The organism is Rhizobium sp. WYCCWR10014, from assembly GCF_001657485.1.
Classification (GTDB): Bacteria; Pseudomonadota; Alphaproteobacteria; order Rhizobiales; family Rhizobiaceae; genus Rhizobium.
In genome coordinates, this window is sequence record NZ_LXFU01000049.1 from 110,641 (window position 1) to 166,309 (window position 55,669).

Below are 55,669 nucleotides of genomic sequence, written 5' to 3' on the forward strand. Positions count from 1 at the left end.
CCGCGTGGAACAGCCGGTGCCAATCAGGGCGGCACGACGACATCGGCGTGTCCGTTCAGCACCAGAGACAGGCGAACAAAACCGCTCGCCTTCTGCTCCTTGACGAAAGCGCGCGTGAACGCGGCTGCGGCAGGGCGATCCGCACTGATGCCAACGGCCTGAGGAATGGCCATGAACGGTTCCTGCATCACTGCAAAGTCGGTCTTGTCGCGAGCAACGATCGACATGGCCTGCCGCACGCCCGCCAGACCATCGAGATCTCCGGCCGTCAAAGCCGCCACCGCTTCCGGAAAACTGTCGAAACGGATCAGTTCGCCGGCTCCGCCCTGTCTTGAGAGGAACAGTTCATAGGCACTTCCCTTGACGGCGCCGATTTTCAGTCGCAGCCGTTCCACGTCCTTCAGGCCCAATGTCCCCGCAGCGCGGCGTATCAGAAATGCGCCTTCTATCTGGACATAAGGTTCGCTGTAGGCGATGCGCTCGGCTCGCTGCGGATCGATTGCGAGGAAACACACGTCCCACTCCCCGGTGCCGACACTTGCGGACACATCGCCGGCTTTGTCGTAATGGCGAAAGCGGATCGGGAGCGAGAGTTTTTCTGCAAGCGAGCGTGCGAGGTCCACCGACACGCCCGTCGGCGTCTCGTCCGTCGGCCCGCGCCGAACCAGCACGACATTGCCGTGATTGAGGGCGCAGACCAGCGTTCCGGAAGGAGCGATCTCACTGCGGATCGCCTCAAGGTCAAAATCGCTCACGGTTTTCTCCTGATGCTGAACTCATACCTTCCGGGACTAGATGGATTTCATCCACTCATCTTCGGTCGGGAACTGCGTGATCATCAGTTCCAGCCCATCCTCGCCAGCCGTGATGGTCGGCGCAGGATCGTCGAACCGCACGAACATCAGCGAGAAGGGATGATAGGTCCGGCCTTCATGGATGAGACTGCCGTTGAGGACGATCAGGTACTGGCCGCCGCTGCCGCTCGGATCGGGCGCCTGCGCCGCCATGGTCGGCCCCAGCCGGAAAACCTTGCAGTTCATGCCATCATCACCCGGCTGCTCCTCGATGATGGTGTCGACAGTCAACTCGGTGCGATTGCGGAGAACCGGCTCTATCGACAGCGCCACGGCACCCGACGTGCGATGACGGCGTTTGGTGGGTTTAAGCTTTTCGCGAACGTTCGGCGTCGTCAGGTAGACGAGCCCGGCGTCGGTCTTGCTGCGCAAAGTCAGGTATGACAGTCCCTGTTCGCTGGCGATCAGCGGGCCATAGCCGGTGTGATGGTCGGCGTAATGCACGGTAACGAGACGCACTTCGTCGCGGCCGATCGTGCCGCTCCCGGCGATGAAGACCTGGAACTGGTCGACGATGTGGAAATGCGAGTCGAGCTTTTGATGAGCGTTCAAATCGAGCCGGAAGGCCTGTGGATCGGGGGCGGCAATGTCCGAGTTCTTGCCGAACATGTTGATCTTCCAGGATTGGCCGCGGCGAAAGCGGGTCGCTTCTTTTTCGGTGTAGGACGCAGTTTGCATCGATTGATCCTCCTTGGGCCGTCGCGCCGATTTGCTTCAATGGTGATGCGCTTCAATGGTGATGGGGTGGCGGAAACTCGACATCGAGCGCTGCGGCAAGCGCGTCCCGGTCCATCCCGATCATCTCGTGCAATTTGCCGAACTGCTGTGGGGCGTTGATTGTCTGGACGGCAACGAGACGATCGCGCTTGAAGCCCAGAACCGAAAACGCGCCGCTGGCCGGTGCGTTCAGCACAGCTTCCATGTCGGCGCCGTTCACCTCGCCCGACATCTGGATCTGGATGGCGGCCTGATGCGACCAATAGCGCGGCAGACGCTTGGGCGGCGGTGACGCCCCGGTGATTGCCACAGCAACGATCTTCGCCTGATCCTGCCCGGGATTGACCGCTTCGTTTCGGACGTGGCGTCCGAGCACCGGATCGTACCAAGCGGAGCAATCGCCAACGGCATAGACGGCCGGGTGCGATGAACGCCCGATCTCGGAAACGAGAATGCCGTTGTTCACCTCAAGGCCCGCGTCGCGCGCCAAGTTTTCATGGGGTGCCGCCCCGATCGCCAGCACGACGATATCGGCCTCAATCTGCTCGCCATCGCTTAAGGTGACTAGATCAATACCCCGGCCGCCGTCGCGGGCGATCGTCGTCACCACGGCACCGAAGCGAACATGAAGCCCCTGGTTCAGATGCCGGTCGAGCACGTAATTAGCGATCGACTTGCTGACCGTCCGCTCCATCAGCCTGGAACCGGCCTCGATGACCGTGACGTCGCGGCCCTTTGCCAAAGCCATTGCGGCGATTTCCATGCCGATCAGCCCGCCGCCGATGATCGCGACCGACTTTGCGCCGGCAAGGCGCGCCTTCAATCCGATCAGATCATCATGCGTGCGCAGGGTGTGGGCGACGCCGTCGGCATCCACAGACGTGGGCAAACGACGGGGTTCGGCCCCACAGGCGAGGATCAGGCGCCCGTAAGGAAAGCGCGCTCCATCCTCGGAGAGTGCATAACTTTCCGCTACATTCAACGCGACGATCTTTACAGCCTGAATGAGGTCGATCCGGTTCGAGGCGTAGAAGGTCTCCGGGCGGAGCGGCGTCAGTGTATAGTCGTCCTTCGACAGCGCTTCTTTCGAGAGCGGCGGACGATGGTAGGGAAGGACGTTCTCCTGCGTCACCAGCATGATGGAGCCGTCATATTTGGCGCCGCGCAATGCGGCCGCAACAGCGACCCCGGAATGGGACGCACCAATGATCAAGATATCAGACATCAAAGGTTCGGCGATACGATCGCGGGTCATCCGACGACCACCATGTCGAACTCGCTTTTTCGAGCGCCGCACTCCGGGCAAACCCAATCATCGGGCACGTCTTCCCAGCGGGTGCCCGGCGGCACGCCGCCGTCGGGATCTCCAAGCGCCTCGTCGTAGACATACGCGCACAGGACGCACTGCCACACCTTGAAGCCGCTGCGGTCGACGACCTCCGCGGACGGAACCATTGTTTTTCCTCCCACAAACTCGAATTTGAGCGAGGCTACCTCAAGAGTTTTGGTATCTCCAGATGTTCTGCCATACTATCAGTCATAGCATTTCGGCATATCTCAGGGAGAAGACGACATGGACATCCGGCAACTTGCTTATTTCGTCCGCGTGGCGGAACTCGGAAGCTTCAGCCGCGCATCGGCTTTCCTGCATATCGCCCAGCCCGCACTGAGCCGACAGGTCCGAAACCTGGAGACGGAGTTGAAGGAGCGGCTCCTGCTTCGTAATGGACGAGGCGTCGAGCTCACCGAGGCCGGCGAACGTCTGCTTGACAATGCGCGTGGCATTCTTCGGCAGATCGAGCGCACCTACGAGGACATCGAGAATTCTCGAACAGGGAAATCCGGAAAGGTCGGAATAGGTTTGCCTGCCACGATCTCGACCGCAATCGCGACCGCGCTCATACGCAAGCTGAGAGAGGAATTGTCGGACGCTCAGGTGATGCTCGTCCACGGACGATCGAACCAGCTTCAGGAATGGATCCTGTCCGGCCGCCTCGACATGGCGATCATGTACGACGCTCCATCGTCCCCGATGTTGGAAATCCACGACCTCGTCGAGGAGAACCTTTATCTCATTGGCCGCGAGGGCGCGTTCAAAGATGAAAAGCCGGTACATCTGGAGTCAATTGCCGACGTGCCAATGGTCATCGCCTGCAGACCCAACAGCACCCGGGTATTACTCGATTCCGAACTCGCGCGGCTTGGCCAGAAGCTCAATATCGTTTTTGAATTGGACCCTCTCGATACGATGTTCGACCTTGTGAGGGATGGCTACGGCTTCACGGTGGCGTCGATCCGCACGCTGGCATCCAAGGGTCCCGACGCGCGGCATGGATTGGAACTGCGCAAAATTGTCGGACCCGAATTGATCCTCTCCGTTCAACTGGTGCAGCCCGCTCGCCGATTGTCGAACAGGCTGCACGAAGCGGCTTTTCGTATATTGCGCGACCTCAGCATGGATCTCCTGGGGAGCAAGCCAACGTGAAGGTGTTGCCTGGAATGTTCTCCGGGTAAAACCGCAGAGGCGCTATTCTTTGAAAGAGCGGCGGAACGTCAGAATCCGGTATCCAGACCCATATTGACGACGCGCTCGGGACGCCCATCCAAAAATGCTTCGATGAGGCGGACGGCGTCTCCGTAGTAGGTACCCAACATGTCCCTGGTGAAATATCCAAGGTGCGGGGTGATCACGACGTTCGACAGGCTGCGGAATGGATGATCGACGGGCAGCGGCTCTTTTTCGTAGACGTCCAGCCCCGCTCCCGCAATCGATCTTGAGCGCAACGCGGCAATAAGCGCGGGCTCGTCAACGATGGCGCCGCGGGCGGTATTGATGATGTAGGCGGTCTTTTTCATCGCCTGCAATTCGGTCGCTCCGACGATGCCTCGCGTTCGGTCGCTCAACGCCAGATGGATCGTGACGACGTCGCTGGTGGCAAAAAGCTCTTGCTTCGATACCAGACGCGCACCGGCTGCCTCCGCCTGCTCCGCCGTCATGTTCTGGCTCCAGGCCTGCAGCTCCATGCCGAACACCTTGCCGATCTCCGCGACCCTCCTGCCGAGGCCGCCGAGGCCAAGAATGCCGAGGACCTTGCCTCCCACCGTCGTCCCTGCCCGGGTCTGCCAGCCCCCGCTGCGCATGCTGCGATCTTCCGAAGCGATATGTCTCGTTGCCGACAAGATCAGACCCCAGACGAGCTCGGCAACGCCGCCGGCGCCGGCCCCGCTGACGGGAGTGTTCGAGACGAGGATGCCGCGGCTCGCGGCTGTCGCGATATCCACCGTATCGTAGCGCTTGCCGGTGACAACGATGTACTTCAGCCGCGGCAGCCGGCAGACCAATTCCCCTGGAATCGGCATCCTTTCGCGGAGAGTGCAGATTATGTCGAATTCGGCGAGCTCGCGCGCGGCCTCATCCGGCAGTGCCAGCGGACGGTCGAAGACGACGACATTTGCGCGGGATTTCAAACCTTCCCAATCGGCGACCTCCTGAGAATTACCCAGATAATCGTCAAGAATGGCGATGTTCGGTTTCATGGAGACCCCGCGCAAATGATCGTCGAACAGCTTGGCTTAAACTCCCCTACTCATTGTCGCTGCCACTCCTCCGACCAGATCTGCAACGGGTCGAGCGTTCCCTGCCGGAAGTTCGTAAGGTCGGTGACGGTGACATAGGCACGCGGGTAGAAATAGAGCGGCAACATGGGCAGATCGTCGGCAAAGATCTTCTGGACCGCCGCCCATTTCTGCTTTGCCGTCTCCGGATCGAGCGCCGCCTCGAGCTCGGATATGGCCTTGTCCATCTCCGGATTCGCATAGGCCGAGAAATTGTTGCCGACGCCATTGTTTTTTGGACCCGGAATGGCGTCGGATCCGAGCGCGATCCGCGGCGAAACGGATGGAGAAAAGTCGATCGAGGACATCATCAGAGCTTTGAACTTCCGCTTGCGCGCCATCTCACCGTTGAATTCCTGCAGGGGCACGAAGTTGTTGGTGATCTCGATGCAGACATCCTTCAACTGGCTCTGGATGACCTGGGCAATCTGCTCTCTGGTCTGGTTACCCGCAGTGGAGACAAGCTCGAGCGAAAGACGCTCGCCTTTGTCATTGACACAGATGCCGTCATTGCCCGCTTTCCAGCCAGCGCTTTCGAGCAGTTCTTTCGACTTGTCGGCGTCATATGAGTAGAGAGTCATGTCCTTGTTATAATAGGCATTCTCGCTGCTCAGGATGCCGTTGGCGACGGGCTGCAGTCCTCCGAACAGTTCGTCGCTTATCGCTTGGCGGTCGATAGCGTAGAGGATGGCCTGGCGCACCGCCTTATCCTTGAGGATCGGATTGTCGAAATTGACCGCGATGCGCTCGACATTCGTTCCGTAGGCAAGATGGTAGGTGAACTTGTCAGGCTGCTGGTTCTTGAGATCGAGCATCTGCGAAAAGCTGATTCCGCCCGGGCTGACGGGGACCGCATCGACCGATCCGGCGAGCAGATTCTGAAGCAACGAGGACGAATTGTCGCGATAGCTCAGGATTATCCGCTGCAGATGGGGCTTGTCTCCCGGCCACTTCGGATTGGGCGTGAACACCATGCGTGTTCCGATTTGATAGTCGCTGAGCAGGAACGAGCCGTTCCAAAGGCCGGGATTGGTCGGCTGCAGATTGTAGAGCGATTGCTTGACATAGGCGTCGAGCGTTGGATTGGCCGCATAGACCGGACCTTCCAGATGCTCCGGAATGACCTGGTCCCAGGAATTATAGCTCGAAATGATCTGCGGGATCGTCAACACGACGGTTCGCTCGTCGACGATCTCCAGCGCGGAGGCCCGCGTCCAGGAATTGTAGTTGGAGAAGCCGATCTTGGGATCGCGCGCCATTTTCCAGGTGAACTCGATGTCCTTCGAGGTAACCGGGACGCCGTCTCCCCAGACAAGCCCCTCCCTGAGCTTGAACGTGACCTTCATTCCCTTCTTGCCATCGGGAAGATCGACGATCTTGGCAAGACCGTTGTCGATCGTCGGCAGCGTTTCGCAAAGGATGCAGTGATTAACGACGTTCTCGTCGAATGCCGTTATCGGTCGGAGGGAATAGTTGATGACGAGGCGCTTGGTATTGTTGACTTGAACCAGCGGATGAAAATTCGTCAGGAACTGCAACTGTCCGACGACCAGTTGATCCTATGCCTGAGCCATAGCGCTGGCACTCGACAGCGAGGTCAGCGCAGCCGTGGCGAGTGCCACGGTGACGAGCGATTTTAGTCTCTTCCCTGCAGATGTCATTTTGTCCTCCATCAGACTTTGTTTTTGTTTTCTTCAGTGCGATCCCTTGCTCGTCTCCGAGCGAGGATCGAAGGCCGAGCGAACGCCATCGCCGACGAAATTGACGGCCATTACGGTGGTGAAGATCAGCAGTCCCGGATAGACGGCAAGCATCGGGGCCGAGATGATGAGCTGCTGTGCATTGGTCAGCATGTTCCCCCATGTCGGCGTCGGCGGAACGATGCCAAAGCCAAGGAAGCTCAGCGTGGATTCGAACAGGATGATGCGGCCGACCGACAAGGTCATCGCGACGATCAGAGGGGTGGCGATGTTCGGCAAAACGTGGACGAAAACGTTATATCGACCCTTGGCGCCGCTGACGGTTGCTGCCCTAACGTAATCGACGTCGCGTAACGTGATGGTGCCTGCCCTCGCTATTCTGGCGATCGTCGTCCAGTCGACGAGAGCGATGATGATGACAATCCTCAAGAAGACGGCGGCAGGCGACGTCGCCGCAGTCTGGCTGAGGCCAAGTTTCGTCAGATCGACGGCGCCCAGGACGATCAGGACGGGGATGAGCGGCAGGGCGATGATGCAATCCGTCATCCGCATCAGCACGTTGTCGAACCTGCCGCCGATATAGCCTGCTGTGACGCCGATCCCGATGCCGATGATCCCGGTAATGAAGGTGGCGAGCAAACCGACGGCAATGGATACCTGGCCGCCATAGAGGAGCCGCAGCAGTACGTCGCGGCCAAGGTCGTCGGTGCCGAGCCAGTGCTGCGCTGACGGCGGCTTGAACCGGCGCAGGAGATTAGTGGCGTTGGCGTCTATTCCCGTCAGATAGGCGATGGGCCCGGCCATCGCGCAGGAAAGCATGAGAAGGATCACGAAAACCAGCGAGATCATCGCGAGCTTGTTGTCCCGGAAGCGCTGCCAGCGCTTGCTCCAGACCGAGTTCGAGTTGGCGCCCACCGGCGCCGTATCTGCGGTGACGATGCTCATTTCAGGGTAATCCTCGGGTCAAGCCATGCATAGGCGAGGTCGGCAAGAAGGCTTGAAAACAGGGTGACGATGGTCGCCAGCAGAAGGCCGACGAGCGCCAGATTGAAGTCGATGTTGCTGATCGCGTCGTAGATGACTTTGCCCATGCCAAGCATGCCGAAGATCGTCTCCACGACGAGCGCCCCTGAGAAGAGCGAGCCGAAGCCGAGGGCAAGCACCGTCACCATCGGGATCAGAGCGTTGCGGAGTGCGTGACGCATGACGACAGCCGTTTCCGAAAGCCCCTTGGCCCGCGCTGTCCGCACAAAGTCCGAATTGAGCGTCTCGATCATCGACGCTCTCACATATCGCACCAGCGGGCCGACATGGAAGAATGTCAGGACGACCACCGGCAGGATCATATGGACGATCTGTTCGCCGACCGGAGCGTCGCTCATCAAGGGCGTGCCGCTCGCCGGAAGCCAGCCGAGCTTGACCGAGAATACGATGATCAGAATGAGCGAGGTCCAGAACCCGGGCAGCGAAATGCTGGCGAAGGCGATGAGACTGATCACGTTGTCGGTCCATCCGCCCGGCTTGCGGGCAGCCAGCGCACCGAGAAGCATCGCAAGCGGAATACTGATGATTTCAGTCGCGACGAGAAGCTTTGCGGTCTGAATCACGGCGGGCCAGAGCACGTCCAGGACCGGCTTGAAGTAGACGCTGGAATAGCCGAGGTCGCCATGAAACGCCGAGTAAAGCCAGTGACCATAGCGGGCAAAAAGCGGCTGATCCATTCCGTAGAGCGCCCGCATCTGCGCCATCGTCTCCGGCGTCAGCGATGGATTGCCCTCCAGCATGGTCTCGACAGGATCGCCAGGCATCAGGCCGATCAGGACGAACAGCAGAAGTGACATCAGAAGAGTGACGAGGACTGCCTGGAGGAGACGTGAAATCGTATATCTCAACATCGGCTCAATCCTTGAAATGACAGGCTGAAAGTTGCGTGGGCCGCCCAGGTGCGGGCAGAAGCGCGGGTCTTTCGCTTTTGCAGATGTCGTGCGCCTTTGGGCAACGGGTGTGAAACACGCAGCCGGAGGGTGGGGCCAAGGGCGAAGGGATTTCGCCCCGAAGGATCTGTTCCTTCTTTCGTCGCCCCCGGCCGATGCGTGGAACGGCGGCCAGCAGGGCTTGGGTATAGGGATGGCTGGGGGTCTGGAAGAGATCCTCGGAGGCCGCCACCTCCATCAACCGCCCGAGATAGAGGACGGCGACGCGGTCCGCGAGGTGCCGCACGACGCCGAGATCGTGGCTGATGAACAGATAGCTGATGCCATGCTGCTTCTTGATGTCATCGAGCAGGTTGAGCACCTGGCTCTGGATCGAGACATCAAGGGCGGAAAGCGGCTCGTCGGCGACGATCATTTCCGGTTCGGCGATCAGAGCACGCGCGATCGCAATCCTTTGGCGCTGGCCGCCGGAGAACTGATGAGGATAGCGACGCGCCGCTTCCGGCGGCAGGCCGACCTGCCCCAAGACTTCGACTGCCCTGGCTTGCCGCTTGTCGGCCGGGAAGCCCTTCAGCCTCAGCGGTTCCGCAACGATCTCTCCGACCACCATCCGCGGATCGAGTGCGGAAAACGGGTCCTGGAAGATGACTTGCACCGGCGTGTGTCCTTCGCCGCCCGGCCTGGCGCTGTTGAACGTTACGGTCCCGGCGGTCTGCTTGCGCAATCCGGCGACGACATATCCAAGCGTCGACTTGCCGCTGCCGCTTTCGCCGACAAGCGCGAGTGTTTCACCCTTCAAGACGCTCAGCGATACGTCATTGACCGCTTGCAGCCAGACCGCTGGTTTTAGAAAACCGCCACCGATCGGAATATCGACGTTGATATGCTCGAGGTTCAGGAGTTCGGTCATGGCTTAACCTTGTGGCAGGCGACCTTATGGCCGGGCGCGACTTCGAGAAGCTCCGGTTCGAGCTGCCGGCAGCCGTCGTCTGCAAAAGGACAGCGTCGGGCGAAACGGCAACCAGCCGCTATGTCCGAGGTAACCCTTCCCGGTATCACGTAGAGACGCTCTACCCGCTTGTCGGGATCCGGAAGCGTCTGAATCAGTCCCTGGGTGTAGGGATGAAGCGGATTGGCGAAGAGCTCGTCGGCAGGCGCATATTCAACGGCCGTGCCGGCGTACATCACCATGATGGAGTCGGCGATCTCCGATATCACAGCAAGGTTGTGGCTGATGAACTGGATCGACATCTGGGCGTCGTCCTGCAGCGTCAACATAAGGTCGAGGATCTGCGCCTGGATCGTGACGTCGAGCGCAGTCGTCGGCTCATCGGCTATCAGCAACTGCGGACGACAGGCCAGCGCCATCGCGATCATCGCACGCTGCCGCATGCCGCCGGAGAGTTGATGCGGATAGTCTTCCGCGCGTCGAGCCGGTGACGGGATTCCGACCTGCGCAAGCAGATCGACCGCGCGGCCATGCGCTGCGCCCTTGCGGAGCTTCTCATGCTTGACGAGAACCTCGGCGATCTGCCGTCCGACCGGCATTACCGGGTTCATGGCAGTCATCGGCTCCTGAAAGATCATCGCGATCTCGCGGCCGCGGACCTGCTGCCATTGGCGCTGGGTAAACTTTGTCAGATCCCGGCCATTGAAATCGATGATGCCGTCGACCCTGCCGCCGCCGGCAACAAGCCCGAGAAGAGCAAGCGACGTCATCGTCTTACCGCAACCACTTTCGCCGACGATTCCCAAGGTTTTGCCGCGCGCGATACTGTAGCTCAGACCTCGCACGATCTCGACAGCGCCGTGCGGACCTGGAAAGGAGACTTTCAGATCCTGGACGTCCAGCAAGGGCGTGGAGCTTTCGGCGGTCGACGCAGCTCCGTCACCAACGACAGCGCCGTTGACATGCAGCATTCGTCACCTCCCTTTCGAATGTCTGGCCAGCTAACAGGCACAGTTCTTCTATTCGCATGTGTTGCCCGCCGCGGCCTCCACCGCAGCAGGCGCATTCTCGTTACAGCTCGATAACGCCGACGCCGCTTCTGATGTCGATCTTTGTTCCGAACGGTTCAGACAAGCGACGATAGCGATCGATGATGCGCACGGCATCCTCTCCCTTGGCAACCATCGGCCGCCCTTCGGTATTGTGATGGTCGCCCTTGCCGGTGCGCCGGGTCTGTTTGACATCAGGCGAGGTGTCACGCCCCATTTCGACCGGATGGAGCAGAATGCGTTTCAGCCTCTCCCCTTCCATATCGAGCTTGATTACCGCGGAACTCCACCAAGTGTCGGTGGGCGTATCGAGGCCGGGATGAAGCGGATGGGCGGCGGGCGTCAGCATTGAGAGACGGTCGACGTCATGTCCCCAAGCGTCGTAGCTGTCATAGGGAACGCGCTGGATGAACTCGGATTGAGCGAAGAAGTTACCAATGCCGTAGAATATCGGTCTGCCATTGTAGATCTCGATGCCCAATGTCCGATGCCAGCCGTGGCCGATGTAGATATCGGCGCCGCCGTCGATGACCGCGTGAGCGAACTCCTTGACGAAGCCAGGCGGCGTATCGCCTCGCGGACCATCCGAGACGCTGAAATGATGCGCGACGATCACCAGGTCTGCCATGGAGCGCGCCTCGTGGACGGAACGAAGGTTGCGTTCGAGGTCACGTTTGTGGCAGCGACTGATGACTTCGCAGCGGTCGCCCGCGAAGAAGGATTCGGGATCGCCCCATTGCTGGGCGCCGGGAATTTGAACGCCGAAAGACCCCTCGCGGCCATGCTTCGGCTTCTTCATGAAATTGAACTTCTCGCCAAAGTCCTTGAGATTCCTCGCGGTCTGCTCGTCCACCATGAATTCAAAGGTGAGGCGTTGGGGATTGACGCCAGGGCGGCCGCGTAGCGCGCCCTTCGGCATGCCCGCCCACATGAAATGCTGATTGCCGGAACTTGTCGAGACGAGTGCGATACGTCCTTTTTTCTTGTCGACGTAGCCCGGCTCGCTGGCGAGCTCGAGATCCGCGCCGGTGCCGGCTGTGACGATGCCCGCGGCCTTCATGTGCTTCTTGGTCGCGATCAGACCTTCGGCTCCGAAATCGAAACTGTGGTTATGCGCGGTGGACATGATATCAAAGCCGGCCCATTTGAGATCCTTGGCAATCTCGGGGTCCGCCATCATGAAACTTCCGATGCCTTGGCCTCGGGCCGGCCACTTGAGCTCGTCGTAGTCGGCGAAATTCATTTCCAAATGACCGTAAGTGACGTCTGCGTCCTTAAGGACGTCCCAAACCTCGGTAAATTGAGGCTCGTCGTGCATGGCAAATGGGCGACACACCATGCACTCGCCCGCCAACGCCACTTTCCAGTTCCGTGTCGACACCATAAAACCTCCTGAGCCGACGAGACGCCGGCACAGAGAGCCTGCGTTCGTCCGACTGCCGTTCTCGTATTCGTGAGCTTGAAAATCTCCCAACGCGACATTTCTCACTCCCGTCGCATATCGAACATAGCACTCCGGGCAGCTATCACTAGTTTCGTCGATTGCCTTTCAGAAATGCCGTTTCGGCATATCTCCCGGTGCATCGACGCACGTCGTTGCCCAGCTGTGCCGCCCGTCGGCGGTAAGCAGCTCGCTCGATTTTCCACAGCCGAAATAAATCGGCGAAAACGATGATTTTTTCGCGCCTTGGCGCTTGCGGCCTTTGAAGGTGCTGACTATAAGGGCGCCACCACGAAGGAAGCGCCCTTCGTCTATCGGTTAGGACACCAGATTTTCATTCTGGGAAGAGGGGTTCGACTCCCCTAGGGCGTACCACTTTCTCTCCCTTGGCACTTCCCATCGCCAGCGCTCTTGCGCGACTGCTCTATTTCGCCGGCGCAGCATCGCAGACGCGCAGCTGGATGCGGCGTGCGCCCTGGTAGTGGTCGGCACCGAGCGAACCGGCGACATGCAGGCTGGCACCGCGTGAATTGATGAGAAGATTGCCAAGCGGCGTATCGGCGGCGCGGAAGGCGATGCCGTCGAGCCGCGATCCGTCCATGGCCTCCAGCGTCACCTTCACATGTTTCTCGCCGACCAGGCGGGCGTCTCGCACCCTATGCGCCGGCACGGCAAAGAGCGGCTGTGCGTGGCCCGAACCATAAGGCCCGGCGGCCTCCAGGCGGTCGATGAGTTCGAGGGTGGCGCCGCTTGCGCCGATCGCGCCGTCGATCTTCAGCGTTTCGTTGGCAACGAGGCTGGCCACCGTCCTCTCGGCCTTCTCGGTGAAGAAGGTCCTCAGCCTGCCGAGATCGGTGCGCTCGACCGTCAGACCCGCGGCCATGGCGTGGCCGCCGCCCTTGACGAGCAGCCCCTCGTCGACCGCAGCCCGGACCATCCTGCCCATATCGAAGCCGTTGATGGAGCGGCCCGAGCCGGTCCCGCGGCCGGAGGGATCGAAGGCGATCGCGAAAGCGGGCCGTTTGAATTTTTCCTTCAGGCGCGCCGCGATCAGCCCGACGATACCGGGATGCCATTTCTCATGGGCGGTGACGATGACGGAGGCGCCCTCGCCGTCGCCATATTCGGCAAGCGCTTCAGCTTCCGCCTCCTGCAGCATGATCGCCTCCATCGCCTGACGCTCGCGGTTGAGCTCGTCGAGGCGCTGCGCGATCACCTCCGCCTCGCCGGCGTCATCAAGCGTCAGCAGGCGGCTTCCGAGTGCCGCATCGCCGATCCGCCCGCCGGCATTGATGCGCGGGCCGATCAGGAAGCCGAAATGATAGGGCGTCACAGGGCCGGCTAGCCCCGCCTTGCGGAACAGTGCTGCCAGTCCGGCATTGCTCTGGTGGCGGGCAGCGACCAGCCCCTTCACGACATAGGCGCGGTTGAGGCCTTTCAGCGGCACGACATCGCAGACCGTCGCAAGTGCCACGATATCCAGCCACTGCAGCAGGTCGATCGCCAGGATGCGCTTGTTGCCGGCCGCACGCAGCAGCCGGAGCGTCGCGACCAGCACCATGAAGACGACGCCGGCCGCGCAAAGATGCCCCTGCCCCGAGAGATCGTCCTCGCGGTTCGGGTTGACCAGCGCATGGCAGCGCGGCAGCTCGTGTGTCACCTGGTGGTGATCGATGACGACGACATCGATATTGCGCGCGGCAGCGGCGGCCAGCGCCTCGTGGCTGGTGGAGCCGCAATCGACGGTGACGATCAGCTGAGCGCCGTTATCGATCAACTGGTTGATCGCCGCCGGATTCGGGCCGTAACCTTCGAAGACGCGGTCAGGAATATAGATGGTCGCCCTGACGCCGAAATGGCTGAGAAAGCGGAACATCAGTGCCGAGGAGGCGGCGCCGTCGACGTCGTAGTCGCCGAAGATCGCGACGCTCTCGCCACGCTCAATGGCGCGCAGGAGGCGAGTTGCGGCCTTTTCGCAATCGGTCAGCTTATGGGGATCGGGCATCAGGCTGCGGATCGTCGGATCGAGGAATTCGATCGCCTCGTCCACCGTCACGCCGCGCCCGGCGAGCACTCGGGCGATCAGATCCGGCAGTCCGTGGATCTGCGACATGGCCAGCGCGCGGTTCTGCCCTGCCTGGTCGAGCCGCGCCACCCAGCGATTGTCGAGCGCGGATTTCTCCACGCCGAGAAACGCGCGCTGTACCGGATCGACGAGATCTGCCATGCCACACTCCGCTGACTTCATCTGCTCTTTCTACAGGAGCAGCGGAGATAACATAGCGATGGATTTGCAGACACGGGTTTTTACCAAAACACCGCCCAGATGATCATGGCGATGCCGGCGAACTGCACCAGCAGGAACGAAAACAGCGTCAGCAGAATGGCCCAGTTACGGCCTTCGGTGTTTTCCTCGTCATCAGCCTCATCAGAGACCTCTTGAGGAATTTCACGGTAGGCCGGCTTGAGGATTTCCTCAGGTAAGTCAGGATGGTTCGGCGGCACATTGCTCGGGTAGCCATACCCCTTCCCGGCGTGGCTGTCCTTGCTCATGAAATTCTCCACCCAGACGACTCACCATCTTAGGTTTAGTTATATCAATATTTCGGTATCTGTTAATATAGACTTCCGTAACGAAAGGTTGAATAGATAACAAAAAAACCGCCCTGCAGGGACAGGGCGGCGCGACGGTCCTCCGGGACGAGAAAAAGGCTCAGCCTTCCTCTTTCGGTCGCTCGATGCGAATCACCTGCGGCTCGCCGAAGAGATAGCCTTCCGACTTGATCGAGGCGACTGCCTTGCGCACCGACTCTTCCATCGTCGCATGGGTGACGAGAATGATCGTCTGGTGGTGCGATGGCGCCAGGTGCTGCTTGGAGCGCTGGACGATCGATTCCAGCGAGATGTTGTTTTCGGCCATACGGGTTGCGACGCTGGCAAAGACGCCAGTGCGGTCGAGCACGGTCAGGCGGATGAAATAGCCGCCCTCGTGGCTCTGCATCTGCGCCTTGCGGTAGGGCTCCAGCGTCGTTGCGGGATGGCCGAGCACCGGTACGCGCTGGGCGCCCGGCTGGCTCTTGGCGATATCGGCGATATCGCCGAGCACCGACGAGGCCGTGGCGTTGCCGCCGGCGCCAGGGCCGACCATCAGCAATTCGCCGAGCACGTCGGATTCGATCGCCACCGCATTGGTGACGCCGTCGACCTGGGCGATGACCGAATCGACCGGCACCATGGTCGGGTGCACCCGCTGCTCGATGCCGGTATCGGTGCGCTGGGCAACGCCCAAGAGCTTGATGCGATAACCGAGTTCGGCGGCAGCGTGGATATCCTCGATCGAGATGTTGGTGATGCCCTCGAGATAGATATCGTCGGCGGCGATCTGATTGCCGAAGGCGAGCGTCGTCAGGATGGAAAGCTTATGGGCCGTGTCGTTGCCCTCGATATCGAAGGCCGGATCGGCCTCGGCATAACCCAGCCGCTGCGCTTCCTTCAGGCATTCGGCGAAGGAAAGCCCCTCCTTCTCCATCTTGGTCAGGATGTAATTGCAGGTGCCGTTCATGATGCCATAGATGCGCGAGACGGAGTTGCCCGTCAGCGATTCACGCAGCGCCTTGATGACCGGGATACCGCCGGCGACTGCCGCCTCGAAGTTCAGCAGCGACCCCTTCTCCTCGGCGATCGTCGCAAGTTCGACGCCGTGATAGGCAAGCAGCGCCTTGTTGGCTGTCACCACATGGAGACCACGCTGAAGTGCGGCGCGCACCGAGATGTTGGCCGCCCCTTCGGCGCCGCCCATCAACTCGACGAAGACGTCGATATCGCCTTTTTCGGCAAGATCTTCCGGCCGGTCGAACCAGGTGACAGTGGAAAGATCGATGCCGCGGTCCCTCGCCTTGTCACGCGCGGAGACCGCCGTGATGGTGATCGGACGCCCGCAGGTGACGGCAAGCTCGTTGCTTTTCTGCTGAATGATGCGGACAAGCGAGGCGCCAACGGTGCCCAACCCCGCAATGCCGATTTTGAGGGCATCTGCCATGGATCGATCCTGAAATGTCTGTGTGGCGGCAGCCGCTTGACGCGGCTGCCCAACGGTTGGATTAGCGGTGTGCGTTCAGCGAGATGACGTTGTGCATCGTCTCGTCTGCCGTCGACATGAACTTTTTGATGTTGCGCGCAGCCTGGCGGATGCGGTGTTCGTTCTCGACAAGTGCCAGACGGACGTAGTCGTCGCCCATCTCGCCGAAGCCGATGCCCGGGGCAACGGCGACGTCGGCCTTCTCGACCAGCAGCTTGGAGAATTCCAGCGAACCGAGATGACGGAATTTTTCCGGGATCTTCGCCCAGGCGAACATCGTCGCAGCCGGCGGCGGCACGTCGAATCCGGCCTTGCCGAAGCTTTCGACCATGACGTCGCGTCGACGTTTATAGACGTTGCGGACTTCCGCAATGTCGGAACCATCGCCGTTCAGCGCATGCGTCGCCGCCACCTGGATCGGCGTGAAGGCGCCGTAGTCGAGATAGGACTTGACGCGGGTGAGCGCCGCGATCAGCCGCTCGTTTCCGACGGCAAAGCCCATTCGCCAGCCGGGCATGGAGAAGGTCTTCGACATCGAGGTGAACTCGACGGTCACGTCCATTGCGCCCGGCACTTCGAGAACCGACGGCGGCGGGGCGCCATCGAAGTAGATTTCCGAATAGGCAAGGTCGGAGAGCACGATGATGTCGTGCTTCTTGGCGAAGGCGATGACGTCCTTGTAGAAATCGAGCGTCGCGACAAAGGCCGTCGGGTTCGAGGGATAGTTAAGGATCAGTGCCAAGGGCTTCGGGATAGAATGCCGGACGGCACGTTCCAGCGGTTCGAAGAAGCTCGCATCCGGCTCCACCGACATGGAGCGGATCACGCCGCCCGCCATCAGGAAGCCGAAGGCGTGGATCGGATAGGTAGGGTTCGGGCAAAGGATCACGTCGCCAGGCGCAGTGATTGCCTGCGCCATGTTGGCGAAGCCCTCCTTGGAGCCCAAGGTGGCGACCACCTGGGTATCCGGATTGAGCTTGACGCCGAAACGGCGGGCATAATAGGCGGCCTGGGCGCGCCGCAGGCCCGGAATGCCTTTGGAAGAGGAATAACGGTGCGTGCGCGGATCCTGCACGACCTCGCACAGCTTGTCGACGATCGACTGGGGAGTGGGAAGGTCGGGGTTTCCCATGCCGAGATCGATGATATCGGCGCCGCCCGCTCGCGCGCTTGCCTTCAAACGGTTGACCTGTTCGAAAACATAAGGCGGCAAACGTCGGACTTTGTGAAACTCTTCCATCTCATTCCCCATGGAAAGGCGGCATTTCGGGCCGCAGTCGAAGTTCGTTCCGTCTCCCGGCGGCTGCGACACGAACTTCAGAATCGCAACGCCGTATTCATCAGACCCAAGCGACGCGGCGAATCTTTGACGGAAAGGCCGCGTAACGCGCTTTATCGGGAAAATTGTATCTTCCGATCCTTGCCGAAGGCTTTGCGTCCAAATTGCCTGAAAGGCAAGGTCTATTTGGAGATTTCGGACAGCGTATCGGTGCCGTGCTCGGCGGCGAGACGCCGCATTTCGGCGACCCTGGCCTGATATTCGGCTTCCGAGATCGCGCCTGCCTTGCGCCGGGCGGCAAGTGCCGTCAGCTGATGCTGCAGTTCGGCCGCCTGCTCGTCGCTCATCTGGACATTGGCGGCGGTCAACGGGGCGCCGAAATTCGGATAGCCGTCCGGGTATTTTGCAAGACCGCCCTCGGCCGCCTCGCCCTTGGTGGCCGGCATGACGACGGCGGTCGGCGCCGCTCGCTTGGCGGCGGCTGCGGCTTTTTGTTCCGCCGTCAGATTGCATCCGGCAAGAGCCATCGCCGCCGCGGCGCAGATCAGTGCGGTGCGGTTGAAGGTTGCGATGTGCCGAATGCCGTTCTTCGTCATGCCTCAAAAATCCAGTTTTGACTGCTTCGACTGTTAAATTTGTCGCAGCCACAAAGCAATAGCATGAGCCGATGCGGGTGGAACTTGTTTTCTCGTTCGATCACGATGTACAACGAATGGATAAAAAGAGTGGTGCTGCCGCCGGAGGAAATGGTGACCGACAGCAAGCAGGAGAATGGCGGCAAGGCTGGCTTCGACGCGACCGATCTCGATCCCTATCTGTTGAAGGATCCTGAGGCCATGGCGATGAATTTCGCCCGGGCGCTCGAAAATCTCGGACAAGCAGCGTCTGCCTGGCTTGCGCCGCGCGAACGCGGCGAGATCAGCGAAAGCGCCGCCGATCCGATGACCGACATGGTCAAGACGCTTTCCAAGGTCACCGAATACTGGATTTCCGATCCACGCCGCACCTTCGAGGCACAGACGCAGCTGATGTCATCGTTCTTCGGCATCTGGATGCGCTCGATGCAGCGCATGCAGGGCGATCTCACGCCACCCGAGCCGGACACCCGCAAGGACAAGCGCTTTTCGGACGAGGACTGGCAGAAGAATCCGTTCTTCGATTTTCTTCGCCAGGTCTATTTCGTGACGACCGACTGGGTGGAAAAGATGGTGTCGGAGACCGAAGGCCTCGACGAGCACACCAAACACAAGGCCGGCTTCTACGTGAAGCAGATCACGGCAGCGCTTTCGCCGACCAACTTCATCGCCACCAATCCGCAGCTCTACCGCGAGACGATCGCGACCAGCGGCGCCAATCTGGTGCGGGGGATGAAGATGCTGGCCGAGGATATCGCTGCCGGACATGGCGACCTTCGCCTTCGCCAGACCGACATGACGAAATTCGCCGTCGGCCGCGACATGGCGCTGACGCCAGGCAAGGTGATCGCCCAGAACGATATCTGCCAGATCATTCAGTACGAGGCATCGACCGAAACCGTGCTGAAGCGGCCGCTTCTGATCTGCCCGCCCTGGATCAACAAGTTCTATATTCTCGACCTCAACCCGCAAAAATCCTTCATCAAATGGTGCGTCGACCAGGGGCAGACGGTCTTCGTCATCTCCTGGGTCAACCCGGATGCGCGCCACGCCGACAAGGACTGGGCGGCCTATGCCCGTGAGGGTATCGATTTCGCGCTTGATACAATCGAGAAGGCGACCGGCGAGAAGGACGTCAACGCCGTCGGCTACTGTGTCGGCGGCACGCTGCTGGCCGCGACACTGGCGCTGCATGCCAAGGAGAAGAACAAGCGCATCAAGACCGCGACACTCTTCACCACCCAGGTCGACTTCACCCATGCCGGCGACCTCAAGGTCTTCGTCGACGAGGAGCAGCTTGAATCGCTCGAAGAACATATGCAGGCGGCCGGCTATCTCGACGGCACGAAGATGTCGATGGCCTTCAACATGCTGCGCGCCTCCGAGCTGATCTGGCCTTATTTCGTCAACAACTACCTCAAGGGCCAGGATCCCCTGCCCTTCGACCTGTTGTTCTGGAACGCCGATTCGACCCGCATGGCAGCGGCAAACCATGCCTTCTACCTACGCAATTGCTATCTCAAGAATGCGCTGACGCAGAACGAGATGATCCTCGACGGCAAGTCCGTGTCGCTGAAGGACGTCAAGATCCCGATCTATAATCTCGCCACCCGCGAGGATCACATCGCACCTGCCAAGTCCGTCTTCCTCGGCAGCCGGTTCTTCGGCGGGAAGGTGGAATTCGTCGTGACGGGCTCCGGACACATCGCTGGCGTCGTCAATCCGCCCGACAGGAAGAAGTATCAATTCTGGACGGGCGGCCCCGCCAAGGGAGACTACGAGACCTGGCTCGAGCAGGCGACGGAGACTCCGGGATCATGGTGGCCGCATTGGCAGGCCTGGATCGAGACGCATGACGGCAGACGCGTGCCGGCCCGCAAACCCGGCGGCGATGCGTTGAACGCGATCGAGGAAGCGCCGGGAAGTTATGTGATGGAGCGCGCCTGAGAAGGCCCAACACATCTCTTTTTGAGACGTCGTGAAAAACTGCAACGTCGCGTAAACAAATTAGAAACCATAATTCGTCATCCTTGCGAGACAGTCGGAGGTCGTGGGTGGTCTAAATTCGGCCCATTTGCGCCTGTACCGGCCCCGGCGAAGTGTAGTCAGTCAGTGCCGCCGGCCTGCGTAGCGAGTTTGAAAGACGAGTGTAGTATGGCGTGTGCGGTTGGGACGTTCGATGACGTCACCCCTCTTGGCGGATCTGCTTTCCGTTGGCGCAGATCTCGCGGTTTCCTTTACGGTGTTGTCGGCGCCGGACTTCTGACCTCCACATGGCTGATCGCGACCTTCGCGACGATGCACTCGATAGCCGCCCCCTATTCTCCGCCCGATCGCCTGGCACAGCTCGGCGCTGCGCCGAAGGTGGCTCCGTCAACGCGCCATGAGCGACTGATCCATGTCGGCAAGGCCGACCGGCTGGCCGCCTTTGATGCGAAGCCGAAGTTCCCGCTGACGGCGAGCCTCATTCAATCCCACGCGGAAAAGACCGCTGCCGCTGCGACGGCGCTTGCGGTTCTCGCCAAACACAATCGGCGCGCCATGGCTGCCGAACAGCCGGTCGTGGCGGCGATTTCCGACAGCGCCAAATTCCGCAAGGACGATGTGATCGCGCCGCCGCCGGTCGAGGTCGCCTCGGCAGAGACCGAAGAAGACGACGGTGACCGGATCATCGTTCCCTCGAAGGAGGCCGTCGCCGCAGCCGAACTCCCGTCCTTGCTTGCTCTTGCCGATGCCGGATCGAAGCAAATCGCGCCGGCTCCGGTCGAACCAGCCGCATCTCCCGTCAAAACGGCCTCCATTCCCCCATCAGAACCAACTCCGGTGGTCGTCGCCGCCGCGGAAGATGCGCCACCCTTCGATCTCGTGCTGGCGCCGGACGAAGGTTCGGTGCCGCTGCCGATGGCGCGTCCTGACGGACTCATAGGCAAACCGACACCGGCCGCCAAGGGTTCGCAGCGCTCTGGCGAGCCTGTGCTTGCCTACGCCCAGCCGAACTCGCCGATCGAGGATGACGAGGACGATGCAGTGCCGCGCTACGACAAGCCGGTCTTCTCGCCGAAGGTGCGCGCAGGCGTAGCGATCTACGATATCGAAAACAGCACCGTCTATCTGCCGAACGGCGAAAGGCTTGAGGCCCATTCCGGGCTCGGCAAGATGCGCGATAACCCGCGTTTCGCCAACAAGAAGATGCGCGGACCGACGCCGCCGCACACCTATGTCCTCACCATGCGCGAGAGCCTTTTCCACGGCGTCGAGGCGCTGCGGCTGACGCCGGTCGAAGGTTCCGATGCCATCTATGACCGTGTCGGCCTGCTCGCCCATACCTACATGCTCGGCAAGAACGGCGATTCCAACGGCTGCGTCTCATTCAAGGATTACCGCCGCTTCCTCGCCGCCTACAAGCGCGGCGACATCAAGCAGCTCGTGGTGGTGCCGCGGTTGAACAACAAACCGTCTTCGACGCTTGCCTCGCTGTTTTCGCGGCGCAGCTGAGCGATAAGCAGCCGCGAGCGCTATTTCAGCCAGGCTGCGATTCGCTCCACCGCCTCGGCGATCTCCGCCTGCGAGCCCGCATAGGACAGACGGAGCGTTCTATTTCCCTCCAGCGGATCGAAGTCGAGACCGGGCGTGGCGGCGACGTCGATTTCCGCGAGCATGCGTTTGGCAAAACTCATGCTGTCATTGGTGAAGCGGGTGACGTCGAGATAGGCGTAGAAGGCGCCGTCCATCGGCGAGGCGATAGAAAGCCCGATCTGCGGCAGTCGCCGCATCAGCAGCTCGCGGTTGGAGGCATAGCTCGCCTTATAACGATCGAGTTCGGCGCCGGCGCTCAGAGCGGCTGTGGCAGCGATCTGAGAGAGTTCGGGCGGAGAAATATAGAGGCTCTGCGCCACCCGCTCGATCGGCCGTACCAGGCGTTCCGGCAGCACCATCCAGCCGATTCGCCAGCCGGTCATGCAATAATATTTGGAGAAGGAGTTGATGACGATCGCCTCATCGGTCAGTTCCAGCGCGCTCGCCTCCTCCCCGGCAAAAGTCAGCCCGTGGTAGATTTCATCGGAGATGAAGGCGATGGAATGGGCCGCGCAGTAATCCGAAAGCGTCTTCAGCCCATCGCGGCCGGTCACCGTACCGGTCGGGTTGGCGGGGCTTGCGAGCAGTACGCCTTTCAGCCTCATGCCGCTTTCCTTCTGCGCCGCTTCGAGGCTTTGCGGCGTCAGGGTGAAGTGGGTCTCGGCCGTTACAGGCACTTCGAGAACTTTCAGCCCCAGCGCACCGAGGATATTGCGATAGGCGGGATAACCGGGTCTTGCGATCGCCACGGCATCGCCGGCATCGAAGAGCGACAGAAAGGCGAGATTGAAGCCGGCCGAGGAACCGGTAGTGATGGCGATGCGCTTGGGATCGATCTCGAGACCGTGGCGATCCTTGTAATGCCAGGCAAGCGCCGATTTCAGCCGCGCCGTCCCTAGCGCATCGGTATAACCGATCCGGCCTTCGGCAAGGGCTGCGCGCGCCGCTTCGAGGGCCGCTTGAGGTGCCGGATGCGAGGGTTGACCAACCGCCATCGAGATCACGGGATGGCCGGCCGCACGCCGCTTCGTCGCCTCCGCCAAGACGTCCATGGCGTGAAAAGGCTCGACTTCGCTGCGTTTCGATATGGAAAACAAGATCGTTTCTCGCTCAGCTTCTTCAATCACGGCCCGACAATTGCCGCATTAATCGGCTCATCACAATCCCGCGAGGGCCGCGCAGGGGTGAATAATTCCTGTTTGAGCAGAACCGAACGCACCGTACCTTGACGCGACGCATTCAAGTCCATTAACCCGGCGACGGTCTTCTCGATGAAGAGACGACCATATCGCCGATGACGAGGATATCATGGCATTCTTCCCGAAGACCTTCACCGCACTGGCGCTTGCCGCATCGATCGCCCTTCCGCTTCCGGCGGCAGCGCTCGACGACCAGCAGAAGAAGGAGTTCGGCGAATTCATCAAGCAATACCTGATCGAGAACCCCGAGATCATGCTCGAAGTCCAGGATGCGCTGCAGAAGAAGCAGGAGGCCCAGCGGTCGGTGAAGGCCAATATGGCGATCGAAGAGAACAGCACCGACATCTTCGAATCGAAGAACGACGTCACGCTCGGCAATCCCAGGGGCGATGTCACTGTCGTCGAATTCTTCGATTATAATTGCAGCTACTGCCGGCACGCGCTTCCCGACATGCAGGCGATGCTGAAGAAGGACAAGAACGTCCGTTTCGTCCTCAAGGAATTCCCGATCCTCGGGCCGGATTCGGTCGCCGCCCACAAGGTGGCCGACGCCTTCCGCAAGCTCGCACCGGAGAAATATGCCGATTTCCACGTCGCCCTTCTCGGCACCGAAGGCCGCGCCTCTGACGAAACAGCGGTCGCGGTCGCCGCTTCGCTCGGCGTCAGCGAGGACAAGATCCGCGCCGAGATGGCAAAGAGCCCGAATGACGGAATCGTCCAGGCGACCTACCAGCTCGCCTCCAGTCTCGGCATCAGCGGCACGCCCTCTTATGTGATCGGCAACGAACTGGTGCCGGGTGCGGTCGGTCTCGACGATCTCGAAGCCAAGGTCAAGAACATGCGCAGCTGCGGCAAGACCGCCTGCTGAGAGAACCGGTCGCCGGCCGGCAGCCCATCAAATCGCCAAAATCGAAGTGTTTCAACCATGTGGACAAATGTGGCACGATTGCCGCTGGCCAATCCGTAAGGGCTTTCATTCAGCCTTCGCGGAGTCTATAGGTTGCCGTCGTACATTTTACGGAACATTCGATGACGCAAACGATTTTTGTCCTGAACGGCCCCAACCTCAACATGCTGGGTAAACGAGAGCCTGGCATTTATGGCGGCAAGACGCTCAAGGACATCGAGGCGGACTGCAAGGCCGCAGGCCGCGAACTCGGCCTCGATATCGACTTTCGCCAGAGCAACCATGAAGGCACGCTCGTCGACTGGTTCCATGAGGCCGACGAAAAGGCTGTCGGCGTTGCCATCAATGCAGGCGCCTATACGCATACATCGGTCGCGCTACATGATGCGATCCGCGCTATTTCCATTCCCGTCGTCGAGCTCCACATATCCAACGTGCATGCACGGGAAGAATTCCGCCACAAGTCGATGATCGCGCCGGCATGCAAAGGCGTGATCTGCGGCTTCGGGCCTCACAGCTACATCCTGGCGCTCCACGCGCTGAAGAACATCACGGCATAAGAAGAAGACAGGGCAACACCATGGCTGAAAAGAAATCGGGTATCGACCAGGCACTGATCCGCGATCTCGCCAATATTCTCAATGAAACGGATCTGACGGAGATCGAGGTCGAGCAGGACGACCTGCGCATCCGCGTTTCGCGCGCCGGCACGCCGCAATATGTCCAGGCGCCGATCGCGGCACCTGGTTATGCCGCGCCCGCAGCCGCCGCTGCGGCAGCTGCTGCCGCGCCTGCCGCAGCTCCCAGCCGCAACCCGGCCAATGTCGTCAATGCACCGATGGTTGGTACCGTTTACATGGCGCCGGCTCCGGGCGCGCGTCCCTTCATCGAAGTCGGCGCAACCGTCAAGGAAGGCCAGACTCTGATCATCATCGAAGCGATGAAGACGATGAACCAGATACCCTCGCCGAAGTCAGGCAAGGTGACCGAGATCCTCGTCGATGACGGACATCCCGTCGAATACGGCCAAGCCCTCGTCGTAATCGAATAGGCCGATGCCCATGATTTCGAAAATCCTCATCGCCAATCGCGGGGAAATCGCCCTTCGCGTGCTTCGGGCCTGCAAGGAGCTCGGCATCGCCTGCGTCGCGGTTCATTCCACCGCCGACGCCGATGCCATGCATGTGCGCCTTGCCGACGAAAGTGTCTGCATCGGTCCGCCCTCTTCGCGCGAGAGCTATCTCAACATCCACCAGATCGTCGCCGCCTGCGAGATCACCGGCGCCGACGCCGTGCATCCGGGCTACGGCTTTCTGTCGGAGAATGCCAAGTTCGCTGATATCCTCGAAGCCCATGGCATTACCTTCATTGGGCCGACGGCGGATCATATCCGCATCATGGGCGACAAGATCACCGCCAAGACGACGGCGCTCGAGCTCGGCATTCCCGTCGTTCCGGGCTCGGACGGCGAGGTGAAGACCGAAGAGGATGCGCTGAAGACGGCCGCTGAAATCGGCTATCCCGTGCTGATCAAGGCCACGGCCGGCGGCGGCGGACGCGGCATGAAGGTCGCCAAGAGCGAGGCCGACCTGATCGAGGCCTGGTCGACGGCGCGCACGGAAGCGTCAGCCGCCTTCGGCAACGATGCCGTCTACATGGAAAAATATCTCGGCAAGCCGCGCCACATCGAAATCCAGGTGTTCGGCGACGGCGAAGGCAATGCCATCCATCTCGGCGAACGCGACTGCTCGCTGCAGCGGCGCCATCAGAAGGTCTGGGAAGAGGCGAATTCGCCGGCACTCAACGTCGAGCAGCGCATGAAGATCGGCCAGGTCTGCGCCGACGCCATGAAGAAGCTGAAATATCGCGGCGCCGGCACGATCGAATTCCTCTACGAAAACGGCGAGTTCTATTTCATCGAAATGAACACCCGCCTGCAGGTGGAGCATCCGATCACCGAAGCGATCACCGGCATCGACCTCGTGCATGAGCAGATCCGCGTCGCTTCCGGCGGCGGTCTCTCGGTGACGCAGGACGAAGTGCATTTTTCCGGGCACGCCATCGAGTGCCGTATCAATGCCGAGCACCCGCGCACCTTCGTGCCTTCGCCCGGCACGATCACGCATTTCCACGCGCCAGGCGGCCTCGGCGTGCGCATCGATTCCGGTGCCTATCAGGGCTACAAGATCCCGCCCTATTACGACAGCCTCATCGGCAAGCTGATCGTGCACGGCCGTACCCGCGTCGAATGCATGATGCGCCTGCGACGGGCGCTCGACGAATTCGTCGTCGACGGCATCAATACGACGCTGCCGCTGTTCCAGGATCTCGTCTCCAACCAGGATATCGCCAACGGCGATTACGACATCCACTGGCTGGAAGACTACCTCGCCAACACACCGGCGGCATAGGACAGGTATGGCAGGATCGCGCAGGAAGTCACCAGGCATAACCCCTGACATTCTCCTGCGCGCCTATTCCATCGGCCTCTTCCCGATGGCCGAATCCGCCGACGACCCGGAGATCTTCTGGGTCGAACCGGAACTGCGCGGCGTGCTGCCGTTCGACCATTTTCATGTGTCGAAAAGCCTTGCCAAGACGGTGCGCAAGAAACCCTTCGAGATCCGTTTCGATCACGCTTTCGATCAGGTCATCGCTGCCTGTGCGGAGGAGACATCCGGGCGCCCGAGCACCTGGATCAACAAGACGATCAGATCGCTTTATTCGACGCTCTTCGACATGGGCCATGCCCATACCGTCGAAGCCTGGGAGGGCGATGAGCTGGTCGGCGGCCTCTACGGCGTCTCGCTCGGCTCGGCCTTCTTCGGCGAAAGCATGTTTTCGCGCCGGACGGATGCCTCGAAGATCTGCCTCGTGCATCTGGTCGACCGGCTGCGGCAAAGAGGCTTCACCCTGCTCGACACGCAGTTCACCACCGAGCACCTGAAAACGTTCGGAGCGATCGACGTTCCGAAGGCCGATTATGCCGCGATGCTTGCCGCGGCGATGGAATCGCCGCACCTTAAGTTTTGACCCAAACGCTGCCTGCTTCAGACGGCACGCGCTAAAGCATGTCGCGCAAAAGTGCGCAGCGGTTTCGATGACGACATGCGGAAAACAAAGACAAGCGCGAGGAGCGAATCTGAAAGATTGCGATGCGCTTTAGCGCGCTGTCGCCTTGGCGCCGTCAGGAGCAGGGACGTCCGAGCTGGTCTTGCAGTCCTTCAGCCAGACGTCGTAGATCGGGTGCTCGACGGCGTTGAGGCCGGGGCTGGCGGCGAACATCCAGCCGGTGAAGATGCGGCGGATCTTGCGGTCGAGGGTGATCTCGTCGACCTCGACGAAACCGTCGATCTTCTGTGCTTCCGACTGATCGCGCGAATAGCAGGCCTTCGGTGTCACCTGCAGCGCACCGAACTGTACCGTCTCATTGACATAGACGTCGAAGGTCGTGATGCGGCCGGTGATCTTGTCGAGGCCGGAAAAGACGGCAACCGGATTTTCGATGCGTGCGGCATTTGCCGCCACTGGCGGAAGCAGGGCCGAGAGCGCCAGCAGCGATCCGGCGGCACGCAGGACCATGTTCCGCGTGAAGAGCTTCATATGTACCCGTCTCCAGACATTTTCAGTTCACGGCCGCGGTCAAGCGCGGCCAACCTGCGGGTAAAGGTCAATTGTGGCCAAAAGCCGGGTCTTGGGATCGCCCGGTCGGACCGTCTCAGTTGCCCGGCGTCCAGGCGTCGTAATCGCCGGTGACGCGCGGACGTTCGCCCGGAACGGCGATGGAGCCCGGCGGACGATAGGCCTGCGGCGAACCGGTATGGTTGGGCCGGTGCGGCTTCTGCCAATCCTTGGCGACGTAGCTCTCCTTGGATGGGGGAACATCGGTGCGATGATGCATCCAGCCATGCCAACCCGGCGGAATGGCGGAGGCTTCGGCATAACCCTTGTAGATCACCCAGCGCTTCGGCAGACCGTAGGAAGACATGCCGCCTTCGTAGTAGACGTTGCCGAATTCATCCTCGCCGACGCGCTTGCCAAAACGCCAGGTCGCAAAACGCGTGCCCATCGTCTGACCGTTCCACCAGGTAAAGGTCTGAACCAGAAGATTCCACATGTCTTTTCCTTGTGCCCGCCAGATGCGAGCCAAACCAGAATTCGTTTCCTCGCTTATGCCGTCACCAAGCCGAATTGTCCAGCGATTCCACGACGGCCATGGGTCATTTCAAAGCCATCTTGAAGCCGAGATGCGAGGGCTTGAAGCCCAGCCTTTCATAGAAACGATGGGCATCCTTGCGTACTGCATTCGAGGTCAACGCAACCCGCCCGAAACCGCGGCCTTTTGCCTCGGCAATGGCAAATTCGATCATCAGTCCTCCGACCCCCTGCCCGCGCATATCGGCGCGCGTCTGCACCGCCTCGATAATCATCGCCGAGGAGCCGCGGCCAGTGAGCGAGGTCGTCACCATCGTCTGGAACGTGCCGACGACCTCGCCGCCGCGCTCTGCGACGTAAAGCGTCTGGTCAGGCGAAGCCTCGATAACGGCGAAGGCCCTGAGATAATCCGGGAAAACTTCAGCTTCCGTGGTATCGCCGTGACCGCCAAGTGCGTCGGCGGCAAACATAGCCACCAGCGCCGGCAGATCTTCCCGGCGAGCCGGACGAATGAGAATGTCGGGCGACTCGACCACCACAGTCTCAATGCCCTTCGAGTGGTTTTTCGAAGATCAGCGCCGGAATGCCGGATTGTCCGGCTCCGCTATTCTCGTTGCGGCCGACCTCGGTGAAGCCGTGCGTGCGATAGAAGGCGATCGCCGCGGCATTCTGCGGTTCGACTTCGAGGCGCATGATCTCCGCATCGGGAAAGCAGGTTTCGAGCTCGGCGAAGATATCGCGGCCGATACCCTGGCGCTGCAGCGCCGGCCTGACATAGAGGAGATACAGCATGACCGTCTTCGTCAATTGCTGCGACATTGCCGCATAACCCATGCCGCCGATATTGCGGCCGTCATCGGCAACGAGGAATTCGGCATCCTTTCGCATGAGGCGCGTCTTCAGCGCCGCCGGCGAAAAGAGATGGGCGATCAGATCCTCCACCTTGGCTCTGCCATGCAGGCTGTCATAGGTGGCATGAAAGCTCTCCACCAAGAGGGCGCGCACCTTCTCGAGGTCGCGCTCGCCGGCGGTGCGGACGAAATACACCACTTATTCCTCGATGCCGAGCTTCGCTCTGACGAGGGCCTGGACAGCCTGCGGATTGGCCTTGCCGCCGGTCGCCTTCATCACCTGACCGACGAACCATGCTGCCATGGTCGGCTTCGCCTTGACCTTTTCGACCTGATCGGGATTGGCGGCGATGATCTCGTCCACGGCCTTTTCGATCGCGCCGGTATCCGTCACTTGCTTCATGCCGCGCGCTTCGACGATCTCGGCGGGATCGCCGCCCTCGTTGAGCACGATCTCGAAGAGATCCTTGGCGATCTTGCCGGAGATGGTTTCGGCCTTGATGAGATCGATGATGGCACCGAGCTGGGCCGGCGAAACCGGCGTCTGCTCGATGTCCTTGCCGGTGCGGTTCAGCGCGCCGAGCAGATCGTTGATCACCCAGTTGGCGGCCGTCTTGCCGTCACGGCCTGCGGCGACGGCTTCGAAATAGTCGGCGATCGCTTTTTCGGAAACGAGCACCGAGGCGTCGTAGATCGACAGGCCGAGCTCGCGCACGAAGCGCTCTTTCTTGTCGTCAGGCAATTCCGGCAGATCGGCTTCGAGCGCCTTGATGAAGGCGTCGTCGAATTCGAGCGGCAGCAGGTCCGGATCGGGGAAATAACGATAGTCGTGCGCATCCTCCTTGGAGCGCATCGAACGCGTCTCGCCCTTGTTCGGGTCGAACAGGCGGGTCTCCTGATCGATCTTGCCGCCATCCTCCAGAATGCCGATCTGGCGACGGGCTTCATATTCGATCGCCTGGCCGATGAAACGGATGGAGTTGACGTTCTTGATTTCGCAACGCGTGCCGAAATCCTCGCCCGGACGGCGGACGGAGACGTTGACGTCGGCGCGCATCGAGCCCTCGTCCATGTTGCCGTCGCAGGTGCCGAGATAACGCACGATCGAGCGCAGCTTGGTCATATAGGCCTTGGCCTCGTCGGACGAGCGCATGTCGGGCTTGGAGACGATCTCCATCAAGGCAACGCCGGAACGGTTGAGATCGACATAGGACATGGTCGCGTGCTGGTCATGCATCGACTTGCCGGCATCCTGCTCCAGATGCAGGCGCTCGATACCGATCTCGATATCCTCGAACTGGCCCTGGCGGTCCGGCCCGAGTGAAATGACAATCTTGCCCTCGCCGACGATCGGATCCTTGAACTGCGAGATCTGATAGCCCTGCGGCAGGTCGGGATAGAAATAGTTCTTGCGATCAAACAGCGAGCGCTTGTTGATCTGGGCTTTCAGGCCGAGGCCGGTGCGAACGGCCTGCCTGACGCATTCCTCGTTGATCACGGGCAGCATGCCGGGCATGGCAGCGTCGACCATCGAGACATTCGAATTCTGCGGCTTGCCGAACTCTGTCGAAGCGCCGGAGAAGAGCTTCGAATTGGACAGCACCTGGGCATGGACTTCCATGCCGACGATGACTTCCCAGTCGCCGGTGGCGCCGGGGATGAAGCGTTTCGGATCAGGCGTGCGGACGTCGACAAGGGTCATCTGATGCTCTTTGCAGGCTGTTCTTTTCCACTGGTGAGGTAAAGGAAATGACGTGCCGGTGCAAGGCTTTCGCCATGGCGCGCATCGCGGTTTTGCCGTCCGTTAACGCAGCCGCGGTAGGGTTCCCCGATGACGATGATCGATATTATCAAATGGGCCTTGCTGTTTCTGGCGCTGAACCTCTCGGTATTCTCGATCTATTTCAGGGACAAACAGGCGGCCCGCCACGGCAAGCGGCGCATCAGCGAGCGCACGCTTCTCGTCCTTGCGCTGATCGGCGGCAGCCTTGGCGCGGTGGCGGCACAGCAGCTGTTGCGGCACAAGACGAGAAAGGAGCCGTTCCGGTCAATCCTGGCAGCGATCCTGATCCTCCACGGCGCACTGGTTGCTATCCTGGCCTTCGTGCCGCAATGGAGCGCTCTCCTTCTTTAGGATTTTTGAAGCGTCAGAATTCCTGCCCATATCCACCTTGGCCGTCCGAAACGAGCTGTTTCGTCAGCCCAACGGAGGGGACGTCGCGATCAAGCTTCGGATTGTAGGCGACCGAGAGCCAATGGATGCTGTAGCCGTGCTTCCGGAAGAAGCCGATCGCCTCGCTGTTGCCGGAATGAGTCTGCATCGCCGCCTTCTCGAAGCCCTGATCGCCGATTTCCTTTTCGATGCGGACGAGAAGGGCCGAACCGAGGCCCTGGCGGGTGAATGCGGGATCGATCCAGAAATCCGAGATGGTTTCGTCCAATCCCTCGCGCGCTGCCCAGCCTGCGACCTGGCCGTTCTGCTCGACGACGGTGATGGTCAGCCAGTCGTTTTCCACGAAGTTCCGGAAGGCGTTGCGCGCTGCGTCGATCATCGCGTCCGATTCGCCGATCGACGCCATCGCCTTTTGCCAGGCCCTGAGCCCGATCTCGCTCAATAGCTCCGCTTCACCGTCGCGGGCATTGCGAATGTGGATCAACGACACCTCCGCGTTACCCCTCAACTAGACCATTGAGTCGCGGTTTTTACCACTACCACCAAAGAGATGATCGACCGAAACTGCGGTTTTCGACTGGTTTTGAGCGGCAACCACGCTTGACCGAATTTTCCGGGCTGAATAATAGGTCTTATCGAGGTGTTTTATGTTGAGCCTGCCTGAGACCCGGTAAAGGCCCTGCCCGCAAGTTCGCTTGCGCGTATGGGCCCGAAAAAAACGAAGCCCTGACGTTCGAATGAGCGCCAGATCGTTTTTGTGCGCCCTACCGGGCGCGATACCGGATCTCAACACATGGACATTTCTCGCACGGAGCAACGCATCCTGCATCTCATGGCTCAAGGCGGCCGCATTGAAATTACCCGCGACGACGACAGGAAGATCGAGGCGGTCAGTTGCTTCACTCGCGACGGCTGGCTCTATCCCGGCGTCGACCTCGATCTCTTCCGCAGGCTGAAGCGACTGAAGGCAATCAAGTCCTCAGGCGGCCACCCCTACCGGATCACCGAAAGAGGGCTGAGGTTGGTCAGGTCGCAGCTGAACAACAGGTGATAGTGGCACTCCCGAGCGCGTCTCGAACGGGCGCGATCGGGGGTACGCCTCAAACCTTTGCAGAGAGTTCCGTCCGCATCGCCGACCACTCGTCGGCCATCGTGCCCGTGCCGCGCCTCTTGCCGGCGCGGCGATACCAGTAATCGGCGTTCCACTCATCGCCCTCGATGCGATGGCAAAGGGCGTGTCCCCAGTCGAACGGCTGTTCGCCTTCGTGGCGCTGGCAGATGTCGTGCACCGCCTGCCAATCAGCGCCCATAGTGAAACCGCCGGCAGCGAGGCGATCAATTGCCTCGATCAATTGCGCAAGATCATTGCTGGCCATAAGACCTCCTTGCTGGTTCCTGCTATCGGTCAGCCAACCGCTTCTCCAGATGCACCTTTTCAAGCGAGACGCCCATGCTCTTGGAAAATTCGCGGCCGCGCCAGATGATGGTGAAGCCACAGCGTTCGTAGAGCCGGATTGCGCTCTCGTTCCCGGCATGCGTGTCGAGCCTGGCAGTCGCCAGCCCCTCTGCAGCCATCAGCTCGCACAAGTGAAGCAGGAGAGCCCTGCCGACGCCCTTACCCTGATGATCGGGATGCACCCAGAGGTCGGACACATAGTTCGGTTGATTTTCACGCGCGCCCCAGCCGACGATCGTCCCGCCCTGTTCGGCAACGACGATCTCACCTTTCGTTTCCTTAGGAAAGTTGGCGAACTCGTGCCGCACCCTGGCGATGACATCGGGATCGAGATAACTGTCCTCGAAGGCATCGCTGGCGGCCCATGCGGCCAAACCGACGGCGCCGACCGTTTCGTGGTCGGCAGCCGCTATTCTTCGGATCGTTAGGTCCGTTACCACCACTTGGCCGGCGTAAACCGGCCGGCTGCCTGCTCGATGACATGGGCGGTCTTGAAGAGGGTTTCCTCATCGAAGGGCTTGCCGATCAGCTGCAGGCCGAGCGGCAGTCCCTTATGGTCGAGGCCGGCCGGCACGGCGATGCCGGGCAGCCCCGCCATGTTGACCGTCACCGTGAAGATGTCGTTCAGATACATCTTTACCGGATCGGAGGCGAGGTTCTCATCGGCGACGCCAAAGGCCGACGACGGGGTTGCCGGCGTCAGGATGGCATCGACGCCGGCGTCGAAGGCGAGTTCGAAATCGCGCTTGATCAACGTGCGCACCTTCTGGGCACGGATGTAATAGGCATCGTAATAACCGGCCGACAGCACATAGGTGCCGATCATGATGCGGCGCTTGACTTCCTTGCCGAAGCCCGCGGCACGCGTCTTCTCATACATATCGACGATATCCTTGCCGTCGACACGCAGGCCATATCGCACACCGTCGTAGCGCGCGAGGTTCGAAGATGCCTCGGCGGGAGCGACGATGTAATAGGCTGGAAGAGCGTATTTGGTGTGCGGTAGCGAGATGTCGACGATTTCGGCACCGGCTTCCTTCAACCAGGCGATACCCTGGCGCCAGAGGGTTTCGATCTCGTCGGGCATGCCATCGACACGGTATTCGTTCGGGATGCCGATCTTCATGCCCTTCAGCGATTGGCCGAGAGCTGCTTCGTAATCCGGCACGGGCAGATCGACCGATGTCGTGTCCTTTGCGTCGACGCTTGCCATCGACTTCAAAAGGATCGCGGCATCGCGCACGTCGCGGGCGATCGGGCCTGCCTGGTCGAGCGAAGAGGCGAAGGCGACGGTGCCCCAGCGCGAGCAACGGCCATAGGTCGGCTTGATGCCGACTGTGCCGGTGAAGGCAGCCGGCTGGCGGATCGAGCCGCCGGTATCGGTCGCGGTTGCGCCGGCGCAAAGATGCGCGGCGACGGCTGAAGCCGAACCGCCCGACGAGCCGCCCGGAACGAGCTGCTGGTTGGAGCCTGCCGCACGCCAGGGATTGATCACCGGGCCGTAATGCGAAGTCTCGTTGGACGAGCCCATGGCGAACTCATCCATGTTCAGCTTGCCGAGCATGACGGCGCCGTCATCCCATAGGTTCTGCGTCACGGTCGATTCATAACGCGGCTCGAAACCATCGAGAATGTGGCTGCAGGCCTGGGTGTGAACGCCGACGGTGGCGAAGAGATCCTTGATGCCAAGCGGAATGCCTTCGAGGTCGCCCGCCTTGCCGGCGGCGATGCGCTCGTCGGAGTTCTTCGCCATGACGCGGGCAAGATCCGGCGTGATCTTGATATAGGCGTTAAGCCGGCCATTGGCCGCATCGATCGCCGAGATATAGGCTTCGGTCAGTTCGATCGCGGTGATTTCCTTGGCGCGCAGCTTCTGGCGGGCTTCGGCAATGGTCAGGCTGGTGAGTTCGCTCATGGTGTTTTCGCTTCAGATCTGGAAATGGCAACAGGGTCGGAAAGAGGCTTCGAAGCCTTATTCGACGACTTTCGGCACCAGGAAAAAATTGTGGTCGGTGACGGGCGCATTGGCGACGATATCGGCTGCCTTGCTGCCGTCGGTCACCTCATCGGTCCGCTTCTTCATCGCCGTCGGGGTCACCGAGGTCATCGCTTCGACGCCGTCGACATTCACTTCGGAGAGTTGCTCGACGAAGCCAAGGATGCCGTTCAGCTCGCCGACCATGCGATTTGCCTCGTCCTCGGAGACGGCAATACGGGCAAGGCGAGCGACGCGCTTCACGGTGGCAAGATCGACGGACATGGCATTCTCCGGATAGGATTTTTCCTACCCGCTATAAAGGCCATGTCCGCCTGACGCAACGGGGTTTCGTCAGATCGACAGGCTCTCGGAAGGCCTGATCGCCTTCACATCCGTCTTCGATCCGTCCATGCCGGCAACGAATTTTTCGGCCGTCTGGTCGATGATCGGAAAGGTGCCATAGTGACAGGGGATCGCGGTCTTGAAGTTGAAATAGCGCCGGCAGGCAAGTGCTGCCACAGCGCCGCCCATGGTGAATCGGTCGCCGACCGGCACGAAGCCAATATCAGGCTGGTGCAGTTCGTTGATCAGCGCCATGTCGGAGAAGATGTCGGTGTCGCCCATGGCAAGGATCGAGGCTTCGTCGTCGAAATGCAGCATCAGGCCGTTGGCACTACCGAGTGCATGCGAGACGCCGTCCTCGGTGATCTGGGCGGAGGAGTGCAGCGCATTGGTGAAGGTTGCCGAGAAGCTGCCAAGCCCGATCGTGCCGCCGGTATTGCCCATCTCGATCTTGTCGACGCCCTTGGAGCCGAGCCAGGCGGCGAGATCGGCATTGGCGAGAACGACGGCGCCGGTTTCCTTGGCGAGTGCCACGGTATCGCCGACATGATCGCCATGGCCATGCGTCAACAGGATGTGCGTGATGCCTGCGGAAACATCCTTGATATCCTGGCCGGAAAAGGAGGCGTTATAGCTGAGGAATGGGTCGAGCAGGATCTTCGCCTTTGATGTCTCGATGCGGAAGGCGGAATGGCCGAGCCAGGTGATCTTCATAAAATGTCTCCTTTATTACGTGATGCAAAGCCGGTTTCGATGGGAGATCCGGATGATTTTGACCGGATCGGCCCAAAATCTGAATCCGCATCTCAATCAAAGAATTGGAGCATGATGTCGTCCGAAAACCGCTCACACTTTTCGGCATCATGGTCTAAAGCGCGTCGCAATCTTTCAGATTCGCTCTTCGCGCTTTAGGTCTTTGTTTATACGCATGTCGTTATCGCAAAACCGCGGCGCACTTTTGCGCGACATGCTTTAAGGACATATCTTACGTGGCCGCAAAGAAAAGCGGCGGCGACTTCAATTTGTTTTGACGGGATGAAACGGCGATGACAGTGCTGACGATCGAGGAAATGGCCGAGACGCTTGCCCCGCGGCAGGCAATTGCCGGCCTCGATCTCGGCACCAAGACGATCGGGCTTTCGATGTCCGACCTCGGGCGGCGTTTCGCCACGCCGCGCACAGTGATCCGCCGCGTCAAGTTCACCATCGATGCCCAGGCGCTGTTGGACTTCGCGACGGCGGAAAAGGTCGCAGGCTTCATCATCGGCTTACCGATGAATATGGACGGATCAGCAGGTCCGCGCGTGCAGGCAACGCGCGCCTTCGTCCGCAACATGGAGCAGAAGACGGCGCTGCCCTTCGTCTACTGGGATGAGCGGCTTTCGACGGTCGCGGCCGAACGGACGCTGCTCGAAATGGACGTCTCGCGCGCCAAGCGGGCCGAACGGATCGATTCGGCCGCGGCAAGCTTCATCCTTCAGGGAGCGCTTGACAGGCTTTCCTTGCTGGCAAGGTCTGATGGAGATGAATTCAGCGCCTGACGCGCCTTCCACCAGGCGATGATCGATTTGCGCTTCCGAAGGCCGATAATGGCAAAGACGACGAGGCTGTCGACTGCGATCGCGCGGGCAACGAGCGGCGGGATGGTCTCCGGCGGAATGCCGAGCGCCTTGCCGTAAAGCTCGAAGGTCAGGTCATGGACCTGCCGGCTCAGCATGAAGATGCCGAAACTCATGTCGTAATAGGAGAGCCAGTACCATCCGCCCAGAAAGACGATGGGGCCGGCCCAGAAGATCAGAAACCACTTCATGCGGCCTCTCCTCCATGCTTGCGCGCCACGGGCAGATCGAGGGAGACCAACCAGATCGACAATGCCATGATGCAAAGCACCAGCGCAGGAATTGCGATATCCAGCGCCAGGACTGCGAAAAACATCATCGCCGTCACCAGAAGCGCGACTTTAGCGATCTTGTTTCCCATGGGCGTCACTCGTGGCTTCTACTCATACCATCTCTGCTCGCCGCCAAACTGTCGCGTTAAGCACCCCCACGCAACGTAAACCATTTGTTAAGGTTAACGCAGGGCCCCCGCCCCTGTGGATGAGCCAGATATCAGCCGTAGACGCCGCGCACGATGCGCTTCAGCGCCGTCGCCGCCTTCTCCCAGTCCTTGGGCGTTTTCAGCGACAGGCCGGCGCACTGTCCGCCGGCTGCGGCGGCGAGCACAAGGTGCTGGATCGCGGCGATGACGACGGCGTTGACGGGCGCCGCATCCACCCCCTTCGGCGGCGCCAGCGAGCCGCGCATGCGCTCGAGCCAAAGAGCAAGCGCCTTCGAACGCGCTTCCGACAGCCGCCTCACCTGTTCGGTGTTTTCCGAAATCTCCCAGGCCAGGATGCGGCGCATCAGCGGATCGTTTCTCAAGGCGTCGAGGAGGAGAAGCGACAGCCGCTCCATCAGGTCGCCATAGGTGAGCAGGAACATTCCGCCGGCGTCTTCCGGGATGCGATCCTTCACCCAGGTGCCGAGATCGGCGCCGATCGCCTCGACCAAGCCGTCGAGGCCGCCATAGTAGCGATAGATCAGCTGCTTGTCGCAACCGGCGCGGCGGGCGACCGCATTGATGCCGAAATTCTGGAAGCCTTCTTCGGCGAGCAGCCCCTTGGCGGCGGCAAGAATGGCGCGCTCAGTGGCGCCGCGATCACGTACGCGCCGTTCCGGCCCCTCGCTGGTGCCGGGTGAATTTTCAAGATTTACGGCTTCATTCAGCATGATCGACCCTTCCCCGCTGTCACCAATCGGTGAGTAGCGGGGAGGCTTCACGCAATCAATCCTATCCCTTTGGGAAGATTGTGGATATTCGAGCCGGACCGATGATTGTCCGTCGAACGGATGTGGATGGCTGCACGTTGGGCGGATCGGATCTGTCTAGAAATCTCATCCTGGCGGTTGATCGCGATGGACGAACCCGGCATAGCTACATTATGAACAAATCTAACAATCTCCGCTAAGGCCATGCAATGGTGAACTATATCGAAGCCTCTACCGCGCCCCCGAAGAATACAGGCGCCATCCGGCTTTATGACGCGCAAGCATTCGAGGGCATGCGCAGGGCATGCCAGCTGACCGCGCGCTGCCTCGATGCGCTTGCCGACATCGTCAAGCCCGGCTTGTTGACCGATGAGATCGACAGGTTCGTCTTCGATTTCGGCATGGATCACGGCGCCTACCCGGCGACGCTGAACTATCGCGGCTACACCAAATCGACCTGCACCTCGATCAACCATGTCGTCTGCCACGGCATTCCGAACGACAAGCCGCTGCGTGACGGCGATATCGTCAATATCGACGTCACCTTCGTGCTCGACGGCTGGCATGGCGATTCCAGCCGGATGTATCCCGTCGGCGTCGTCAAGCGTGCTGCCGAGCGGCTGCTCGAGGTCACCTATGAATCGCTGATGCGCGGCATTGCCGCCGTCAGGCCCGGCGCCCGCACCGGCGCGATCGGCGAGGCGATCCAGACTTATGCAGAGGCCGAGCGCTGTTCGGTGGTGCGCGATTTCTGCGGCCATGGTGTCGGCCGGCTATTCCACGATTCGCCGAATATCCTGCATTACGGCCGCGCCAACGAAGGGCCGGAACTGCGCGAGGGCATGATCTTCACCATCGAGCCGATGATCAACCTCGGCCGGCCGCATGTGAAGGTGCTGGCCGACGGCTGGACGGCGGTCACCCGCGACCGCTCGCTGTCGGCGCAGTACGAACATACGGTCGGCGTCACCTCCGATGGCTGCGAGATCTTCACACTGTCGCCGGGTGGGCTCGACCGCCCCGGTCTGCCGTCACACAACGGGTGACGGTCCGATGGCGAAGGGGCCTGTTTCGACATCTTCCGACGACGAGCTGCCTTTCGAGACGCAAGAACCGATTGCCGCCGATGAACGTTCGTTCTTTGCAGGACAGCCGCAGAAACCGTCCGCACCAAATGCCAGGGTCGCCCTGCCCGCTTCGCTCGCCGGCCATGAACATTATCACGGCCATCGCGAGCGGTTGCGCGACCGCTTCCGCGAGCAGGGCGACACCGCGCTTGCCGACTACGAAATCCTCGAGCTGCTGCTTTTCCGCCTGATCCCGCGGCGTGACACCAAGCCGATCGCCAAGGCGCTGATCGAACGGTTCGGCTCGCTCTCCGGCGTCTTCGGTGCGCCTGCGGCGTTGCTGACCGAGGTAAAGGGTGTCGGCGATGCCGTGGCGCTCGACCTGAAGCTGATCTCGACTGTCGCCCACCGGACCCTGAAGAGCGAGCTCAGGAGCAAACAGGTTCTGTCCTCGTGGTCTTCGGTCATCCAATATTGCCATGCCGCCATGGCGCACGAGACACGCGAACAATTCCGCATCCTTTTCCTCGACAAGCGCAATGTGCTGATCGCCGACGAGGTGCAGGGCCGCGGTACGGTCGACCATACGCCGGTCTATCCGCGCGAGGTGGTCAAACGCGCGCTCGAGCTTTCGGCAACGGCGATGATCCTCGTCCATAACCACCCCTCCGGCGACCCGACCCCATCGCGCGCCGACATCGACATGACGAAGGTGATCATCAATGCGGCCAAGGCGCTCGATATCACCGTCCACGACCACGTGATCATCGGCAAGGATGGCCATGTCAGCCTGAAGGGGCTGAGGCTGATCTGACCAAAAGATGCTGGAGTTGACAGCAGTCGGTGGTGCGGGATTGTATGCAGTCCTGCACCACTACTCACTGGACAATGCCCGCCCGAAATACCGAGAAGATGAAGCTCCATGACGATCCGCAGCGGTAACACCGATCGATCGACCCGGCTCTGCCGCGACGTGCTCTGCCTCGATGACTTTGAAATAAAGGCGCGGCGACATCTGCCAAAGCCCCTGTTCGGTTATATCGCAGGCGCAACCGAGACCAATGCGTCGCTACGGCGTAACGCAGAGGCTTTCCAGGCCTATGCCTTCCGGCCTCGTGTGCTTCGGGACGTCTCGAAACGCAGCACCGAGACGAGCCTCTTCGGCCAGAGCTATGCCGCACCATTCGGCATCGCGCCTATGGGTATCAGCGCGCTGATGGCCTATCGAGGCGACATCGTGCTCGCGCAAGGAGCGGATCAATCGGGAATCCCGATGATCATAAGCGGTTCATCACTTATCCCTTTGGAAGAGATCGCTGCGGTTTCACCGCAAGCATGGTTTCAGGCCTATCTCCCCGGCGAACCCGACCGTATCGATGCTCTCATCGATCGCGTCGGCGCGGCCGGTTTGCGCACACTTCTGCTAACCGTCGACACAGCCACGCTGCCAAATCGGGAAAACAATGTAAGGGCCGGATTTTCGACGCCTCTGCGTCCCGGTCTCCGCCTGGCATGGCAGGGCATCTCGCACCCGCGCTGGACCACCGGCACATTCCTGCGCACGATCGCCCGGCACGGCATTCCGCATTTTGAAAATTCCTATGCCACAAGAGGCGCGCCGATCATATCTTCGAACGTCACACGCGATTTCGGCAGACGCGACCACCTCAACTGGAACCATCTGGAGCGGATACGCAACAGGTGGTCCGGCAAACTTGTGGTCAAGGGGATCATGCATCCTGACGACGCGGTCCGGGCTGTCGACACCGGGGTGGATGGAGTGATCGTCTCCAACCATGGCGGCCGCCAGCTTGACGGTACCGCATCTCCCCTTCAGGCCCTTCCGGAAATTGCGTCCCGTGTTGGAGACAGCGTTGCCGTCATGGTCGACGGTGGTTTCAGGCGTGGAACGGACATCATGAAGGCCCTCGCGCTCGGGGCCTGTTTCGTGTTCGTGGGCAGGCCGTTCCTTTATGCCGCCGCCGTCGCGGGCCTACCCGGCGTGCTTAAGGCGGCCGATATCCTGAAGACGGAACTGCATAGCAATATGGCGCTGCTCGGCGTGACCAAGGTGGGCGATATTTCCGCGGACTACATCACCCGCGCATGAAGTGCCGTCGCGCGCCGACATCGACATGACGAAGGTGATCATCGATGCGGCCAAGGCGCTCGATATCACCGTCCACGACCACGTCATCATCGGCAGGGATGACCATGTCAGCCTGAAGGGGCTGAAGCTGATCTGAAAGGCACAGGTCCGGCGGAATCGGCGGTCGTAAAACAATCTGTAACATTGACCGGCTAACGATGGACGGGCGACATTTTGCGTCGCAATATGATTCCTTTCCAATCCGGGGCTTGATGATGCTTCAGTACGATCTCGTTGTGGTGGGCAGCGGTCCCGCAGGGCGCCGCGGCGCGATCCAGGCGGCAAAACTCGGCAAGAAAGTGCTTGTCATCGAGCAAGGCAAACGCGTCGGCGGCGTGTCCGTCCATACCGGCACCATCCCTTCCAAAACGCTGCGCGAGACTGCGCTTAATCTTTCCGGCTGGCGCGAACGCGGCTTCTACGGCCGGTCTTACCGCGTCAAGGAAGAGATCAGTGCAGATGACCTGCGCCGCCGCCTGCTGATTACGCTCAACCACGAGGTCGAGGTGCTGGAACACCAGTTCGCCCGCAACCGCGTGCAGCATATTCGCGGCAAGGCGAGCTTCATCAATGCGTCGACGCTGCAGGTGATCAAGGATGACGGCGAGACCACGCAGGTCACCGCCGCCAGCGTGCTGCTCGCCGTCGGCACAAAGCCGTTCCGCCCCGATTACATGCCCTTCGACGGCAAGACCGTTCTCGACAGCGACGAACTGCTCGACATCCAGGACCTGCCGCGATCGATGGTCGTCATCGGCGCCGGCGTCATCGGCATCGAATATGCGACGATCTTCAGCGCGCTCGACACCGCCGTCACCGTCATCGACCCGAAGGCGACAATGCTCGACTTCATCGACAAGGAAATCATCGAGGATTTTACCTACCAGCTGCGCGACCGCAACATGAAGCTGCTGCTCGGCCAGAAGGCCGACAAGGTGGAGAGGCTCGAAAACGGCAAAGTCGAACTGACGCTCGACAGCGGCCGGCGCCTGACGACCGACATGGTGCTTTTTGCCGCCGGCCGCATGGGGGCGACTGATGCGCTGAACCTTCCCGCCATCGGCCTCGAAGCCGACAGCCGCGGCCGTCTCAAGGTCAATCCGGAAACCTTCCAGACATCGGTTGCCAACGTCTATGCCGCCGGCGACGTCGTCGGCTTTCCGAGCCTTGCCTCGACCTCGATGGAACAGGGCCGCATCGCCGCCCGCGTCGCGGTCGGCGCAGTCGCCAAGGAGCCGCCGAAATATTTCCCCTACGGCATCTATGCCGTGCCGGAGATTTCGACCTGCGGCCTGACCGAAGAAGAGATGAAGGAGCGTGGCATTCCCTATGAATGCGGCATCGCCCGCTTCCGCGAGACGTCGCGCGGTCACATCATGGGCCTCGACACCGGGCTTTTGAAGCTGATCTTCTCGCTGAAGACCCGCCGCCTGCTCGGCGTGCATATCGTCGGCGAAGGCGCCACCGAGCTGGTGCATATCGGCCAGGCGGTGCTCAATCTCAAAGGCACCGTCGAATATTTCGTCGAGAACACCTTCAACTATCCGACGCTCGCCGAAGCCTACAAGATCGCCGGCCTCGATGCTTGGAACCGGATGGGCGACATCAAGTCAGAGCTCTAAAGTCCGTCGCGTCGTCGAGGGAACGGCCGTCTCAGTCCGGCCACCAACACGGAGCAGAATGACATTGCGCATCATCTCGCTGAACGCATGGGGCGGCAGGCTTCATGAGGCGCTGATTGAATATGTGACGGCGGCCGATCCCGACGTGCTGTGCCTGCAGGAGGTTTTGCGCGCACCCGGCACCCGCTCAGGCTGGTCGGTCTATCGGGACGGCGATGTCGAGCTGCCGCAGCGCTTCAATCTCTTTGCCGAGATCAGCACCGCCCTGCCCGCTCACGACGGCTTTTTCTGCCCGACCTCGAGAGGCGAACTCTTCGACGGCGATAGCGCCATTGTCGCCGAATTCGGACTGGCGACCTTCGTGCGCAAAACGCATTCCGTCATTGCCCAAGGGCTGGACTTCGTGCATGGCCGTTTTTCCGCCGATGGCTGGGGCGAGCATCCGCGGCCGCGAAACGCCCATTGCATCCGTCTCTTCAGCCATGAGCACGCTTCTACCGTGACCATCGCCCACATGCATGGCCTGCGCGATCCCGCAGGCAAGGGCGACACACCAGCGCGCGACGAGCAGGCTGCGGCGCTGGTCAAGCTCATCGAGGGCGTCTGGCGTGGCGACGAAGGGCTCGTCGTCTGCGGCGATTTCAACGTGCTGCCTGACAGCGTAACCTTTGAGATTCTCGCCAGACTCGGGCTTTCCGACCTCGTCACCGGAAGCGGCCTTGTAGACACGCGAACCTCCTACTATCTGAAGCAGGGCCGCTTTGCCGACTACATGCTGGTAACGCCGGGGTGAAGGTCGCCAAATTCGAGGTGGTCGAGGCGCCCGAAGTCTCCGACCATCGCGCATTGCTGCTCGATATCGGGTAGTATATTGAGGAATGATACACTTCGCGAAGCGTTTGCGCGCCGTACGGTTTTTTGACGCCTTAGTTTGACCTCCTAATTCGCATTGATAGGTCGTGCCTGATATATGCCTTCAACGCCATTTTGCCCTCGGGCAAAAGCTTCTAAAGAAAGATAGATACTCTTGTCCCATGTCTTGGAAGCTGCGCGCAGACGTTTTCAGCTGATCCTGATCAAGCCATCGCATTATGACGACGACGGCTACGTCATCCGTTGGTGGCGGGCGATGATCCCCTCCAATTCGCTCGCGGCGCTCTACGGCATTGCCGCCGAATGTGCCGAGCGCAAGGTGCTCGGAGACGATACGGCGATCGATATCACCGTGATCGACGAGACCAATACGCGGATCGATATCGCCGGACTTCTGGCACAGTTCAAGCGTCACGACAATTTCGGCATGATCGCGCTCGTCGGTGTCCAGACCAACCAATATCCGCGCGCCCTCGATATCGCCCGTCCCTTCCGCGATGCCGGCCTGCCGGTTTCGATCGGCGGCTTCCATGTTTCCGGCTGCCTGTCGATGCTGGATGGCAAGGCTGTCGGGCTCGACGCCTGCCGCGACATGGGCATCTCGATGTTTGCCGGCGAGGCCGAGGGCCGGCTCGACATGGTGCTGCGCGATGCCGCCGCCGGCGAGCTGAAGCCGCTCTACAATTTCATGAACGACCTTCCCGGCATCGGCGGCACACCGGTTCCCTTCCTGCCAAAGGACAATATCCAGCGCACGCTCGGGCTCAGCACCAGCTTCGATGCCGGGCGTGGCTGCCCCTATCAGTGCTCTTTCTGCACCATCATCAACGTGCAGGGACGCAAGTCGCGCTTCCGCTCGGCTGACGACGTCGAAAAGCTGGTGCGGATGAACTGGGCGCAGGGGATCCACAAATTCTTCATCACCGACGACAATTTTGCCCGCAACAAGGATTGGGAAGCGATCTTCGACCGGTTGATCGAACTCAAGGAACGGGACGGCATTCCGCTCGGCCTGATGATCCAGGTCGACACGCTCTGCCACAAGATCCCCAATTTCATCGAGAAATCCAGGCGCGCCGGCGTCACCCGCGTCTTCATCGGCCTCGAAAACGTCAATCCTGATAATCTGACCGCCGCCAAGAAGAACCAGAACAAGATCACCGAATACCGCAAGATGCTGCTCGCCTGGAAGGCGCAGGGCATCATGACGCTTGCCGGTTATATCCTGGGCTTCCCGGCTGATACGCCGGAATCGATCCGCCGCGACATCGCGATCATCCAGGAAGAGCTGCCGCTCGACGTCATCGAATTCTTCATCCTGACGCCGCTGCCCGGCTCCGAGGACCATCAGGTCCTGTGGAAGAAGGGCATCGAGATGGATGCCGATCTCAACATCTACGATGTCGAGCACGTCTGCACCGCGCATCCCAAAATGAGCAAGCAGGAATGGGAAGACATCTACCACGAGGCCTGGTCGCTCTATTATTCGCCTGAACATATGAAGACGCTGCTGCGCCGCGCCGTGGCGACCGGGGTACCGCTCGCAAGGCTCGTCAAGGTTCTGGTCTCCTTCGCGACAACCGTGCCGCTGGAAAACGTGCATCCGTTGCAAAGCGGCCTGCTGCGCCTGAAGACGCCGTCGGAGCGGCGCCCGGACCTGCCGCGTGAAAATCCGCTGGTCTTCTGGCCGCGCTTTGCCTGGGAAACCTTCCGCAAACATGCTTCGCTCGCCGGCACGATCATTGGCCTGACGATTTCGGCGTTCTTGATTTCAAGGGACGCGAAGTCGAAGACCTATATGGATCAGGCGCTGACGCCTGTTGCCGACGACGAAGAGGAAACACTCCACCTCTTCACACAGACCGCCGGCGGCGCCGCAGCCGTCAGCCATGTCAGGAAAGTCGCGCAACTGACAGCGCATTCTTGAACGGCTGCTGACGCCCGAAACTGGCGGCATCAAACTCTATAGCGGTTCAGCTTTAACGGAAGCGCAGGACCGCTCTAGCCTTTTGTTTTACGCAATTCCGGACGGGAAACCGCTTCGCACTTTTCCTGGAATTGCCCTAAGCCAATGCATGTCGCTAAAGCGCGTTGCATTAATCAAGTTTGACAGCGCTTTGAAGGCTCCGATTTTCGCGGCCGTTTAAGCGACTTGGATCATCTTGGTCGTCTCAGCCACTTGCAGCGTGTCGACGAATTCGACGATCTTGACCGGTTTCCCATCTCGGAAATGGATCTTGTCGACGAATTCCGTATGGAAGCTCACGCCCGATGGGATGTGCCTGACCTCGCCTTCGCGGTGGGCAAAGACCATATGCTCATCTTCGTCCACATAGATGCCGGCTGTCCTGATATTCGATAGATCCCACACTGTGATAAGCTGCGTTATCGCCTGGCGAAAAGAATCCCCGCTTGATTCAGTCGAAAAAGGCGCCAGCCGTGTATTGCCGACCATGCGAAAGGTGCAATTCTCGCCGATCAGCGCCAGTGTAGCTTCGACATCGCCACGGTCACGCACAGCATAGATTTCCTCCACGAGCTTCTTCATGTCATGCTTTGCAGTCATTTTCAGGTCCTCCCACCATCAGCGAAATCTGCATCCAATTAAATGTCAATGCAACTCTTTGTTGTTTCGCATGAATAGGCACAATGGAGTAGGCGGCGAGAATGAATACTGCCTTGGATAACAGAAAAAGGCCCCGCACGATGGCGAGGCCTTCCAAATTTTACTGCATGATTTCTTAAATCGGAATCCGATTTAAGGATAAAATCATGCAGCAATTCAAAGTGTTACAGCGTCCTTTGCGCGTCTAAAACAGACGCGCGGCGCTGTAGAACTGAAAAGCGATTATTCGGCGCTTTCGTCAGCCGCCTTCTTCTTCGGTGCAGCCTTCTTCTTCGGTGCGGCTTCTTCGCCTTCACCGGCGTCAGCTGCTTCGGCCTTGGCGGCAGCCTTCTTCTTCGGAGCGGCCTTCTTGGTTTCGGCCTTCCCTTCGCCTTCTTCCTCGGCGAGCAGCTCTTCCTTGGTCACCTTCTTGTCGGTGACGTCGATTTCGGTCAGCAGGTGATCGATGACCTTCTCTTCGAAGATCGGCGCGCGGATCGAAGCGGCGGCACCCGGCTGGCTGCGGAAGAATTCGAGGATCTGCTTTTCCTGGCCCGGATACTGGCGCAGCTGATCGTAGATGGCGCGCTGCATCTCGTCTTCGCTGACTTCGACGCCGGCCTTTTCGCCGATTTCGGAGAGAACGAGGCCGAGTCGGACACGGCGCTCGGCCAGCGTCTTGTATTCCTCGCGAGCCTTCTCCTCAGTCGTGTCTTCATCCTCGAAAGTCTTGCCGGACTGGGCGAGGTCGTTGTTCACCTGGCTCCAGATACCATTATACTCGGCGTCGACGAGCGAGTTCGGAGTCTCGAACTTGTACATCTCGTCGAGCTGGTCGAGGATCTGACGCTTCAGCTTCTGGCGGGTCAGCGAGCCGTACTGCGATTCGATCTGGCCACGGACGATTTCCTTCAGGCGGTCGGCGGATTCGATGCCGAGCTTGGAGGCGAGTTCGTCGTTGATCTCGACATCGGCAGGTGCGGCGACTTCCTTGACTGACACGTCGAAGGTCGCTTCCTTGCCGGCGAGGTTCTTGGCCGGGTAGTCGGCCGGGAAGGTCACCGTGATGGTCTTCTCGGCGCCGGCCTTGACGCCGACGAGCTGGTCTTCGAAGCCCGGAATGAAGCGGCCGGAGCCGAGCACCAGTTCGGCGCCCTGGTCGGTGCCGCCTTCGAAGGCTTCGCCATCAACCTTACCGACGTAATCCATGGTGATGCGGTCGCCATTCGCGGCCTTGCCGGTCTTGGTCTCATAGGCGCGGGCGCTTTCGGCGACCTTCAGGACCTGCTCGTTGACTTCGTCGTCGGAGATGTCGATGACTTCGCGCGTGACCTTGATGCCCTTGACCGACTTCAGTTCGATCGGCGGCAGAACTTCATAGGAGAGCGTGAATTCGAAATCCTGCTCGGCGGCGAGGATCTTGTCGGCTTCGTCCTTGTCTTCCGTCATGGCGATTTCCGGCTGCGTGGCCGACTTCTCGCCGCGGCTGGACAGGATGGCGGCCGGCTGCTCGCGGACGATCTCGTTGACGAGGTCGGCCATGATCGACTTGCCGTAGACCTTCTTCAGGTGAGCTGCGGGGACCTTGCCCGGACGGAAGCCGTTGATGCGAACCTTGTCCTTCACATCGGCAAGACGCTCATTCATCTTGTCTTGCATGTCCTTGGCCGGGATAACGACCTTGATTTCGCGCTTCAGCCCTTCAGCGAGCGTTTCGATAACCTGCATGTCTTCCTACCTTCATTTCGTGGCGGCCGTGCCCAGACGCCGTTCGTTTCGATGAGCACGACGCCGGCGATCCTGCCGCGCGTGGCTTTTCCCAATTCCATATCATTCCGCCCAAAGCGGAATGGCACTCGCGGGCTATTCGGGACAACTCTCAATTGTTCTGGAACAACCGATTCTTAGTCTCCCACCTGCAAACAGCTTGGTGCGGGTAGAGAGACTTGAACTCCCACGCCTTGCGGCACCAGAACCTAAATCTGGCGTGTCTACCAATTTCACCATACCCGCGTTCACAAAACCGCATGCCTATGCCTGCGCATGAGGCCTTCCGGAGCGCGGCGTCTCTATATCACCCGATTTGGTCGAGGCAAAGGAAAAATGAACGGCAAATGACAGGGGATTTGCAGCCCCGGAACCGCCCTGCCCCGAAGAGTGACCGGATCAGTAGAGCGGCTCGTCGTAAACCGGCTTGCCGTCAACGAGAAGGCTGCGGATCTGTGCGCTTCCATCAGGCGAGACACGCACTGCGATGGCGACGTTGCCGTCATTGCGGGCCTCCTCGATCGGCTTGCCCTCGCCTTCAGGAACGTAGTAGCGCTCGATGCCGTATTCGACACGCATGCTGTCGCCGGCGGCAAGGCCGCCACTATAAAATGGCTGGCTGCGCAGGATCACGGTCTCCGGCTGCGGAGGCAGTTCGTGAAAGGACGATTCGGTCACCGTCCAGAAACCGTCCTCCTGCTTCTTCAGCCGGACCCATAGCACCCGCTCGCCGGCCTCGGCCGGAATGCCGCCGGAAACCGTCTGCACCGGCACCGAGGAAATGTCGTAGTTCAAGACCACATAGTCGCCGCGCAGGAAATCGCGCGGATCGACGGGCGCCGTCTTCAGCAGCACTTCCGCGCCATCGCTGAGGATCGATGCCCGGCTCTGGATGATCGTGCCGAGGATAAGGGTCTGCAGACCGGCGACGATGATGGCCGAAAGCAGATAGCCCTTGCCGGATTGCAGCTTTGTCATGAACGAGTTCATGCCCGCTCCCCCTGTGCATTCGCCGAAAAACGCCGTTCGAGACGGATGACCATCCAGGCGACCAACGCGACCACGAGACCGGAGAAGAGGAAGAGGCTCGACGTGCCGAGGATCGAGCCGACGGTGACGGAGGCGAGATAGAGCATCTCCGCGGCAAAGGTCGCGTAGGCGAGATATCGCACCGCGCCATTATCCCTGCCACGCAGGACGATCGCCAGCACGGAAGCGGCAAGCGTCACCACTCCGAGCACCACCAGCCCCCAGCCGTCCTCGATCTCGATATGCAGCAGCAGGAAGCCGATTACGGCGACGAGGAAGCTGTAGAAGGCAGGAGCCGCACCGGCGGTTCTGACCAAGGAGGCAATAGGCCTGGGGGGCAACGCCGTCAGGACAAAGGCCGCCATGCCGCCGATTGCGAAGGCAAGCGCCACGGCGATCTCCTCATAAAGAGTATAGAGCCAGGCAAGCCAGCCGATCAGCAGCAGGTAGGCCAGGTGCCGGGCCCGCTCGGCGCCGGTATACCGTACCAGCCCGATGACGATCACTGCCATGACGGGTGCCATCCAAGGGGCGAACCCAATCCAGTGCGTGTCGTTATTCTCAAGATAGACGGCGAAGGACGCCCAGGAGAGGAAGCCGGCGACGACGGTCACGGCGCCCGAACGGAACAGGATCGCCGAGATCGTCGCAATCGCGAACCACAGATACATCACCGTCTGCTCGTCGCCGGAGAGATGATACATTTGCCCGACCAGCGAAATGGCGCCGCCGAAACTCATGGCGCCGATGACGAGCAAGCCGCCTGCGGCGGCTGCCGCACCGCGGGCAAGCAGCCGTGCGGCGGCGATATGCACCACCCAGATCAGGGCTAGAATACCCCCCACGCGCACCAGGCGCGGGATGGCCTCCCAGTTGGAGGCGACGACCAGCAGGATGGCAGCGGCAAGCAGCACCGCTGCCAGCGCCATCAGCACCCGGCCGAGGCTGAAGCTTGCCGGGCGGCTGTCATATTCGGCGAGAAGCGCACCTGCCGTTTCCTGCCCGAGCAGGCCCTTACCCACCCAGAGCGAGAGATCCCGCTCCAATCTGCCGCGATACATGCTCAACCCCTCGATTTCCGCAACGTCGACTGCGGCGCTGCAGCTCACGCCGTTATAGAGGCAGCACGGGTGTTCGCAAACGCTCTTGCGACAAATATACAAGTTCCTCATTGGTCTAAATAGTATCGAGTGTTAACCGGCCGCTAACGTCATAAGCACTAATATAAGCCTATGGACGGAGAGGTATGCGACCCTTGCATATCCCCCATGAATTTATTGCACTGCACAATACTCATTAGTCATACTATTGATTGACGCATCGAAGCACGGGGATGGCGCCCCGGCCCGGCATCAGCCGGACGCCCGCGGATGCTTTGTCCGTGACGAGATTCGCAGCCGCGCACTCCTCCTCCCAGCGCGCTGCGATAGGCTGGCAACACTCCTCCTCCCAGTTGTCAGTCACCCTAACGCGCCCGCCGGATCCTCCCCCGGCGGGCGTTTTCGCTTAGTCAGAGCTTCATTAAAGCCTTGGCGATGAGAGGATTTTCGTCGCGCGGCGTCATTACTGCCGCATTGTCGTCACAGCGCGCCACCGACCCTGCGAAAAGATGGGCGACTTCCGATCTGAAGCGGAACGCCTCTTTGCAGCGGATGGATGAGCGGAACCATCGGAGCAAGCAGCGTTTTCCTGCGGTGGCACCCCTTCGTCCCTCCAAAACCAAACTGCTTACCCAAAAGTCATTCTGCCTATTCATTGACCAAAAAACGGCAAGTCTGCGTCAAATACCCTTTGAGCATTGCATTGTTCGCATAGGTGATCTGAAAACTTGGCTGTTTTACTCTTTCGCGTCGCAACATATATTCTGGTCATCAAATAGAGGTCAGCGCCGATCGGTGGCTGCTGGCGGATGAAACCCTCGGAAAGGGGCTTAACATGAACTTCTCTCGCTCTTTCAATAACTGGCGCAAGTATCGTCAGACCATCACGGAACTCGGCCGCATGACCAACCGCGAATTGCACGATCTCGGCATTGACCGCTCGGACATCCATCGCGTTGCCCGTGAGGCTTCTTCCCGCTAATTCAAGGCGATCGCGGCTCCTCCCAAGCACGATTGTTCTCGATCCAAACGCCCGCTGTACCCACAGCGGGCGTTTTCTTTTGTCTGCACGTGGTGGCCGCGGCGGTTGCATGCTTTTCGGCTTGGCTGGCCCGCTCAAAAAATATCCGCTGCTTAATTGAAGAGCATCATAGTGCACAATTGCATGGCAGACGCCTTTTATTTGCACTGCACAATCGGACGGTTCTCGCCTATATAAACATCAACCGCAGAGAGACGGCGATCCCGCCGTCCCGCGGACATAGGAAGAAGACAATGAACCCGATCCGCATTGCAAAAAGCTGGCTCAGCTACCGCCGTACGCTCAACGAACTCGGCGGCCTTTCCAACCAGACCCTGTCCGATATCGGCGTCAGCCGCTACGACATCCGGAATATCGCATCCCGCTCGTTCCGCTAATAGTGAGTACGATGCTTCCAAGACGGCGCCCCAGGGCGCCGTTTTTGATTCCGGGGTGTTGGATCGCACCTGCCGACATGATATCAGCCCGGAATGAACACGATCTCCTCCTATTCCCCTATCCACGTCGTCGGCGGCGGGCTTGCCGGTTCGGAAGCCGCTTGGCAGATCGCCAGTTCCGGCGTTCCCGTCATCCTGCATGAAATGCGCGGGGTGCGCGGCACGGATGCGCACAAGACCGACGGTCTTGCCGAACTCGTCTGCTCCAACTCCTTCCGGTCCGATGATGCAACCAGCAATGCCGTCGGCGTCATCCATGCCGAGATGCGCATGGCGGGCTCGCTGATCATGGCCGCTGCCGATCGGTGCCAGGTACCGGCCGGCGGTGCGCTCGCCGTCGATCGCGATGGCTTCTCCGAGGCGGTGACCAAGGCGATCCATGACCACCCGCTCATCACCGTCGTGCGTGAAGAGATCACCGGCCTGCCGCCGAAGGATTGGGATCTTGCTATCGTCGCCACCGGACCGTTGACGGCGCCGTCGCTCGCGAGCGCCATCCAGACGGAAACCGGCGAGGATTCGCTTGCCTTCTTCGACGCCATCGCGCCGATCGTCTACCGCGAGAGCATCGATATGGACATCTGCTGGTATCAGTCGCGCTACGACAAGGTCGGGCCCGGCGGCACCGGCAAGGACTATATCAACTGCCCGATGGACGAGGCGCAGTACAATGCCTTCGTCGACGCGCTGATATCAGGCGACACGGTCGGTTTCAAGGAATGGGAGGGCACGCCTTATTTCGACGGCTGCCTGCCGATCGAGGTGATGGCCGAACGCGGCCGCGAGACGCTGCGCCACGGACCGATGAAGCCGATGGGGCTGACGAACGCGCATAATCCGACGGTCAAGGCCTATGCCGTCGTGCAACTGCGGCAGGACAATGCGCTCGGCACCCTCTACAATATGGTCGGCTTCCAAACGAAGCTGAAATATGGCGCGCAAGCGGATATCTTCCGGATGATCCCGGGTCTGGAAAATGCGGAATTTGCCCGTCTCGGCGGTCTGCACCGCAACACCTATATCAACTCCCCCACCCTGCTCGATCCGTCGCTGACGCTGAAATCGCGGCCCGGCCTGCGCTTTGCCGGCCAGATCACCGGCTGTGAGGGCTATGTGGAAAGCGCCAGCGTTGGGCTGATGGCCGGGCGTTTCGCCGCCGCCGAACGCAAGGGCGAGGCGATCTCGCTACCGCCGGCGACGACGGCGCTGGGCTCGCTGCTCGGTCATATCACCGGTGGGCACCTCGTCACCGACGAGGAGCCGGGCAAACGATCGTTCCAGCCGATGAACATCAATTTCGGGCTGTTTCCGGAGCTCCAGCCGGGTTCGATCGTCAAGCCCGAAGGCGTCAAGCGCTTCCGCGGCAAGGACAAGACGATCATGAAGCGACAGCTGATCGCACGTCGCGCGCTTGCCGACTGCGCGGCCTGGCTCGGCCAAGAATCGACGCTCGCCGCAAGCGCCTGACCGGCGTTTTCAAGCGCGTCGCCTCGAACCTGGCTCATGCGACCCGCTTGAAGTCTTTGCTTTTATGCATGTCGTCCTCCCAAAACCGCTGCACACGTTTGGACGACATGCATTACTGCTTGTTCGCCGCCGAAATATTGCCGGACGGCAGGTCCTTGTCCGGCTCGGCGACATAATTACCGAGCAGCCAGAGCGAAACTTCCGAAGCCTCCTTGGCGGAGGCGAATTCGAAATCGCCGTTGTGATGGGGTGCATCGAGGAAGTCGATCAGCAGTCCCCTGCCCGTTTCCGAGCCGACGACGCGCACCCGGCCCGGCTCGATCAGATGGCAGGAGAAATGGCGCGACATGTTGCGCATGAAGCCGGCCTTGTTGTCGTGCAGGCGCACAAAGACGGCCTGGCCGTTTTCCGTCGCCTGCAGCTGACGGATCGCCTCGTTCGGAAAGGCGCGGCCGAATTCGATGATGGCGAGGCCCGTGTCATGCAGGCCATCTTCCTTGTTCTGCGCGGCCATGCGCGTTGCCACGAAAGCAAAGAAAATGACGATGGCGAAAAGGACGCACCAGACGATAATGCCCACGCCGAGTCTCCGTTCAAAGGGTAGCGGTGGAAGCCTTGTAACGCACGAGACTTGCGCGAATTTGACCGATATCAGATTTTTCGGCGTGCGGCAGCCAGCCCCATCCGCAGCTGGCGGCGCCATTGCGGCGGCTGCAGCGGCCGGTCGAGCAGCAAGGCGCCGCGTTTCTGCGCCTTGACGAGCACCGGTTCGGCAAGCGTCGCCGGCAGGAAGGCTGGAAAGACGGCCGGCGCAATCGGCCCCGCCGCCCTCGCCTTTGCCAGATGTTCGCGACCGAGGCCGGCGAAGGCCTCGATGGCGGCAGAGATGCGCGGCCTGTCTTCGCCGGCAAGGAAGGCATCGCGGTCGAGACCGGTGGCGGAAAGGATCTGCAGCGGAATATAGATCTGGCCGCGGCGGCGATGCAGCGGCATCAGCAGCAACAGCCCGGCGACCGCCTGGGCGACGCCGGCATGGCCGGCGGCGTCGGCCGAGCGTGCGGCTTCCTCCGGCGAAAGCACCAGGCTTGCGAGCTGAATCAGTGCGGATGCCGTTTCGCCGGCATAGCCTTCAAGCGAAAGACGTGTCTCCATCGGATCGTCATAGAGATCGAAGGTCCGGGCCTCGATCATGTCGATCAGCGTCTTGCGCGGCAAGCGATGCGTATCGATGGCGATCAGAAGGGCTGCGGCGACGGGATTGGCCGCCGTCGAGCCGTGTGCGCTGCCTTCCAGAAGATCGTGCCAATATTGCAGCCGCACCTCACCGGGCAAGGGCTCGTGGACGAGATCGCGGATGCGGGCAAGCTCGGCATTGAAGGCGTAAAGAGCTGCGAGCGCGCCGCGCTTTTCCTCCGGCGAGAGCAGACAGGCGAGATAGCGGTCGCGATCGCTGTCACGCAGCATCGCCAGGCAGATGTCCTGGTTGGTCGCAGTATGCGCTTCAGTCATCGTCAGACCGCAATCAACGCCGCTGCGACGGCGCGTTGCTCGGCGAGCATGATGTTGAAGGTGCGCACTGCAGCCCCGGTGCTCATCGGATCTGAGGAGATGCCGCGCGACTTCAGCGCCAGCCTCAATTCCTCGGGCAGACGGCGAAGCTCGGTTCCGGTGCCGACGAGCAGAACCTCGATATCGGCGGCCTCATCCAGCACCCGGCGAAAATTTTCAGGCGACAGCGGCTTCGACATGTCCATGTCCCAGCCATGAATGCCGGAGGGCAGGCAAAGGATCGAGCCGCGATGCGACATGTCGGCAAAACGAAAGCCGCCATTGCCGTATGCATCGATCGGAGCGCGCCCGGGGAAATGCGCGGCGCGGATTTCTATGCCTTTTGCCATGTTTTCAAACCACCGTGCCGGATTTTACGTCAGCATCCGTCTTGTTGCTCTCTTCCCTGTCGGGAGCATCCGGCCGCAGCCGGAAGACGATCAAGACAGGAGCAGCGATATAAATCGAAGAGAAGGTGCCGAGAGCGACGCCGAAGAGCATCGCAAAGGTGAAGGTACGGATGACTTCCCCGCCGAAGAGAAAGAGCGCCAGCAAGGCGATCAGCGTCGTCGCCGCGGTCAGAACGGTGCGCGACAGCGTCTGATTGATCGAAGCATCGATCAGGATCGGCAGCGGCATCTTCTTGTATCGCTTGAGATTTTCGCGCATTCGGTCGTAGACCACGACCGTATCGTTCAGGGAGTAACCGACGACGGTCAGCACGGCGGCGACGCTCGTCAGGTTGAACTCGATGCCGGTGAGGACGAAGAGGCCGAGCATGATGATGACATCGTGCAGCGTTGCGACGATGGCGCCGACCGCGAACTGCCATTCGAAGCGGATCCAGATGTAGATGAGGATCGCCGCCAATGCTGCAAGCACGCCGAGCGTCGCCATCATCGTCAATTCGCCCGAGATGGCAGGGCCGACGACCTCGACGCGGCGAAAATCATAATCTTCCTGGAGCTCGCCGCGCACCAGCGTCGCCGCCGACTGCTCGGCATTCTCGCCGCCGCGCTGGGAAGCGATGCGGATCCGCGCGTTCGCCGGCCCGCCGGTGCGCTCGACACTGACATCGCCGAGGTTGAGATCATTGAGACGCGAGTGGAGATCGGCGATGTCGGCATTGCCCTGCTTGGCCGTTACCTCGATAAGCGAGCCGCCGGTGAAATCAATGCCGAGATGCAGGCCGACGCTGGCAAACGCGGCCATGGCGATCAGCGAGATGACCGCCGACGCCGTAAAGACATAACGGCGGATCCCCA

Annotated in this window: 58 protein-coding genes, 2 tRNA genes and 2 pseudogenes (1 of these 62 cut by a window edge); 22 read left to right on the forward strand and 40 right to left on the reverse strand. The window is 60.6% G+C overall.

From position 1 onward, the window contains the following. Positions 1-23: 23 nt before the first annotated feature. From A6U98_RS28220 to A6U98_RS28235, 4 genes are read right to left on the reverse strand one after another with little or no spacing between them, the layout of a single operon-like run. Complete coding sequence (locus tag A6U98_RS28220; protein ID WP_064654253.1) at positions 24-755, reverse strand: transporter substrate-binding domain-containing protein; 732 nt, start codon at positions 753-755, stop codon at positions 24-26. A gap of 36 nt (positions 756-791) precedes the next feature. After that, positions 792-1,532, reverse strand: coding sequence for a hypothetical protein (locus A6U98_RS28225; RefSeq protein ID WP_064654254.1), 741 nt, complete (start codon positions 1,530-1,532; stop codon positions 792-794). 52 nt (positions 1,533-1,584) lie between these two features. Further along, positions 1,585-2,796, reverse strand: coding sequence for an FAD-dependent oxidoreductase (locus A6U98_RS28230; protein WP_064654323.1), 1,212 nt, complete (start codon positions 2,794-2,796; stop codon positions 1,585-1,587). A gap of 26 nt (positions 2,797-2,822) precedes the next feature. Beyond that, on the reverse strand, positions 2,823-3,026 hold the full coding sequence (locus tag A6U98_RS28235; RefSeq protein WP_064654255.1) for a rubredoxin: 204 nt from the start codon (positions 3,024-3,026) through the stop codon (positions 2,823-2,825). Positions 3,027-3,144: 118 nt separating this feature from the next. Here A6U98_RS28235 and A6U98_RS28240 point away from each other — a divergent pair, with 118 nt between their 5' ends. Further along, positions 3,145-4,056, forward strand: a complete 912-nt coding sequence (locus tag A6U98_RS28240; protein WP_064654256.1) for a LysR substrate-binding domain-containing protein — start codon at positions 3,145-3,147, stop codon at positions 4,054-4,056. A gap of 68 nt (positions 4,057-4,124) precedes the next feature. On the opposite strand, the gene A6U98_RS28245 is transcribed toward A6U98_RS28240, so the two are convergent. From A6U98_RS28245 to A6U98_RS28275, 7 genes are all read right to left on the reverse strand, one after another. Next, a complete protein-coding gene (locus A6U98_RS28245) occupies positions 4,125-5,108 on the reverse strand; it encodes a D-2-hydroxyacid dehydrogenase family protein (protein ID WP_064654257.1) in 984 nt (327 codons plus the stop codon). Between the two features lie 50 nt (positions 5,109-5,158). Beyond that, entirely contained in the window at positions 5,159-6,724 is a 1,566-nt protein-coding gene (locus A6U98_RS28250; protein ID WP_245304582.1) for a peptide ABC transporter substrate-binding protein, read from the reverse strand. Positions 6,725-6,880: 156 nt separating this feature from the next. After that, the gene (locus A6U98_RS28255; RefSeq protein ID WP_064654258.1) at positions 6,881-7,831 is read right to left on the reverse strand and encodes an ABC transporter permease; all 951 of its coding nucleotides are present in this window, start codon (positions 7,829-7,831) and stop codon (positions 6,881-6,883) included. Further along, positions 7,828-8,781, reverse strand: a complete 954-nt coding sequence (locus tag A6U98_RS28260) for an ABC transporter permease (RefSeq protein WP_064654259.1) — start codon at positions 8,779-8,781, stop codon at positions 7,828-7,830. Before A6U98_RS28260 ends, A6U98_RS28255 begins: the two co-directional genes overlap by 4 nt. 4 nt (positions 8,782-8,785) lie before the next feature. Then, positions 8,786-9,730 carry an ABC transporter ATP-binding protein gene (locus tag A6U98_RS28265; protein WP_064654260.1) on the reverse strand — a complete coding sequence of 315 codons (945 nt, stop codon included), beginning with the start codon at positions 9,728-9,730 and terminating at the stop codon, positions 8,786-8,788. Then, complete coding sequence (locus A6U98_RS28270; RefSeq protein WP_064654261.1) at positions 9,727-10,740, reverse strand: ABC transporter ATP-binding protein; 1,014 nt, start codon at positions 10,738-10,740, stop codon at positions 9,727-9,729. The genes A6U98_RS28265 and A6U98_RS28270 overlap by 4 nt, the downstream gene beginning before the upstream one ends. A 100-nt stretch (positions 10,741-10,840) precedes the next feature. Then, on the reverse strand, positions 10,841-12,202 hold the full coding sequence (locus tag A6U98_RS28275; RefSeq protein WP_064654262.1) for a CapA family protein: 1,362 nt from the start codon (positions 12,200-12,202) through the stop codon (positions 10,841-10,843). A 357-nt stretch (positions 12,203-12,559) separates the two neighbouring features. Here A6U98_RS28275 and A6U98_RS28280 point away from each other — a divergent pair. After that, a tRNA-Glu gene (locus tag A6U98_RS28280) sits at positions 12,560-12,634 on the forward strand. Positions 12,635-12,683: 49 nt separating this feature from the next. Here the strand turns inward: A6U98_RS28280 and recJ are convergent. The 5 genes from recJ to A6U98_RS28305 all read right to left on the reverse strand — a co-directional run bounded on the left by recJ (position 12,684) and on the right by A6U98_RS28305 (position 18,212). Further along, positions 12,684-14,486 carry a single-stranded-DNA-specific exonuclease RecJ gene (gene recJ / locus A6U98_RS28285; protein WP_064654263.1) on the reverse strand — a complete coding sequence of 601 codons (1,803 nt, stop codon included), beginning with the start codon at positions 14,484-14,486 and terminating at the stop codon, positions 12,684-12,686. A gap of 80 nt (positions 14,487-14,566) precedes the next feature. Further along, a complete protein-coding gene (locus A6U98_RS28290; protein ID WP_064654264.1) occupies positions 14,567-14,812 on the reverse strand; it encodes a hypothetical protein in 246 nt (81 codons plus the stop codon). Positions 14,813-14,972: 160 nt separating this feature from the next. Continuing rightward, positions 14,973-16,298, reverse strand: coding sequence for a homoserine dehydrogenase (locus A6U98_RS28295; protein WP_064654265.1), 1,326 nt, complete (start codon positions 16,296-16,298; stop codon positions 14,973-14,975). Between the two features lie 61 nt (positions 16,299-16,359). Next, positions 16,360-17,577 (reverse strand): LL-diaminopimelate aminotransferase, encoded by a 1,218-nt coding sequence (locus A6U98_RS28300; protein WP_018445590.1) that lies wholly within the window; start codon positions 17,575-17,577, stop codon positions 16,360-16,362. Between the two features lie 221 nt (positions 17,578-17,798). Then, complete coding sequence (locus A6U98_RS28305; protein ID WP_064654266.1) at positions 17,799-18,212, reverse strand: SHOCT domain-containing protein; 414 nt, start codon at positions 18,210-18,212, stop codon at positions 17,799-17,801. 150 nt (positions 18,213-18,362) lie between these two features. On the opposite strand from A6U98_RS28305, the gene phaC reads away from it, so the two are divergent. Next, positions 18,363-20,198, forward strand: a complete 1,836-nt coding sequence (gene phaC / locus A6U98_RS28310) for a class I poly(R)-hydroxyalkanoic acid synthase (protein ID WP_245304584.1) — start codon at positions 18,363-18,365, stop codon at positions 20,196-20,198. Between the two features lie 207 nt (positions 20,199-20,405). Beyond that, the gene (locus A6U98_RS28315) at positions 20,406-21,746 is read left to right on the forward strand and encodes a DUF2778 domain-containing protein (protein WP_064654268.1); all 1,341 of its coding nucleotides are present in this window, start codon (positions 20,406-20,408) and stop codon (positions 21,744-21,746) included. Between the two features lie 20 nt (positions 21,747-21,766). Here the strand turns inward: A6U98_RS28315 and A6U98_RS28320 are convergent, their stop codons facing one another. Then, positions 21,767-22,924, reverse strand: coding sequence for an aminotransferase class I/II-fold pyridoxal phosphate-dependent enzyme (locus tag A6U98_RS28320; RefSeq protein ID WP_064654269.1), 1,158 nt, complete (start codon positions 22,922-22,924; stop codon positions 21,767-21,769). Positions 22,925-23,135: 211 nt separating this feature from the next. Between A6U98_RS28320 and A6U98_RS28325 the strand changes: the two genes are divergently transcribed. From A6U98_RS28325 to aat, 5 genes are all read left to right on the forward strand, one after another. Next, positions 23,136-23,894 carry a DsbA family protein gene (locus A6U98_RS28325; RefSeq protein WP_064654270.1) on the forward strand — a complete coding sequence of 253 codons (759 nt, stop codon included), beginning with the start codon at positions 23,136-23,138 and terminating at the stop codon, positions 23,892-23,894. Positions 23,895-24,055: 161 nt separating this feature from the next. Beyond that, positions 24,056-24,493 (forward strand): type II 3-dehydroquinate dehydratase, encoded by a 438-nt coding sequence (gene aroQ / locus A6U98_RS28330; protein WP_011651695.1) that lies wholly within the window; start codon positions 24,056-24,058, stop codon positions 24,491-24,493. Between the two features lie 20 nt (positions 24,494-24,513). After that, positions 24,514-24,984: an acetyl-CoA carboxylase biotin carboxyl carrier protein gene (gene accB / locus A6U98_RS28335; protein WP_064654271.1), complete on the forward strand. Its 471-nt coding sequence runs from the start codon at positions 24,514-24,516 to the stop codon at positions 24,982-24,984. A 4-nt stretch (positions 24,985-24,988) separates the two neighbouring features. Beyond that, entirely contained in the window at positions 24,989-26,344 is a 1,356-nt protein-coding gene (gene accC / locus A6U98_RS28340) for an acetyl-CoA carboxylase biotin carboxylase subunit (protein ID WP_197496451.1), read from the forward strand. Between the two features lie 7 nt (positions 26,345-26,351). Beyond that, entirely contained in the window at positions 26,352-26,966 is a 615-nt protein-coding gene (gene aat / locus A6U98_RS28345; RefSeq protein ID WP_064654272.1) for a leucyl/phenylalanyl-tRNA--protein transferase, read from the forward strand. Positions 26,967-27,095: 129 nt separating this feature from the next. Here the strand turns inward: aat and A6U98_RS28350 are convergent, their stop codons facing one another. The 5 genes from A6U98_RS28350 to gatB form a co-directional block, all read right to left on the reverse strand. Continuing rightward, positions 27,096-27,536 carry a DUF2155 domain-containing protein gene (locus tag A6U98_RS28350; protein ID WP_064654273.1) on the reverse strand — a complete coding sequence of 147 codons (441 nt, stop codon included), beginning with the start codon at positions 27,534-27,536 and terminating at the stop codon, positions 27,096-27,098. A gap of 115 nt (positions 27,537-27,651) precedes the next feature. Next, positions 27,652-28,050, reverse strand: coding sequence for an NADH:ubiquinone oxidoreductase subunit NDUFA12 (locus A6U98_RS28355; RefSeq protein ID WP_003558960.1), 399 nt, complete (start codon positions 28,048-28,050; stop codon positions 27,652-27,654). 103 nt (positions 28,051-28,153) lie between these two features. Beyond that, positions 28,154-28,627: a GNAT family N-acetyltransferase gene (locus A6U98_RS28360; protein ID WP_064654274.1), complete on the reverse strand. Its 474-nt coding sequence runs from the start codon at positions 28,625-28,627 to the stop codon at positions 28,154-28,156. Between the two features lie 4 nt (positions 28,628-28,631). Next, positions 28,632-29,135 (reverse strand): GNAT family N-acetyltransferase, encoded by a 504-nt coding sequence (locus A6U98_RS28365; RefSeq protein ID WP_064654275.1) that lies wholly within the window; start codon positions 29,133-29,135, stop codon positions 28,632-28,634. A 3-nt stretch (positions 29,136-29,138) separates the two neighbouring features. Then, positions 29,139-30,641: an Asp-tRNA(Asn)/Glu-tRNA(Gln) amidotransferase subunit GatB gene (gene gatB, locus A6U98_RS28370; RefSeq protein ID WP_064654276.1), complete on the reverse strand. Its 1,503-nt coding sequence runs from the start codon at positions 30,639-30,641 to the stop codon at positions 29,139-29,141. A 129-nt stretch (positions 30,642-30,770) separates the two neighbouring features. Between gatB and A6U98_RS28375 the strand changes: the two genes are divergently transcribed. Further along, a complete protein-coding gene (locus tag A6U98_RS28375) occupies positions 30,771-31,073 on the forward strand; it encodes a DUF1294 domain-containing protein (RefSeq protein WP_064654277.1) in 303 nt (100 codons plus the stop codon). A 13-nt stretch (positions 31,074-31,086) separates the two neighbouring features. On the opposite strand, the gene A6U98_RS28380 is transcribed toward A6U98_RS28375, so the two are convergent. After that, the gene (locus A6U98_RS28380; RefSeq protein ID WP_064654278.1) at positions 31,087-31,596 is read right to left on the reverse strand and encodes a GNAT family N-acetyltransferase; all 510 of its coding nucleotides are present in this window, start codon (positions 31,594-31,596) and stop codon (positions 31,087-31,089) included. 309 nt (positions 31,597-31,905) lie between these two features. Here A6U98_RS28380 and A6U98_RS28385 point away from each other — a divergent pair, with 309 nt between their 5' ends. Continuing rightward, positions 31,906-32,163 carry a YjhX family toxin gene (locus tag A6U98_RS28385; protein ID WP_027666014.1) on the forward strand — a complete coding sequence of 86 codons (258 nt, stop codon included), beginning with the start codon at positions 31,906-31,908 and terminating at the stop codon, positions 32,161-32,163. A 49-nt stretch (positions 32,164-32,212) separates the two neighbouring features. Here A6U98_RS28385 and A6U98_RS28390 read toward each other — a convergent pair whose 3' ends face one another. The 5 genes from A6U98_RS28390 to A6U98_RS28410 all read right to left on the reverse strand — a co-directional run bounded on the left by A6U98_RS28390 (position 32,213) and on the right by A6U98_RS28410 (position 35,602). Continuing rightward, positions 32,213-32,488, reverse strand: a complete 276-nt coding sequence (locus A6U98_RS28390) for a hypothetical protein (RefSeq protein ID WP_064654279.1) — start codon at positions 32,486-32,488, stop codon at positions 32,213-32,215. 22 nt (positions 32,489-32,510) lie between these two features. Continuing rightward, positions 32,511-33,011, reverse strand: a complete 501-nt coding sequence (locus A6U98_RS28395) for a GNAT family N-acetyltransferase (protein WP_064654280.1) — start codon at positions 33,009-33,011, stop codon at positions 32,511-32,513. Beyond that, positions 33,002-34,483, reverse strand: a complete 1,482-nt coding sequence (gatA, locus tag A6U98_RS28400) for an Asp-tRNA(Asn)/Glu-tRNA(Gln) amidotransferase subunit GatA (RefSeq protein ID WP_064654281.1) — start codon at positions 34,481-34,483, stop codon at positions 33,002-33,004. The genes A6U98_RS28395 and gatA overlap by 10 nt, the downstream gene beginning before the upstream one ends. 57 nt (positions 34,484-34,540) lie before the next feature. Next, positions 34,541-34,828 carry an Asp-tRNA(Asn)/Glu-tRNA(Gln) amidotransferase subunit GatC gene (gene gatC, locus A6U98_RS28405; protein WP_003539052.1) on the reverse strand — a complete coding sequence of 96 codons (288 nt, stop codon included), beginning with the start codon at positions 34,826-34,828 and terminating at the stop codon, positions 34,541-34,543. Positions 34,829-34,897: 69 nt separating this feature from the next. Continuing rightward, the gene (locus tag A6U98_RS28410) at positions 34,898-35,602 is read right to left on the reverse strand and encodes a metal-dependent hydrolase (protein WP_064654282.1); all 705 of its coding nucleotides are present in this window, start codon (positions 35,600-35,602) and stop codon (positions 34,898-34,900) included. Between the two features lie 332 nt (positions 35,603-35,934). Between A6U98_RS28410 and ruvX the strand changes: the two genes are divergently transcribed. Further along, a complete protein-coding gene (ruvX, locus tag A6U98_RS28415) occupies positions 35,935-36,429 on the forward strand; it encodes a Holliday junction resolvase RuvX (RefSeq protein WP_064654283.1) in 495 nt (164 codons plus the stop codon). On the opposite strand, the gene A6U98_RS28420 is transcribed toward ruvX, so the two are convergent. From A6U98_RS28420 to A6U98_RS28425, 3 genes are all read right to left on the reverse strand, one after another. Further along, a complete protein-coding gene (locus A6U98_RS28420; RefSeq protein ID WP_003558937.1) occupies positions 36,366-36,698 on the reverse strand; it encodes a DUF6105 family protein in 333 nt (110 codons plus the stop codon). The two genes, ruvX and A6U98_RS28420, sit on opposite strands and share 64 nt — an antisense overlap. Beyond that, complete coding sequence (locus tag A6U98_RS37345; RefSeq protein ID WP_197496452.1) at positions 36,695-36,868, reverse strand: hypothetical protein; 174 nt, start codon at positions 36,866-36,868, stop codon at positions 36,695-36,697. Before A6U98_RS37345 ends, A6U98_RS28420 begins: the two co-directional genes overlap by 4 nt. A 131-nt stretch (positions 36,869-36,999) precedes the next feature. After that, positions 37,000-37,659 carry a TetR/AcrR family transcriptional regulator gene (locus A6U98_RS28425; protein WP_064654284.1) on the reverse strand — a complete coding sequence of 220 codons (660 nt, stop codon included), beginning with the start codon at positions 37,657-37,659 and terminating at the stop codon, positions 37,000-37,002. Positions 37,660-37,907: 248 nt separating this feature from the next. Between A6U98_RS28425 and map the strand changes: the two genes are divergently transcribed. From map to A6U98_RS28455, 7 genes and pseudogenes are all read left to right on the forward strand, one after another. Continuing rightward, a complete protein-coding gene (gene map / locus A6U98_RS28430; protein ID WP_003558931.1) occupies positions 37,908-38,744 on the forward strand; it encodes a type I methionyl aminopeptidase in 837 nt (278 codons plus the stop codon). 7 nt (positions 38,745-38,751) lie between these two features. Beyond that, complete coding sequence (gene radC / locus A6U98_RS28435) at positions 38,752-39,579, forward strand: DNA repair protein RadC (RefSeq protein ID WP_064654285.1); 828 nt, start codon at positions 38,752-38,754, stop codon at positions 39,577-39,579. A gap of 108 nt (positions 39,580-39,687) precedes the next feature. Further along, positions 39,688-40,875, forward strand: coding sequence for an alpha-hydroxy acid oxidase (locus A6U98_RS28440; protein ID WP_064654286.1), 1,188 nt, complete (start codon positions 39,688-39,690; stop codon positions 40,873-40,875). Between the two features lie 4 nt (positions 40,876-40,879). After that, positions 40,880-41,011, forward strand: a pseudogene (locus tag A6U98_RS36390) (JAB domain-containing protein); the annotation flags it as partial. A gap of 118 nt (positions 41,012-41,129) precedes the next feature. Beyond that, positions 41,130-42,536: a Si-specific NAD(P)(+) transhydrogenase gene (gene sthA / locus A6U98_RS28445; RefSeq protein ID WP_064654325.1), complete on the forward strand. Its 1,407-nt coding sequence runs from the start codon at positions 41,130-41,132 to the stop codon at positions 42,534-42,536. 58 nt (positions 42,537-42,594) lie between these two features. Beyond that, positions 42,595-43,403 (forward strand): annotated as a pseudogene (locus A6U98_RS28450) (endonuclease/exonuclease/phosphatase family protein). A 160-nt stretch (positions 43,404-43,563) separates the two neighbouring features. Next, positions 43,564-45,336, forward strand: coding sequence for a radical SAM protein (locus A6U98_RS28455; protein ID WP_064654287.1), 1,773 nt, complete (start codon positions 43,564-43,566; stop codon positions 45,334-45,336). A 216-nt stretch (positions 45,337-45,552) separates the two neighbouring features. On the opposite strand, the gene A6U98_RS28460 is transcribed toward A6U98_RS28455, so the two are convergent. The 5 genes from A6U98_RS28460 to A6U98_RS28480 form a co-directional block, all read right to left on the reverse strand. Next, on the reverse strand, positions 45,553-45,975 hold the full coding sequence (locus A6U98_RS28460) for a nuclear transport factor 2 family protein (protein WP_064654288.1): 423 nt from the start codon (positions 45,973-45,975) through the stop codon (positions 45,553-45,555). Positions 45,976-46,257: 282 nt separating this feature from the next. Then, positions 46,258-47,742, reverse strand: a complete 1,485-nt coding sequence (gene tig / locus A6U98_RS28465; RefSeq protein WP_064654289.1) for a trigger factor — start codon at positions 47,740-47,742, stop codon at positions 46,258-46,260. 200 nt (positions 47,743-47,942) lie between these two features. Beyond that, positions 47,943-48,027: transfer RNA gene (locus A6U98_RS28470), tRNA-Leu, on the reverse strand. A 153-nt stretch (positions 48,028-48,180) separates the two neighbouring features. Next, a complete protein-coding gene (locus A6U98_RS28475; RefSeq protein WP_064654290.1) occupies positions 48,181-48,771 on the reverse strand; it encodes a GDYXXLXY domain-containing protein in 591 nt (196 codons plus the stop codon). Continuing rightward, entirely contained in the window at positions 48,768-49,871 is a 1,104-nt protein-coding gene (locus tag A6U98_RS28480; RefSeq protein WP_064654291.1) for a DUF2157 domain-containing protein, read from the reverse strand. The genes A6U98_RS28475 and A6U98_RS28480 overlap by 4 nt, the downstream gene beginning before the upstream one ends. A gap of 874 nt (positions 49,872-50,745) precedes the next feature. Here A6U98_RS28480 and A6U98_RS28485 point away from each other — a divergent pair. The 3 genes from A6U98_RS28485 (at position 50,746) to trmFO (ending at position 52,856) form a co-directional block, all read left to right on the forward strand. Continuing rightward, positions 50,746-50,892: a DUF1127 domain-containing protein gene (locus A6U98_RS28485; protein ID WP_012757251.1), complete on the forward strand. Its 147-nt coding sequence runs from the start codon at positions 50,746-50,748 to the stop codon at positions 50,890-50,892. A 293-nt stretch (positions 50,893-51,185) separates the two neighbouring features. After that, positions 51,186-51,329, forward strand: a complete 144-nt coding sequence (locus tag A6U98_RS28490; protein WP_003573524.1) for a DUF1127 domain-containing protein — start codon at positions 51,186-51,188, stop codon at positions 51,327-51,329. Between the two features lie 93 nt (positions 51,330-51,422). Then, positions 51,423-52,856 carry a methylenetetrahydrofolate--tRNA-(uracil(54)-C(5))-methyltransferase (FADH(2)-oxidizing) TrmFO gene (gene trmFO / locus A6U98_RS28495; protein ID WP_064654292.1) on the forward strand — a complete coding sequence of 478 codons (1,434 nt, stop codon included), beginning with the start codon at positions 51,423-51,425 and terminating at the stop codon, positions 52,854-52,856. 112 nt (positions 52,857-52,968) lie between these two features. Here trmFO and A6U98_RS28500 read toward each other — a convergent pair whose 3' ends face one another. The 4 genes from A6U98_RS28500 to secDF form a co-directional block, all read right to left on the reverse strand. Then, entirely contained in the window at positions 52,969-53,436 is a 468-nt protein-coding gene (locus A6U98_RS28500; protein WP_064654293.1) for a hypothetical protein, read from the reverse strand. A 71-nt stretch (positions 53,437-53,507) separates the two neighbouring features. After that, positions 53,508-54,365: a phytoene/squalene synthase family protein gene (locus A6U98_RS28505; protein ID WP_064654294.1), complete on the reverse strand. Its 858-nt coding sequence runs from the start codon at positions 54,363-54,365 to the stop codon at positions 53,508-53,510. 2 nt (positions 54,366-54,367) lie between these two features. After that, complete coding sequence (locus tag A6U98_RS28510) at positions 54,368-54,754, reverse strand: Mth938-like domain-containing protein (protein WP_003539009.1); 387 nt, start codon at positions 54,752-54,754, stop codon at positions 54,368-54,370. 4 nt (positions 54,755-54,758) lie between these two features. After that, positions 54,759-55,669, reverse strand: the 3' portion of a protein-coding gene (secDF, locus tag A6U98_RS28515) for a protein translocase subunit SecDF (protein ID WP_064654295.1). The gene runs 1,630 nt beyond the window's last position; only the last 911 of its 2,541 coding nucleotides appear in the window; its start codon lies off the right edge, out of view; the stop codon is at positions 54,759-54,761.

What these genes read in the sequence shown, in the direction of transcription:
- A6U98_RS28225 (WP_064654254.1), bottom strand. Translation starts at nt 1,532, where the DNA reads ATGCAAACTGCGTCCTACACCGAAAAAGAAGCGACCCGCTTTCGCCGC.
- A6U98_RS28230 (WP_064654323.1), bottom strand. Translation starts at nt 2,796, where the DNA reads ATGTCTGATATCTTGATCATTGGTGCGTCCCATTCCGGGGTCGCTGTT.
- A6U98_RS28235 (WP_064654255.1), bottom strand. Translation starts at nt 3,026, where the DNA reads ATGGTTCCGTCCGCGGAGGTCGTCGACCGCAGCGGCTTCAAGGTGTGG.
- A6U98_RS28240 (WP_064654256.1), top strand. Translation starts at nt 3,145, where the DNA reads ATGGACATCCGGCAACTTGCTTATTTCGTCCGCGTGGCGGAACTCGGA.
- A6U98_RS28245 (WP_064654257.1), bottom strand. Translation starts at nt 5,108, where the DNA reads ATGAAACCGAACATCGCCATTCTTGACGATTATCTGGGTAATTCTCAG.
- A6U98_RS28255 (WP_064654258.1), bottom strand. Translation starts at nt 7,831, where the DNA reads ATGAGCATCGTCACCGCAGATACGGCGCCGGTGGGCGCCAACTCGAAC.
- A6U98_RS28260 (WP_064654259.1), bottom strand. Translation starts at nt 8,781, where the DNA reads ATGTTGAGATATACGATTTCACGTCTCCTCCAGGCAGTCCTCGTCACT.
- A6U98_RS28265 (WP_064654260.1), bottom strand. Translation starts at nt 9,730, where the DNA reads ATGACCGAACTCCTGAACCTCGAGCATATCAACGTCGATATTCCGATC.
- A6U98_RS28270 (WP_064654261.1), bottom strand. Translation starts at nt 10,740, where the DNA reads ATGCTGCATGTCAACGGCGCTGTCGTTGGTGACGGAGCTGCGTCGACC.
- A6U98_RS28275 (WP_064654262.1), bottom strand. Translation starts at nt 12,202, where the DNA reads ATGGTGTCGACACGGAACTGGAAAGTGGCGTTGGCGGGCGAGTGCATG.
- recJ (WP_064654263.1), bottom strand. Translation starts at nt 14,486, where the DNA reads ATGGCAGATCTCGTCGATCCGGTACAGCGCGCGTTTCTCGGCGTGGAG.
- A6U98_RS28290 (WP_064654264.1), bottom strand. Translation starts at nt 14,812, where the DNA reads ATGAGCAAGGACAGCCACGCCGGGAAGGGGTATGGCTACCCGAGCAAT.
- A6U98_RS28295 (WP_064654265.1), bottom strand. Translation starts at nt 16,298, where the DNA reads ATGGCAGATGCCCTCAAAATCGGCATTGCGGGGTTGGGCACCGTTGGC.
- A6U98_RS28300 (WP_018445590.1), bottom strand. Translation starts at nt 17,577, where the DNA reads ATGGAAGAGTTTCACAAAGTCCGACGTTTGCCGCCTTATGTTTTCGAA.
- A6U98_RS28305 (WP_064654266.1), bottom strand. Translation starts at nt 18,212, where the DNA reads ATGACGAAGAACGGCATTCGGCACATCGCAACCTTCAACCGCACCGCA.
- phaC (WP_245304584.1), top strand. Translation starts at nt 18,363, where the DNA reads ATGGTGACCGACAGCAAGCAGGAGAATGGCGGCAAGGCTGGCTTCGAC.
- A6U98_RS28315 (WP_064654268.1), top strand. Translation starts at nt 20,406, where the DNA reads ATGGCGTGTGCGGTTGGGACGTTCGATGACGTCACCCCTCTTGGCGGA.
- A6U98_RS28325 (WP_064654270.1), top strand. Translation starts at nt 23,136, where the DNA reads ATGGCATTCTTCCCGAAGACCTTCACCGCACTGGCGCTTGCCGCATCG.
- aroQ (WP_011651695.1), top strand. Translation starts at nt 24,056, where the DNA reads ATGACGCAAACGATTTTTGTCCTGAACGGCCCCAACCTCAACATGCTG.
- accB (WP_064654271.1), top strand. Translation starts at nt 24,514, where the DNA reads ATGGCTGAAAAGAAATCGGGTATCGACCAGGCACTGATCCGCGATCTC.
- accC (WP_197496451.1), top strand. Translation starts at nt 24,989, where the DNA reads ATGCCCATGATTTCGAAAATCCTCATCGCCAATCGCGGGGAAATCGCC.
- aat (WP_064654272.1), top strand. Translation starts at nt 26,352, where the DNA reads ATGGCAGGATCGCGCAGGAAGTCACCAGGCATAACCCCTGACATTCTC.
- A6U98_RS28350 (WP_064654273.1), bottom strand. Translation starts at nt 27,536, where the DNA reads ATGAAGCTCTTCACGCGGAACATGGTCCTGCGTGCCGCCGGATCGCTG.
- A6U98_RS28355 (WP_003558960.1), bottom strand. Translation starts at nt 28,050, where the DNA reads ATGTGGAATCTTCTGGTTCAGACCTTTACCTGGTGGAACGGTCAGACG.
- gatB (WP_064654276.1), bottom strand. Translation starts at nt 30,641, where the DNA reads ATGACCCTTGTCGACGTCCGCACGCCTGATCCGAAACGCTTCATCCCC.
- A6U98_RS28375 (WP_064654277.1), top strand. Translation starts at nt 30,771, where the DNA reads ATGACGATGATCGATATTATCAAATGGGCCTTGCTGTTTCTGGCGCTG.
- A6U98_RS28385 (WP_027666014.1), top strand. Translation starts at nt 31,906, where the DNA reads ATGGACATTTCTCGCACGGAGCAACGCATCCTGCATCTCATGGCTCAA.
- A6U98_RS28390 (WP_064654279.1), bottom strand. Translation starts at nt 32,488, where the DNA reads ATGGCCAGCAATGATCTTGCGCAATTGATCGAGGCAATTGATCGCCTC.
- gatA (WP_064654281.1), bottom strand. Translation starts at nt 34,483, where the DNA reads ATGAGCGAACTCACCAGCCTGACCATTGCCGAAGCCCGCCAGAAGCTG.
- gatC (WP_003539052.1), bottom strand. Translation starts at nt 34,828, where the DNA reads ATGTCCGTCGATCTTGCCACCGTGAAGCGCGTCGCTCGCCTTGCCCGT.
- A6U98_RS28410 (WP_064654282.1), bottom strand. Translation starts at nt 35,602, where the DNA reads ATGAAGATCACCTGGCTCGGCCATTCCGCCTTCCGCATCGAGACATCA.
- ruvX (WP_064654283.1), top strand. Translation starts at nt 35,935, where the DNA reads ATGACAGTGCTGACGATCGAGGAAATGGCCGAGACGCTTGCCCCGCGG.
- A6U98_RS28420 (WP_003558937.1), bottom strand. Translation starts at nt 36,698, where the DNA reads ATGAAGTGGTTTCTGATCTTCTGGGCCGGCCCCATCGTCTTTCTGGGC.
- A6U98_RS37345 (WP_197496452.1), bottom strand. Translation starts at nt 36,868, where the DNA reads ATGGGAAACAAGATCGCTAAAGTCGCGCTTCTGGTGACGGCGATGATG.
- A6U98_RS28425 (WP_064654284.1), bottom strand. Translation starts at nt 37,659, where the DNA reads ATGCTGAATGAAGCCGTAAATCTTGAAAATTCACCCGGCACCAGCGAG.
- map (WP_003558931.1), top strand. Translation starts at nt 37,908, where the DNA reads ATGGTGAACTATATCGAAGCCTCTACCGCGCCCCCGAAGAATACAGGC.
- radC (WP_064654285.1), top strand. Translation starts at nt 38,752, where the DNA reads ATGGCGAAGGGGCCTGTTTCGACATCTTCCGACGACGAGCTGCCTTTC.
- A6U98_RS28440 (WP_064654286.1), top strand. Translation starts at nt 39,688, where the DNA reads ATGACGATCCGCAGCGGTAACACCGATCGATCGACCCGGCTCTGCCGC.
- sthA (WP_064654325.1), top strand. Translation starts at nt 41,130, where the DNA reads ATGCTTCAGTACGATCTCGTTGTGGTGGGCAGCGGTCCCGCAGGGCGC.
- A6U98_RS28460 (WP_064654288.1), bottom strand. Translation starts at nt 45,975, where the DNA reads ATGACTGCAAAGCATGACATGAAGAAGCTCGTGGAGGAAATCTATGCT.
- tig (WP_064654289.1), bottom strand. Translation starts at nt 47,742, where the DNA reads ATGCAGGTTATCGAAACGCTCGCTGAAGGGCTGAAGCGCGAAATCAAG.
- A6U98_RS28475 (WP_064654290.1), bottom strand. Translation starts at nt 48,771, where the DNA reads ATGAACTCGTTCATGACAAAGCTGCAATCCGGCAAGGGCTATCTGCTT.
- A6U98_RS28480 (WP_064654291.1), bottom strand. Translation starts at nt 49,871, where the DNA reads ATGTATCGCGGCAGATTGGAGCGGGATCTCTCGCTCTGGGTGGGTAAG.
- A6U98_RS28485 (WP_012757251.1), top strand. Translation starts at nt 50,746, where the DNA reads ATGAACTTCTCTCGCTCTTTCAATAACTGGCGCAAGTATCGTCAGACC.
- A6U98_RS28490 (WP_003573524.1), top strand. Translation starts at nt 51,186, where the DNA reads ATGAACCCGATCCGCATTGCAAAAAGCTGGCTCAGCTACCGCCGTACG.
- trmFO (WP_064654292.1), top strand. Translation starts at nt 51,423, where the DNA reads ATGAACACGATCTCCTCCTATTCCCCTATCCACGTCGTCGGCGGCGGG.
- A6U98_RS28505 (WP_064654294.1), bottom strand. Translation starts at nt 54,365, where the DNA reads ATGACTGAAGCGCATACTGCGACCAACCAGGACATCTGCCTGGCGATG.
- A6U98_RS28510 (WP_003539009.1), bottom strand. Translation starts at nt 54,754, where the DNA reads ATGGCAAAAGGCATAGAAATCCGCGCCGCGCATTTCCCCGGGCGCGCT.